The sequence below is a fragment of the Acrocarpospora macrocephala genome, assembly GCF_009687865.1.
Taxonomy (GTDB): domain Bacteria; phylum Actinomycetota; class Actinomycetes; order Streptosporangiales; family Streptosporangiaceae; genus Acrocarpospora; species Acrocarpospora macrocephala.
Genome location: NZ_BLAE01000056.1, coordinates 1 through 57,671 on the forward strand (window position 1 = coordinate 1; position 57,671 = coordinate 57,671).

A 57,671-nucleotide genomic window follows, 5' to 3' on the forward strand; every position below is an offset into this window, starting at 1 on the left:
CACCCACCCTCCCCTTTGTTTCTTTCGGGCTCCGCCCGACCCCGTCATCGACCCATACGAGACAACCCCTGCGCAGGGCGCCGGGGCCTAATCTCGTGGTGGTTGCCAGCCGAAAATGGGGTCCATCTGGCGGAGGGCCGCGGTGGGGCCGAGCTTTCCGAGTAGGGAGATCATGGTGTTCCTGGCGGCTACGGCCACCGGATTACGCCATGAGGTAATTCGGCAAATTGTTCTGGATCGGGCGACGATGGGCGTCGTACGAGGGAGCCGGGCAGCCGAATAGGCGTCAAGGCCTTCCAGGCGGTTCAGGTCGGCCAGGTGGGCGAGGACGATCGCGTCCTCGATGGCCTGGCAGGCGCCTTGGCCGAGGTTGGGTGTCATCGCGTGGGCCGCGTCGCCAAGCAGGGCGATCCGGCCTCGGTGGAAAGCCGGGAGCGGCTGCTCCAATGAGTAAATATCGTGCCTTAACACCTTGCCGGGATCGGCTTCAGACAAGAGCTTCGGGATCGGATCGTGCCAGCCCTGGAACAGCCGGGTCAGCTCGCCCAGCTCGCCGCCTTCGGCCTTCCGACCTGCGGGGACGGCCGCGGTGGCGTAGCAGTAGACCTGATCGTCGACCAGCGGCATGACGCCGAAGACGAGCCCGGGACCACCCCAGGATTCGGACGCGCTCAGACCGCTGCCGGCGGCGAGCAGCCGCCAACTGGTGACTCCGGCATAGACCGGCCCGGGATGCTCGGGAAACAGCTGCGCGCGAGTCGCCGAGTGAATCCCGTCAGCCGCCACCACCAGATCGGCCGGCAGCTCTTCTCCACTGGAGGTCACCACAACCGGCCGGTCGGGAGTTCCGGAAATCGTGGAGACCGCGGTGTTCAGGCGAATCGTCCCCTCGGTGAGGCGTCCCGCCAGGAGCTCGACCAGTGCGGAGCGAAGCAGGAGAACGGTCGGATCGCCGTACCTCGCGTTGGCGGCTTCCGCGCTGGTTCGGGAGAGCCAGTGGCCGTCTGCCCGCCTGATCCCGGCTTGCCCCTGCATCGCGGCGAGTTTCCGTACCTGATCGCCGACTTCGATCGTGTCCAGCGCGCGCAATGCGTTAGGAGCCATCGCGAGCCCGGACCCCACCGGCTCGATCGACGGCGCGCGTTCCAGCACCGTCACCTCCCAACCCCTCCGCTGAAAGGCAGCCGCCGCCGTCAGCCCGCCGATTCCCGCCCCGACCACTACCACGTGCCCCATCGCATCCTCCACTACATCTGTAGTTCGACTGTACTACAGATGTAGTATCAGCGGAATGACGACAGCACGCGCGGCACTCATCGGGGACACGGCCATCACGATCCTGGCCGAACGCGGCATGCGCGGCCTCACCCATCGAGCGGTCGACGAATCAGCCGATCTCCCCTCCGGCTCGACGTCCAACCTCGCCCGCACGCGCGCGGCACTCCTGGAGCTGGCCCTGGCTCGCCTCGCCGAACTGGAAGAAGCCCAGCTCGCCGCCCAGATCCACCGCGCCGCCCCACCCGGCCCCGACCTGCTCGCCGGCCTGGCCGACGCGATGGCCGAATCCGTGCACCAGGCCATCACCGTCGACAGAAACCACGCCATCGCCCGCTACGAACTGGCCCTGGAAGCCACCCGCCGCCCCGAACTCCGCAAGGTCTACGACGAAATCGGCCGCCGCTTCCGCGACCCCGCGATCGCCCTCCTGACCGCCGCGGGCTCCTCCGATCCCGTACGCCACGGGTGCCAGGTCGTCGCCTTCGGAGAAGGCATGCTCTTCGACGCGGTAGTAGGAGCGGGTACGACTCCGTCGCTGAGCGATTTGAAGGCCGCTTTCGCAGAATTCCTCAACGGAATCCTCGCCCATTGACAGCACGGGCCGGGCGGAACTTGATCGAAGTGAATCGAACTACCGTCACCCGACAGGCGCGGGCTCCGGAGCGGGCGTCGGATGGGAATGATCAGGTGTCAGGCGGCTGAGAGTGATCGTCCCCCCGACCAGCAACACGCTCGCGATAATCGCCGGAATCACTTGCCCAACACCAGTAGGAACCGGCTCTCCCAGCAGAAGCGCCCCCGCCATGATCGACGTGATCGGGTCAACGATCTGCACTCCGGCATACGCGATCCCGAAATATCCCACCGCGTAAGACTTCTGCAGCAAAACCACCGCACAAATCAGCAGTACCGGAATGACCACCGTGAACCAGTGCAGCAGGCGGGCCATATCCCCACTCAACCCACCCCCCACAACCCGCACGAACGTCGACACGGTAGCCGTAACCGACCCCGCCCCAACCGCCATGGCCAGCGCCTTCCCGGCCCCGCTCAAGAACCGCGCGACCGTGAAACAGATCCCGGTGAACACCCCGACCACCACGATCAGCCCAATAGCCGCCCCATTGGACAGCGACGGCTTCACATCATGTGAAGGAATCAGCAGCATCAACCCCAGCAACCCCACCGCCACCGCCACCGAACCGGTGATCTCTGCCCGATGCGGCCGACGACCATGCAGCCAAGCGGCCAACGGCACCGCGAACACCAAGGTGGCCACACTGATCGGCTGAATTACGATGAGCGGCGCGAAACTCAACGCCACCGCGTGCAGACACGCCCCCGTGAAGCCGATAACTCCACCGATCCACCACCGCGTCCGGCTCATCAGCCGCAACGTGGCCCCCAGGGCAACCGCCTCATACTGCTGCAAAGCAGCACCAAGCGCGTATCCAAGCGCCCCGGCCAACGCGATCGTTATCCCCACCCAGGTCACGGGCACCGGCCAAAGCTTAAAGAGTCGAGGGTCACCCGTTTAGCTTAGGGACAAAGTACGGTGCCCCAGACATCCTTCCCCTGACCCGATCTAACCCTATCCTTGCCCAAAAACCCCCAAACCACCACAAGCACCCCAGCCCAACCAATCAAGTCAGGCTGCTCACCTCGATCACGACACGGCCCACCATCACAGTCGACCAGAGCGCCCGCCCGCGTGACCGCTCCTGGCGGATGGTTCCGGTCAGCGCCTTCCTGCTCGCGCTAGGGCGTCCTCGGCCTGCGCGGCCAGGGTGGCGACCAGATCGGTTGCGGATGGCAGGTCGGTGATGAGATCAACGGCTTCGCCTGCCCAGACCGGCAGCGGCGGCAGATCGCCTCGTGCCACGGCATCCTGATAGGCCCGTTTGGCCTGAGGGTCAGCGGCCAGTTCCGCTTCCCGGCCGCGCCATTGGTCAAGGTAGGGGTGGCCGAGGGTGCGGGCGGTGTATTTCGACGGCCACCGCGAGCCCCGGGCGATATCCAGCACGCTATTGCGCTCGGTGTCCACCCCACGTCCCTCGATGATCGCCTTGATGGTCGAGGGGTCGACGAGAGACTCAGCCGTGGCCTGGAAGCGGGTGCCGACGAGGGCCCCGGCGGCGCCAAGTGCCAGGGCCGCGGCGACGCCACGCCCGTCGGCGATCCCGCCGGCCGCCAGCACCGGAACCGGTGCCACCAAATCCACCACGACCGGCACGAACGGCAGTGTGGATCGCCCGCGCCGGGCACCATGCCCACCACTTTCTGTCCCCTGCGCCACGATGACATCGGCACCCACGTCCACCGCCTGCCGAGCCTCCTCCAAATCGGTGACCTGGATGACCAGCGCCACCCCCGCGTCGCGGATACGTCCAGCAAACGGCCGCGGGTCACCGAAGGACAACATCACCGCCCGCGGATTGTGCTCCAGCACCCGCTCCACCGCACCAACATCGATCGCCCAGCTCAGGAACCCGACGCCCCACGGCTTCGCGGTGCCCTCCGCGACGATGGGCAACTCGCGGGCCAGCCACTCTCGATCCCCATTACCGCCACCCAGCAGCCCGAGCCCCCCGCCACGAGAGACCGCCGCCGTCAGCGCACCCCCCGCCGACCCACCCATGGGCGCCAGCGCAATCGGATGCTCCACCCCGACCAACTTCGTAAACGCCGTGGGCAACGCCATAACCCCAATCATCACCCCTGCCGACGTACTGGGGAATCAAAACCGCCAACACCCTGACATCCGCCGACGCGTCCGCCGTCACTAACACAGCGCACCCACGACCACATCACCAGCCAGCGCCCCACCGCACAGAACAAAGGGTGTCTCACCCCCAGCCTCCGAGAGGACTGCCCGCCCTCCCAGGCGATTACCCACTCCAGGGCTCCACCCGCCCACTCCGGCTTCGCCCCACCCTCCCGGGAAATCACCCACCCGGGGATCAGCCGAGATCGAGCAGAACCCCGGGATCGAACTCGATCGGCAACGGGTCGTCGACCTTCAGCACGGTCCCGGCGAACACCCGATCCACCCGCCGGTAAACGCCGTGGGCAGGCAAAAGGCTGTAGAGCGTGATGCTGACCTTCGGTTCCAGATCCACGATCCAGTAGTGCGAGATCCCGCTGGCGGCATACTCGCTGGGCTTCTCGTACCGACCGGTACGCTCACTCCCGCTGTCGCGAGAGATGACCTCCACGACCAGCCGGACATCCAGCCCTTGATGGGCTCGCTCCTCGCGCTGAATGGACAGGCGCGCGGCAGCTCCGTCCACGATGCCAACGTCGGGAACTCGGATACCCGCGACCGTGAACACATCAAGAGGCCCGCTGACGTAGAAGTCGGCATCGACATTGGCGATTGCCCGCTCAAAGAAGGAGCGAAGCGCACGGACCACATGGTCATGCCGGATGCTGGGCCAGGGTGACCACAGAATCCATCCGTTGACGAGCTCATATCGCTCGTCCTGAGGCATCCGATCAAGGTCGGCGATCGTGTAGGGCCCATGGTTATACGAGTGGTCCCGATCGTCATACGCGACACTCATATACCCTCACCCCCCGCTCATCCAGCCAAGACGTCCCGCTCACCAAAGAACTTCCCCGATGGCAAGTCCCTCTCCTGCCTAAAGGGACAGTCGCAGCCTTTCGAGAACACTCACCATCACGTTACGGGTCGATACGCATGGTAGCCAGGCGATCGTTCCAACAGGAGCCTAACGGGACCTTCGCCCTCCTCCAGAGAGTGCCTCGGGCCCTCAACTCCGCCCTTCAGCCAGCACAAGCGTTCTGCCCCTAAGAACCGCTGCGAAGTACGGCGGGCCACCCTGCGGGTGGGCAGGGCGGACACGTAGGCCGACATAAGACCGTGCCAGAGACCACCGCGCCCGCGATGGCCGCTGACCAGCGGCTAACGAGAGGCCCACTATCACGGTCGGCCGGAGTGTCCGCCCTGCCCACCCGCTACGGCCCTAAGCCACCAGAAACCCCCATCACTCCCTCGGCGGGCACACATCAAACAAATGCCCCTCCGGATCCGCGAGCGTCACCCACCCCGCCCCCGCCTGGAACTCCGGCTTGGTAGCCCCCAACGCCAGATACTCCTCCACAGCCTTATCCACATCGGGAACCCGAAAGTCCAGATGGAACTGCTTGTCCGGCCCCGGCCAGCTAGGAGCCTTCCGCTCAGGTACGCGCTGGAAGAAGATGTTCATCGTCCCATCCCCTATCCCCGCATACTCCTCCTCGGCATACTGCACCTCGAACCCCGTGACCTTCGAGTAAAACTCCGCCAGCCTCTTCGGCTCAGCACAGTCGATGGTCACCGCTATCAGCGACGCGATCGTTGTCATGACCCGAGCATCCCGCAGATACCTGTCAGCTCATGTCAGCTATCACAGCCATCGCCGCGTTCTTCCCATTCAACGCGATCACACTCCCCCCAGGATGCGTAGCCGCCCCACACAGATAAACCCCCGGAATCGGCGTACGCGGCGTAAGCCGGTTCTCCCACATCTGATCCGGCCGCACCTCCCCCTGAAAGATGTGCCCCCCGGTCAACCCCACCCGCTCCTCGATGTCAGGCGCCCCCAACACCTCATAACTGATCAGACAATCCTCAAAATCAGGCGCATACCGCCCGATCAACTCGATGAACTGCCGCGCCACCTCCCCCCGACGCGCCCCCCAGTCCATCCCATACGGCGCGTACTGCCCGAAAACACTCACCAGATGCTTCCCCTCAGGCGCCGGCGAAGGATCATGCGACGTCTGGAAGTAAATCTCCCCGAACCCAACCGCCGGCTCCCCCGCCGCACACCGCTCAAAAGCGACCTGCGCCTCATCCAGCGTGGAGATCACATCAACCACCCCCCGCGCCATGAACGTCTCCCCCGGCGCCGCGTTCCACGACGGCAGCCGATCCAGAGCGGCATTGAATTTCACGACAGGACTACGGATATCCCACTCATCGATCCGACGCCGGTAATCCGCAGGAACATCCCCCACCATGGTCATCAGCCGCTTCGGATCAGCATTGCTGACCACCGCCCGCGCCGCGATGAAGGTCCCATCGTCGAGCCGTACCCCTTCGCCCGGCAGCACCTCCCCCACCGGCACCCCAGCCGCGAGCACAGCCCCCGCCTCCCGAGCGGCATCGGCGATGGCGAAACTGACCATCCCCATCCCACCCTTGACATATCCCCAGGCCGCACCATGCCCCTCAACCTCACCGATGAAGTGCATGAGCTTGACAGCAGCCGTGCCAGGATCCTTCGGCCCCGCCCACGTCCCGATGATGCCCTGCCCGTAAAGCGCATCCCTGAGCCGAGTGTCGGACACGTACTCACTGAGCACCTCCTCTATGGAGGCCCGGAACAGCACATCAATCATGTACGCGTCCCCGCCCAGCATCTCCTCCAGCTCATCCCGGGACGGCGACTCCCCCGCCCAGGAGTCCCGCCGCCCCTTCCTGAGCTTGATCCGCATCTGATCAAACATCTCTTCATAAGCGAAATACCCAGCGATGTCCTTAGGCGACACGCCCAAGGACCGCAACCCCGCCTCGGTCCGCTCATGATCCATCCACTGCGCGAACGCGGTGCCGTCATCGAACGGAATCCACAACTGCGGATCCGCGAGATAGACCTCCAGCCCACGCCGATGCAGATCCAGCTCCCGGATGACCGTCTCATCCAGCAGCCCGATCACATAGGCGCACGGACTGATCACAAACCGCTGATCCGGAAACGGACGCTCCAGCGTGGCGGCCCCGCCCAGACGTTCCCTCGCCTCCAGAACCAGCACCGACTGCCCCGCCCGAGCCAGGTACGCCGCGCAGGTCAGCCCGTTATGTCCGCCCCCGACCACGATCGTGTCCCAGCGCCGCGCCGCCAGCGCGGACACCGGCTCCGGCAGGCCCACCTGGCCCAGCTGTGCGGCAATCTCGTTCATGCTCAATAGACTGACTGGATAACCAGTCAAAGCGCAAGAGCCACCTTGCGGCTAGCATCGGATCTTCCAGGGCTTTACGACTGGAACCGACTACTCGTGCGGCTCGTTGGAGCGGGCGTGGCCTCTCTACCTCAGTTGATCAGGCGTTTCCTGGAGAAACCGGGAAGCGTTGATCTCGCGCGCTTCCAGCGCGTCGCCGTCGGGGCCGCGGAGCACGAGCCCCGGATGCGCGAATTGTCCTTCGAAGAGCTCCGCGAAGCCGCGCTCGACGAGGCCACGTTCTGTGCGGCCGTCCGCGAGGTCGCCCACCGCACGATCGGCGAGCGCCCCTATGACGTGCAGCTCATCGGCACGCTCGGCCTGCTCGCCGGGCATGTCGTGGAGATGGGCACCGGTGAGGGCAAGACCCTGGCGGGCGCGCTGGCCGCCGCCGGTTACGCGCTGCGCGGGCAGGGCGTGCACACGATCTCCGTCAACGACTACCTGGCCCGCCGCGACGCCGAGTGGATGGAGCCGTTCTACACCGCGCTCGGCCTGACCGTCGGCTGGATCTCCGAGACGTCCACGCCGGAGGAACGCCGCGCCGCCTACGCGAAGGACATCACGTACGCGGCGGTCAGCGAGATCGGCTTCGACCTGCTGCGCGACCGGATGCGTACAGACCCCGCCGAACTCGTGCAACCAGTGCCGCAAGTCGCCCTGGTCGACGAAGCCGACTCGGTCCTCGTCGACGAGGCCCGGGTCCCGCTGGTGCTGGCCGGCGCCGCCGACCCCGGCGCCGCCGTCCCCGAGATGGCCGCGCTGGTACGGCGGCTGTCCCGCGGCTACCACTACGAGATCGACGACGAGGGCCGCGCCGTCCACCTCACCGCCAAAGGCACCGACACGGTAGAAAAAGCCCTGGGCATCTCGCTGTACGACCACGCGACCACGGTCACCGAAGTCAATCTGGCCCTGCACGCCCACGCCCTGCTCACCCGCGACGTCGATTACATCGTCAGGGACGGCCGGGTCCACCTGATCAACGCCTCCCGCGGCCGCGTCGCGCAACTCCAGCGCTGGCCCGACGGACTGCAGGCCGCCGTCGAGGCGAAGGAGAAGCTCTCCCCTTCAGAAACCGGGGAAATCCTCGACTCGATCACCATCCAGGGCCTGCTCACCCGCTATCCCACTATTTGCGGAATGACCGGCACCGCCGTCGCGGTCGGCGACAACCTCCGCGAGTTCTATGACCTCAAAGTGGCCGTCGTCCCCCCCAACAAGCCGTGTATCCGCGTCGACGAACCCGACCGCGTCTACGCGACCGCGATCGACAAGGACATCGCGCTCGTCGAGGAGATCGTCGCCCAGCACGCCACCGGCCGCCCGATCCTGATCGGCACCCTGGACGTGGCCGAATCCGAGGAACTCGACGCGCATCTCCGCGAGCGCGGCCTGTCCCCCGTCGTCCTGAACGCGAAGAACGACGCCGAGGAAGCCGCCATCATCGCCCGCGCCGGCGAACGCGGCGCGATCACCGTCTCCACCCAGATGGCCGGCCGCGGCACCGACATCCGCCTCGGCTCCGACGGCGTCGCCGACCTCGGCGGCCTGCTCGTGATCGGCACCGGCCGCCACACCAGCAGCCGCCTCGACGACCAGCTCCGCGGCCGCTCCGGCCGCCAGGGCGACCCCGGCGCCTCGGTCTTCTTCGTCAGCGGCGAGGACCACCTCCTCACCGCGTACGCCCCTGACGAGGCGTTGCCCGCCCCCGGCAAGGATCGCCGGATCCTCGACACCCACGCCACCTACCTGATCGGCCACGCGCAGCGCGTCGCCGAAGGCGTCAACGTCGAGATCCACCGCAACACCTGGCGCTACACCCGCGTCCTGGAACAGCAGCGCCGCCAGATCCTGGAACACCGCGACAAGATCCTCTACGGCGAGGCGGGCGCGGAAGCCCTGGCCGAAGCCCGCCCCGAACGGTACGCCGAACTGGTCGCCCTCAGCTCGGAAGCCGAGATCGCCGAGGCCGCCCGCCAGATCGTCCTGTTCCACCTCGACCAGTGCTGGACCGAACACCTCGGTTTCCTCGCCGACCTCCGCGAGGGCATCCACCTGCGCGCCCTCGGCCGCCTCAACCCGATCGACGAGTTCAACCGCGAAGCCATCCCCGCCTACCGCAAACTCCTCCAGGAAATCGAACGCCGCTCAACCAGCAGCTTCGACACGTACGCCCCTGACCAGCCCCTCTCCGAACAAGGCCTGAAACGCCCGACAGCCACGTGGACGTACCTGGTCTCCGACAATCCCTTCGGCTCCGACTGGGACAGAATCCTCAAACGCGTCTCCGGCGCCCTGAAGAGCAACCGCCGCCGCAAGAGCTGAATCAGCGACGCGAGCAGCATTCGCGGCCCGGGCGCGTCTCTGAGATATGGAAGTCGAACTGCTCTCCATCGGGGAGCCTGGCGTCCGGGCGTCGGTGGATGTGGCCGCGATCTTCGCCGCGCACCAGCTCGGGCTGGTACGGCTGGCGCTGATGATGGTCGGCGATCGAGCCACGGCCGAGGACGTGGTGCAGGAGGCGTTCGCGCGGACGCATGCCGGGCGGAAACGATTACGGGATCCGGACAGGGCGCTGGCCTATGTCAGATCTGCCGTACTCAATGGGTGCAGATCTGTGCTGCGCAGGCGGGTTACGGCCGTCCGGCGGGCGGTGCCGTACGAGCCGCCGGTCTGGTCGGCGGAGAGTGCCGCGCTGGTGGGTGAGGATCGGCGGGAGGTGCTCGTGGCGTTGCGGGGGCTGCCGCGGCGGCAGCGGGAGGCGCTGATCTTGCGCTACTACCTGGAACTTTCCGATCTGGAGATCGCGGAGACCATGGGGATCGGCGCCAGTACGGCGCGGTCCACGATCGCACGGGGGCTGGCCGCGCTCGGCCGGGTGCTGGGAGAGGGAGGAAAGGCATGAACGATCAGGTGGAAGTCCGGTTGCGTGCGGCGCTGACCGAAGCGGGCGATACGGTCCAGCCCGTGACGCTGCGGGCGCTGGCGCCGCCGCAGGGGTCCCGCGTGCAAGTCCATACGCGGCTGCTCGTGGTGGCGATGATCGTCCTGCCCCTGGCCGTGGGGGCGGCCACCCTCCTGCGGCCCACCGATCGGGACAGTCAGCTGGTCGCGATGGGGGTGATGGGCATGTCTCCCAGTCGCGTGCTGGGCCCGGAAGATCCGGAGATCGCTGTCTATATCTGCGAGGCGCAATCCCCGTTCCGCTCGTGCTCGGGTAGCCATGGGGCCACGCCGCAGCAGATCGCCGCCATCGAGCAGGCGCTTCGCGCGATGCCGCAGGTCGAGTCGATCACCTTCCGGGACCAGCAGACCACTTATGAGCTATTCGTCGAGCATCAAGCCAACAGCACGCTGGCCCAGATCGTGGAACCCACTGACATGCCCGAGTCGTTCCGTTTGAAGATGAAAGAGGACACCGACTGGACCCCTACCTTGGAAGCCGCCGTGGCCCTTCCCGGCGTGTCCAACGTCATCAACGAGAAGTGCATCTCGGAATACCTCGCCGGAGACTCGGACAACAGCAAGTGCAGCGTTGGCGTCATCTTCCGGTGACGCCACACAGGCGTGCAATCGGGGCGGATGCGCCGGAGCTTCCGTTTATCGTTCGTGAGCTTCAGCGTTTGCGAGCGACGCCGCCGAGGACGATGCGTTCCCAGGGTTCCAGGTCGTGTGGGTTGTCGGGGCGCCAGCCGGGGAGGTGCACGACGCCGGGTTCGACCAGGTCCAAGCCGTCGAAGAATTGTTCGATCGCTTCTCGGGTGCGGAACCAACCTGTGCCGACGGCGAGTTGGAAGGCCTGCTGGAGGGCGATCGAGGTCGCCTCGCCGGAGGCGTGCATGTTGGTGGCGACCAGGTGGCTGCCGGGGGCGAGTTTGTCCATGTAGCCGCGGACGATGCCATGGGGGTCGTCGCTGTCTGGATATAGGTGCAGAATTCCGACGGCTAGGAGGCCCACGGGGCGGGTGAGGTCGAGCAGGGTGCGTACCTCCGGGTGGCCCAGCACGAGTTCGGGATGGCGCATGTCCGCATGAATCAGGGCGGTGGTCTCGCGTTGCGGGGTGCCAGCCTCGTCCACCAGAAGCCGGGCGTGGGCGAGAACCATGGGGTCGGTGTCCACATATGCCACTCGGATCCCGGGGTCGATCGCGCGAAGCGTGTCGTGGGTGGCACGCACCGCCGCCAGCCCTGCCCCCGACGAGACGTCGAGGAACTGCCGGATCCCCGCGCGATGGAGGTGGCGAAGGGCTCGTCCGACGAACTCCTGGTTGCTTTGTGCCACTCTGCCGATATCCGGCAGGATCTGCGCGAGCCGCTCGGCGACCGCACGATCGACCTCGAAGTTCTCCTTACCCCCGAGCAGGGCGTCATGTACACGGGTGGCGCTCGGCGTGCGGGGACCTGTCCCAGCCGGAATCATCACTCGACCTCCGATACCTGCGGATGGTATCCCAACGAACCCACAGTGTGACCACAGCACCGAAACCCACCGGCCCGCCGAAGGCCGTCTCAGAATTGTCGGTGGCTCCTGGCAAGCTGACGCTCGTTCCTCGTACGGGTGTGCGATCAAGGGCGGGCCTCAGGTGCGGGGGCTTTCTTGGCCTTTGATCCGGCCTTCGCTGGGAAGAGGCTCCGTTACGGCGGTGATGGGAGGCAGGATGAGGAAGATCATCCTTATGATGTCGGTGTCGCTCGATGGGTTCTTCGAGGGGCCGAATCATGAGATCGACTGGCATCTGGTCGATGATGAGCTGCACCGTTTCTTCAACGAGCAGCTGGGGGCGATGGGCGCCTTTCTCGACGGCCGGGTCACGTATGAGTTGATGGCCGAGTTCTGGCCGACCGCCGATCAGGACCCTGCCGCCAGCGCGCCCATGGTGGAGTTCTCGCGAATCTGGCGGGAGATGCCCAAGATCGTGTATTCGCGGACGCTGGAGCGGGCCGACTGGAACTCGACCATAGTGCGCGAGGTGGTTCCCCAGGAGGTCCTGGAACTGAAGGCGCAGCCAGGCGGCGATCTGGCGATCGGCGGAGCCAAACTCGCCGCGGAGTTCATGCGGCATGACCTGATCGATGAGTACTGGCTCTACGTCCACCCGGTCGTGCTCGGCCAGGGCACCCCCTTGTTCCAGGCGCCTGACGTGCGGCTGAACCTCCGCCTGACAGACACCCGGGCCTTCCGCAACGGCGTGGTCCTGCTCCGCTATCAGCGCCCTGCCATCGACTGATGTCACTGACGGGCACGCCACAGGCGTGAAAGCGGCGCGAGTGCCGCCGACGCCGGAGCTCCCGGCTGGTCAGCCGCGGTGTCGGCCCCGGGGGCGGGTGTAGTGGCGGAATCCCGCGGTCGCGGCAGCGAAGACGATGAGTGCGGCGGCGATTCCGGGGATGGGGAGTTCGTGGGTCGGAATTTCGTTCGCCGCGTTCTGGATCGCGGGGGTCGCGGTTCCCACCGTAGTCATGGTGTTGGCGCTTGTCCCGATGTCGGCGCTTGTCTCGGTGTTAGCGATCTTCTTGGTGGTGACCGGGCTCTTATCGGGCGTGGATGCGCAGATTTTGGTGACTTCGGAGACTTTGGGGGTTGGGAACTTGGGGGTGGGTGGTTTAGGGGGTGAGCTGTCTCGCATGTTGTAGGCGCCGGTGGAGAACGGGGCGGGGGCGCCCTTCTTGCCCAGGCCTGAACCCCATTTGGTGATCACGTATTCGATTTTGATGTGGCCCTCGCCGCCACTTACGGTCAGGTTGGAGCTGTTCCAACTGCTTCCGGTGAGCTCGGCGAAGGTCTTGCCGTCCAGGTCGAGCATGACGCCGCTGCCCGATGGAACGCCGGGCCCTCGATCGCCGACGAAGAAGTCGGCTTTCCGGCCGTTGTGGATGACGTAGCCTTCGGTCCCCATCGGCCAGCTGGGGCTGGCGGCCAGGCCTTTCTGCATGGGTTTGCCCGAGGCGGGCGAACCCGTGTCGCCATTGATACCGGACCCGTCGTCCCAGAAGTACGACGCGGTGGTGCTGCCCTTGAAGAGCGGGGTCTGGACCTGCTTGGGCACGCCGTACCCGGAGAATTCGGATTCGGGGCGGGTGACGCGCTGGACCTTGCCGTGCAGGGCTTCGATGGTGGTGACCTTGCCGCTGGCGGCCTCTTCCACGATGCCGACCTGGGCGTGCTTCTTGAGGAAGGCGACGGCGCCGGGTTGCGGCCGGGTGGCCCAGGCGTTCTGGGTCTTGAACCAGGCCTGGTGGTCGGGGGTGTGGGCGAACTTGCCGACGGACTTGCTCACGCCCGCCGTGCCGGCCGCCCACGAGACGAAGGAGTCGCACCAGGGGGCGTTGGCGAACCCGGCCGAGGTGCCTTCCGCGTACCAGGCGCCGTACTTGCTCTTCTGACCGTGCTCAACGCGGTAACCCAACTCCTGCCGGGCCGCATCAAGCAGCTTGTCCGCGATGCTGGAAATGGGGGATCTCCTGGGGGTTTGGTCACGGATGAGTAACCGGACATTAATCCCATCGATGCTCAAACCACAGGAAAACCTGACAAACTTTACCTTTGGTTTGGAATGGATCGGAGGGAGCAGTGGGGAGGGACAGCCTCGGCCCGAGGAGGAGCCCATGGTCAGCACGAGCCCCACGCGGATCGCCAGAAGGGTGGCGGAACACCCGATTCTTGAGCGGGCGGCGAAGATCGGTTTCGCCGCCAGAGGCGTGCTCTACGGGCTTATCGGCCTGGTCGCGCTACAGATCGGCCTCGGCAACGGGGTCAGCACGGAAGCCGACAAAAGCGGCGCCATCCACCTCGTCGCGAGCCGTCCGCTGGGCGGGTTGCTTCTGTGGATCATGGCGTTCGGGCTGGCAGGCCTGGCCCTCTGGCAGACCGGGGAAATGATCTTCGGGTCGCACGAGCCCCTGGACCGCGTCGAGGCCGCCGGCCAGGTGGTCGTCTATGTCGTCCTCGTGGTCTCGCTGCTGGGTCTGCTCCTGTCCGGGAAGAATGCGAGCTCGACCGACGAGCAGTCCCAGGACGTGACACGACTGCTGTTCGAGCTGCCTGCGGGTCAGCTGCTCGTCGTGCTGCTCGGCCTGGGGGTGGTGGCGCTCGGTGTGTACTCGATCCGCGAGGGCTTGACCGAACGATTCATGCGGCACATGACCGTCACCGTGTCCCGAGCCCGGGCAACCGTGGTGAAGCTCGGCAAGGCCGGATATGTCGCTCGTGGGGCGATCGCTGTGGCGGCCGGAGGCCTCATCTGCCAGGCCGCTCTCACGTACGATCCCGAAAAAGCGGTGGGTATCGACGGCGCGCTCAAGGCGCTGGCCGACACCCCGGTGGGTCCGTGGCTGCTGGTCGTCGTCGCGAGCGGCGTCGTGCTGTTCGCCGTGTACTGCTTCGCGGAGGCGCGCTGGCATCGGACGTGATCAGACCAGGAGCATGATCTCCCAAGAGTCGGGGTCATCCGTGTACGCGGCGAGCGGCTTGCCCGTGAGCGTCTCCAGGAAATCGATGTCGATCGGGCACACACCCGGCGAAAGCTCGCGGAAGCTCTGCACGCAGTCGGCGCCGAGCAGGTCCTTCAGGCGGGCACGATAGGCGAGGACCACGTCGAACGGGATCACGTCGTCGTCCGGCACGCGCCCGGTGAACTCGGCCGCGAGCGTGGCCACTCCTTCGGCCACGGCGGGCAAAGGCTCCAGAACCGTGACGAAACGCTCGCGATCATGGTCGAGGGCGTGCCAGGTGTATTCGGGGCTGACCGAATCGTCGAGATCGCCGTACGTCGCGAGGACCAGCGCGGGGAGGGTCAGCCCGAGCTCGGCCGCCGGCCGGAACTCCGGCTCTTCCCGTTCGGCCGCCTGCCGCTGGTATTCGGCGACGGTGACGAACGGCCCGAATTCGAAGCTCACGGGGGCGACTTCGCCGGGCTCGTCCGGTTCGTGGATCTCGGAGTTGGCGGCGATGACGACTAGTTGCACGTGGTCGGCCTCGGGGAGGGTGACCTGCTCGTCGGTGAGCGCGGCGAGGCTGTCGAGGTCGACCGAGAAGCGCGCCTCGCTCCACCAGCGATAACTGAGCGCGCAGTCGGCCCCGAGAAATTCGCGAAGCCGATCCCGGTAACCGACCGTCTGATCCAGATCCGCGTACGCGATGTTGGACCCGTAATACGCCGCCGCCAAGCGGGCCAGCCCTTCCGGCGACCGAGGTCGCAGGATGGTGAGAATGTCGGTGTTGTGGAAGCAGGAGATCCCGTCGGAGAAGGTCTGCGCGGCCAGCCATTCCCGGTCCGGCGGCAGTTCCTGCGGGTCGGAGGCGACCAGCGCGAGCACGGGTAGCTCGATACCATAGGCCTCAAGGGGCTGGTAGGGGCCGCGGTCCCAGTCGGCGGCCGGGCTGTGACGGACTCCGAGGGCGTCCAGCCGGGCGGTGTCATCGGCGGCGATGGCGGCGTCGTCTTCGCCCCAATCCGGATAATGTTCATGAGCGATCGCGCGCCAGTCGGTCACGATCACACGGTATCTACCGCAGAACAGTCGGAACAGGGCCCGCGCTGAGCAAAGTATGGCTTGCCGACCGTTCCAGTTCGCTGACGCGAACATCCGCACATCCGGCCTTCACCAACCAGCCGGACAATTCTTCCGCCGAGTAGAGCCGTCCACCCTCGCTGCGGCGAGCTTTGACCGAAATCGTCGTTCACTGACGACCAGGAGTTCGTCGGGCGAGCCCTTCGCCACCTCCACCGCGCGGGGATCCGGCAGTTCCTAGGCGGGTGGCGCTCGGCGTGTGGGGTGCGTGAGCCACAGATTGAGCGCGAACCCGGCCGTACGGTCAAGGGACCCGTGGATTCGCAAGGCGACCGACATTGTTGTACGAAGCGTCGGCTGGGTCGAGGCGGTGGAGGAACCGCAGGCGTTCCTGGCCCGGGGTCACGGGATGCCTCCTCGCTCGCTGACCATGGCGGCGATTCCGGCGATCGTGGGTGTGTCGAAGAAGGCGTAGAACGGGACATCGACGTTGAATCGGTCGCGGATTCTGGCCGCGATCTGGGCGATGGTGAGGGAGTGGCCGCCCAGGTCGAAAAGGCTCTCTTCCGGATCGATGCCAGCCAAGCCAAACACGTCCGCCCAGATCTCCGCGACGGCTTCCAGCGGCGATCCGCCCGCCTGGACGTCGGCGACGGGCTCGTCATAACGGGGTAGAGCGGCGCGGTCGAGCTTGCCGTTGGGGGTCAACGGCAGTGTGTCGAGCTCGACGAACGCAGCCGGCACCATGTAGGCGGGCAACTGGCGCGCGAGGTGGCGGCGCAGGTCAGGAGCGCCGCCCACGGTGTACGCGATGAGTTGCTCGTCCTGGACCGCGACCGCGGCCTCCTTCGCGTGCGCCAGCAGGCAGGCTTCGATCTCGCCAAGCTCGATGCGGTGCCCACGAAGTTTGATCTGATTGTCGGTACGCCCCAGGAACTCCAGTTCGTCCCCCCGGAGGCGGACCCGATCGCCGGTGCGATACATCCGAACCGGCTGGGTGAGAAACCGTTCGGCCGTCAGCTCAGGCCGGTTGAGATAGCCACGAGCGAGCCCAGCTCCGGCGATGTAAAGCTCACCAGGCACGCCACGTGGGACCGGGTCAAGGTTGTCGTCGAGAATCAGCAGCTGGGTGTTGGCAAGCGGACGCCCAATCCTCACCCGATCGGGATTGAGCGGAATGTCGGCCAGCGTGGACCAAATCGTGGTCTCGGTCGGTCCATACATGTTGAGCAGCCGCCCCACTCGCGCCCGAAGCTGCCCGGCCAACGGCAACGGAAGAGCTTCGCCTCCAGTGAGAGCGGTTCCTTCGAAGGCGAACCCAGCATCCAGCAACAGACGCCAGGTCGACGGAGTGGCCTGCAGGTGGCTGATCCGGTGACGCTCGGCAAGCTTCGTCAGAGCCGCGCCATCGGCCGTCTCGGGCTCCGCAGCGACAACAACCGAGCCCCCCGTGATCAGCGGAAGCCACAACTCCAGCACCGAGATATCGAAAGACAACGACGTCACAGCCAGCCAGACATTCCCCGCTTCGGCGCGAAGCTCATCGCGCATCGCCAACAGCAGGTTGGCCAACGCCCGATGCTCAATCTCGACGCCCTTGGGCCGCCCAGTGGACCCCGAGGTGTAAATCACATACGCGAGCTCGCCACCAACTGAATCCGACTGAGACCGCGAAACCACACTCGCAGCCACGGGGTAGCTACTCGAACCGGCGAATGCACCCACATCCCCGGTTCCGCTATCACTCCCAGGACCGGCAAACGAAACCCCATCCGCGAGATCAGCGCCCGAATCGGAGACCGAAGCCACCTGATTGGTACCAGGGCCGGGGAACGAAACCGCAGCCGCGTGGTCGGTGCCCGGAGCGGCGAACGAGGCCGCGTCGGCAGCTGAGTGATTGGCGCCCTGATTGGCGAACGAAGCCGCGACCGCGTGGTCAGCGCCCGAATCCAGGCGATCGACGCCAGCATCGGCAAACGACACCGCAGCCGCGAGATCCGCACTCGAACCCACGTGATCGACGCCAGGAACGGCAACCGAAACCGCAGCCGCGCGATCGGCGAACGAAGCCGCTGTCGTGGGTGCGTGATCAGTATGAGGATCGGCGAATGGGACCACTGTCACGCCCGGCAAGTGAGTGCCTGGGTCGGCGAGGAGGACCTTGGCGCCAGAGTCAGTGAGGATGTAGTTGAGGCGTTCTGCCGGGTATGCGGGGTCGAGTGGCAGGTAGGCGGTGCCGGCCTTCCAGCAGGCTAGGACTCCCGTCACCGATCGCTCCGAGCGCCCGGCAGAGAGGGCGACCAGATCGCCCGTTTTGACTCCGGCCAGCCTGAGCTGTTCTGAGAGCCGCTCGGCTAGGCGATCTAGCTCGGCGTAGGTCAGGCGGGTCTCGCCGCTGATCACGGCGACCGCGTCCGGTGTCGACGCGACCTGCTCCTGGACCAGGTCCAGAACGCTCACCTGCGGGTACGCGGTGTCCGCCCCTGCCACGACCGGTCCATCGGCGACCTCCAATCCCCGCAACGCGATATCCGGATTTTTCGTGACCTGGGCGAGGATTGCCTGCCAGTGCGCGGCGATCCGTTCCACGTCGGCGCGAGCGATCGATCGAGGCGCGAATTGGAACATGACGCCCAGTCCGTCCGGCCCGTCCACCAGGTGAATGCGCAGGGCATTGCGGGCGGTGCGGTTGAAGACCACCCAGTCCACGCTGGTCCCTGATGGTGGCGCGATCCGGCGGCGATAGGTCAGCGAGACGGGCGCGAGCGAGACCCCAGGCCGGAGCCCGGAAACCGCCCGCCCCAGCGGAACCTCGCGAACGCGATAGAGCTCCCGCAATCCGGCTCGAACCGACCGGGCGAACTCCGCGAAGCTCACATCCGGCGATGGTTCCGAGGCGAAGGGTAACTCGTTCACGTACACGCCGATGCGGCCAAGCGCCTCCGCGGGCCGTAGCCCAAGATCTAGAGCGGTCACCGGGCGTTCGTTGCCGTAACGGCGTAGAAGCGCGTGCACGCTGGCGACGACCAGCTCGAACCGCGTCACGCCGAGCCGCTCGGCGGCATTCGCGAGCACGGATTCGGGCAGCCGGAACTCGACCGCGTCTCCCGCCTGAACCTCCTGGTCAGACCGGTCGAACCCGGGCAGCACGACCTCGTCAGGCTCGGCCCACCGCCCCGACCAGTACGCCCGGGCCGCCGGCGCCCCCGCCGCGATCCGCGCCGCCTCCTGATCGGGACCCTCACCCGGACCGAGCCCCGGCAGCTCCGGCGCGAAACCCTCGACCTCGGCCCGATAACACGCCGCCAGATCGGCCACGAAGACGTCGGTCGACTGCCCGTCGAAGGCCAGATGGTGCACGACGACGAGCAGCCGCCCGTCGTCGAGCAGGCTCATCCGCGCCAGCGGCCCTTTCTCCAGATCGAACGGCCGGAGAATCTCCTCCTCCGGGTCCGAACCGAGCTCGACCCGGACCGGCAATCCCTCGACCAGGTACGGAACCCCGTCCGTTTGCCGGATCGCCGCCCTGAGCAGCGGATGCCGTTCGACCACTCGCGCGCACGCCCGGCCCAGCGCCGGAATGTCCACGGGACCGGCGAACCGGACCGCGAACGGCATGTGATGAACCGCTCCCAGGTCACTGAGCTGCTCGTTGAACCAGATGCCGCTCTGCGGGACCGAGATTCGAACGTGTTCCATTGAACCGCCCCAACGATCGCTTATTTCGTGAGTATGACTAGAAATTGCATCCGTTTGCTAGATACTTGTGATGATTCGTTCGGAGTGGTTTACTCCGAGAGATCATCCACGGCTGCGGAAGAAGCGGACGATGACCGTCACACTCCCCGGACTGCTCCGGGCAAGAGCCAGGGAGCAACCGTCGAGAACGGCTTTGATCTGCGACGACACCGTGAAGTTGAGCTTCGGCGAATGGGACGAACAAGCCGACGCCACCGCGTTCGAACTACTCGAACGGGGCCTCACGCCCGGCGATCGCGTCGGCCTGCGCTACGACAACGCCCACTGGGCGGACTACGCGATCGCGTTCCTGGGTGTCCTCCGCGCGGGCGGCGTGGCGGTCCCCCTCCCGTCCCGCCAAACCGACGCCACCCTCCGCCTGATGCTCGAAGACTGCCAAGCCCGCTGGATCCTCAACCAACCCCTCCACACCGGCCCTGCCCGGACTTCCACCGCCACGACGGATGAGTCCGCCGTCTCTTCAACAGGAATCGCCCGAAATCCCGAAATCGACTCCCACGCCACTCGCAGGGAGACCCGTCAGGATCCTGCGCTCCAACCGGGCACCGCAGGGACAGAGATCGCCAGAGTCACCCAGAGGGAGATCCACGCTGCGACCCAACTGGGGCTTGCTTGGACAGGGATCGGCGAGCCCGACGCTGGGACCGCCCGCAGGGAGCTCAGCGGGAATCTCTCGTCCCACCCGAGTCTCATTTGGACAGGGATCGGCACGCCCAACCCTGGGACCGCCCGGAAGGAGCTCAGCGGGAATCTCTCGTCCCACCCGAGTCTCATTTGGACAGGGATCGGCACGCCCAACCCTGAGATCGCCCGGAAGGAGCTCGGCGGGAATCTCTCGTCCCACCCGAGTCTCATTTGGACAGGGATCGGCACGCCCAACCCTGAGATCGCCCGGAAGGAGCTCGATGGGAATCTCTCGTCCCACCCGAGTCTCATCTGGACAGGGATCGGCCGGCATCCCGATTCTGGGAGCGAGGAGCCGAGCGGGAGTCGTTGGGAGCCTGTGGTCGGGTCTGGTGATTTGGCGCAGATCCTGTACACAACTGGGACTACGGGGCGGCCGAAGGGGGTTGCGGCCAGTCATGCCAACCTGGCTTTTGGGCATCGGCCGCATCCGGGGTATCGGATGTTGTCCCACTCGGAGCATTTTCTGCATGCGTTCCCGATTGGGACGAATGCGGGGCAGATGATGCTCGTCAACACACTTGTCGCGCATCCGGCCGCGCTTGTGGCCTCGGTGTTCGAGGCGGAGCGGTTCTGTGCCTTGATCGCGGAGCATCGGGTGGGGACCGTGTTCCTGGTGCCCTCGATGGCCGTTGACCTGCTGAACTCGGGAGCGTGGCGGCGACATGATCTGTCTTCTGTGCTTCTGCTCAGTTCGTCGGCGGACGCGCTGCCCCCGCATGTGGCCGTCGCGCTTCCGGAGGCTTTTCCGAAGGCCACGATCGTGAACTTCTACACCTCGACGGAGGCGGTGCCGGCGCAGACGACCATGATCGTTGATCCGGCTCGGCCGCATTCGGTGGGGCGGGCCACCGAGTCGGGGGATCTCCGGATCACCGGGGAGGACGGGGAAGCCGCCGGGATCGGGGAGGTCGGGGAGGTGTGGTTGCGGGCGCCCGCCGCGCAACGCTCGTACTACGGGGATCCGCAGGCGAGCGAGCGGGTGTTCCAGCGTGGGTGGACGCGGATGGGAGATCTCGGGTACCTGGATCAGGACGGGTATCTCTACCTGGTCGGACGTGAATCCGACGTGATCAAGTCCGGGGGTTTGAAGATCTCCACGCTGCAGGTTGAGGCGGCGTTGCAGGAACATCCCGCGGTGGCGGAGGTCGCCGTGCTCGGGGTGCCGCATCCGGTGATGGGGGCGATGGTGGCGGCTGCCGTGGTGCCACGAAGCCCGGCCACCGCCGACGAGCTCCGGACATTCCTGCATCAACGACTGGCCCGCAACGAAATCCCCACACGGTACGCCTTCGTGGACGCGTTGCCTCGAAACGAGCTGGGCAAGGTCCTCAAGAGTGAACTCCGCGAGCTTTTCACGGCGCCCCGGAATGCCAAGGGGCGGCCGTTGGAGACGCCGGAGCAGCGGGCGCTGGCCCGGTTGTGGAGCGGGGTGCTCGGCCTGCCGGTCACGAGCCCCGACGACGACTTCTTCGCCCTGGGCGGCGACTCCCTCAAAGCCACCCAACTCGCCACGCGGGCGACTGAGGAGTTCGGCGTCGACGTTCCGGGCACGCTCGCCTTCGATCATCCGACGCTGTCGGCTCAAGCCGAGCACGTGACCCTACACACCCCCACCCAGAACCTGATTTATCCCGAAATATCGGCAGAATTGGGTGCGCTCTCCGGGGTTCAGGAGCATTGGTGGCGCTGGATGCACGCCGCTGCCGAGACCCGGCATATGCCGCCTGTTCACGTCGCCGTCCAGATCGATGGGCAGGTCGATGCGGGTCTCGTCGACCGCTGCCTGGCCGAGCTCGTCAGAAGGCACGAAGCTCTGCGAACCGTCTTCAGAGACGGCCGAGCCTTCATCGAACCGGAATCCAATGTCCACGTCACCGTCCACGAAGCCTCCGACGAAGCCGAAGCCGGGCAACTCGCGGCCGACCTCGTCCGCGCACCTTTCGACATCGGCCGGGGGCCATTGCTCCGCGCCGCCCTGATTCGCCTTCGCCGTAGGCGTACGGGCTGCGCGGGAGAACCCGCCGCCGGTGGTGGCCTTTACCGGGATTGCGGCCCCACCGGCGGCGCGGGTTCCACCAACTCCACCAGCACCGCGAATTCCACCACGCACGCACAATCCACCGGCAGCCCCAAATCCACCACGGGCCCACAATCCGACGGCAGCCCCGAGGCGGGCACACAATCCGGCGGTAGCCCGAAATCCACCACGGGCACACAATCCGACGGCAGCCCCGAGGCGGGCACACAATCCGGCGGTAGCCCGAAATCCACCACGGGCACACAATCCGGCGGTAGCCCCGAGGCCACGATGGGCACACAATCGAGCGGCGGCCCGGAGGCCGCCACGGGCCATTTCGGCGGCAGCGTGGAGTCCACCGTCCTCGTCCTAGCCGCCCACCACATGATCTTCGACGGCTGGTCGGCCGGAGTCCTCCTCCGGGAGCTGGGCGTGCTCTACTCCGCCTTCAGCCACAACGCCCCTTCGCCCCTCCCTCCACCCGTCCAGTACGCCGACTTCGTCGCCTTCGAACACCGCGAATGGCGCCGAACCCGCCCCCACTGGACGGCAACGCTCACCGGAGCCCCAAGCACCCTCCCGGCCCTCCCCGGCCGCTCCCCCACCGTGACCCTGTGCGCGGCCATCTCGCACGATTTCCCCATCGCTCCCGTACGCGACCTGGCCAGCCGCCACAACGCGACCTCAGCCATGGTCCTCGCCGCCGCCTGGGCCACCACCTTGAGCACCTGGGCCGACTCCCCCGAAATCGTCCTCGCCACCCCTGTCACCGGCCGCTCCCGCCCCGAATTCGAAGCCACCATCGGCTGCCTGTTCCGCTGGAACCTCCTCCGCATCCTCATCGACAACACGAGGGACGAGGACACCAACCACGGAGATATCAGGGCACCAGACAGCGACAGCGGAGACGCCCAGGGGGGAGGCATTATCGCCCGAGTTCGCCGAGCCATCCTCACCGCCAACGATCACCAGTTCCACAACTTCGCTCGCCTGCACGAACTGGTCCCCTACCCGGCGTACTTCCGATTCGAAAGCTGGGGCCGCCCCGCCCACCTCCCCGGCCTGCCGTCCCAGGAGTTCCCCATCCCGGCCGGCCCGATCATGGAATGGTGCCTGGCCGACGACGACCCGGACACCCACCCGCCTGAACTCCTCATCACCGAACACCCGGACGGCTCGCTAACCGGCTCAATGATCTACAACAAACACGCCTATCGGACCGCCGACATGGCCGCCCTCGCCGAGGCGTTCACGGCCACGATTCCCCGGCTGGCATAAGCGCCAACAGGATGACCAGGTTGCTCGCTGTTATCCGGCCCCGTTCACGCAAGTGAAGGTTCTCGCCGCACCGGCGCCGAGAGCGGCGGCAGCATTCTGTTCGATGGTTAGTGCTGTGACCGGGAACGTTCACCGGGTTCAGGGGCGATCCGGTCATGGTCGAGGTATCGGCGAAATCCCTGGGCAAGTGGCCGGAAACCGCAGGCTCGGTAGAACGTGTGGGCTTCATGCCCGTCGGCTGCCAACAGCTGGATCTTGTAGCAGCCAGCTGATTCGGCGAGTCGTACAGCGGCGTCCATCAATTGCCTGCCGACGCCGCGTCGGCGATGGGCGCTAGCGACCACGACGTTCTCCACGACCAGGATCGATCGCCCGCCGCGAGTGAGGTTCGGCAGGACCACACAGTCTGCTGTGCCTGCCAGCACGCCGTTCAGGGCCGCAACCAGCACGGTCCGGCCTTGCTGGAGGCGGATAGCCGCCCAGATGTCTCGTGTGGACTTCGTCGGCAACGGCGCATCGTCGGGGTTCAGCTCACCGTAGAGCGCCAGCAGCGCCGACAGGTCCGTCTCAGCGGCCGGCCGGATGATGATCGTCATGTACCCGAGCTTATGAAGGATCCGAGCGTCGCGGCCGATGGCGTCTCGCGAGCGGACGACCCGGTGAACGTTCCCGGTCACAGCACTGGGCGGACAGGAGGCGTCGCCAGCTGCGGCATCAATCCGTTCGATAGGTGGTTCTCGCCGCACTGGCGCCGACATTCTGTTCCGTGGCTAGGAGGCCGCCATCTGCGCATTAATCCGTTCAGCGGCTAAGCCGACAGGAACGCCGCCATCCCGTTCGGTTGCTAAGCGGACAAGAGGCGCTGCCATCTGCGGCGGGCCAGGAGGAGGCAGGTGGTGCCTAGGACGAGTAGGTAGGTGGCGTTGGCTAGGAGGGTTGGTTCTAGTTGGCCGAGGGCGGGTTGGCGGATCAGTTCGATCGCGTGGTAGAGGGGGAGGGCTTTCACGATGAGTTGGATGGGCTCGGGGTAGATCGTTACGGGGTAGAAGGTGGTGGCGAAGAGGAACATGGGGAGCATGACGAGTTGGGTGTACTGGAAGTCGTCCCAGCTTCGGACGTAGCCGGCTACGAGGAAACCGGCGGCGCCGAAGGTGTAGGCGATGAGGAGGCTGCCGGGGAGGGCCAGCAGGATCCAGGGGGAGGTGACCAGGCCGAAGGCGGTGACGGCGGTGAGGAAGCCGAGTCCGGTGATGAGGCCGCGCAGCATGCCCCAGGCGATCTCGCCGGTCACCAGGCCGGTGACTGTCATGGGGGTGACGACCAGGGCGTGGTAGAAGCGGTCGAAGGTGAGTTTGGCGTAGGCGGTCTGGGTGGTTTCTTCCAGGGCGCTGTTCATTACGGCGGTGGCCAGCAGGGCGGGGGCGATGAAGGTGGCGTACGGGACGTCGATCCCGGGGACGTCGCCGACCAGGGCGCCGATGCCGACGCCGATCGCCAGCAGGTAGAGGATCGGCTCGAAGATGGAGAACAGGGCCATCGTCCATGGGCTGCCGCCTTTGTGTACCCATATGTTGCGCAACACCAGTAGGTGGGCGCCTCCGGCGCGAGGCAGGGCCATGGGACGTTCCTTCAGTTCCGTCAGTTTCGTCATTCGTGGAGACACCGCCGGTAGGTGATGCGCGCGATCATCGCGCCGATGGCGCAGAGGGCGGTCAGATAGCCGATGTGCAGGAGGCTCGTGCCTAGGGTGGCGGTTCCGAGTGCCAGCGTTCTGGACAGATCCACACCGTGCCAGAGCGGCAGCGCGTACGCGATCGCTCGCAACGGCGCCGGCAGCTGCGTGACCGAGAAGAATGTGCCGGAGAACAGGTACATCGGCATGACCACGAACCGGAACACGGTGTTGAGCTGGGGAAAGTCCGCCACGGTCACCGCCCACGCGGCCAGCGGTGTGGCGAAAGCCAACCCGGTCAGCGTGGCCGCGAGGGTCACCGCCAAGGCGATCGCGATGTTCTCGATCAATCCGAACAGCGCCATCGCCATGACGAAGGCGGCGGCGCTCAGGAAGAGCCGCAGCGTGATGAATATCAGATGCCCGGCGAAGATATGTCCGGGTTCGAGCGGAGTCGCTGCGGCGGTCGAGTAGATGCGCTCTCGCCGCAGCGCGCTGTTCACCACGAAGCCAGCTTCCACGAACGCGTTCTGCAACGCCGCTGCGGCCAGCAGGCCGGGCGCGAAGAACGCCAGGTAGGACGCCCCCTCGACCGGCCCTTCGACCAGCGTGCCGAGTCCGGCCCCGATCGCCAGCAGAAACAGGATCGGATTGGCGACACTCACCACGATCGTGCCTCGCCAGGTTCGGCGATACCGCACCAGCCAGTACGCCATGGCCCGAAACGCCATCGCCAACCCACCGGCACGCGGGGCATCACGCCAGTCCGCCAACATCATGATCAGTCCACCCATGGCGTACTAAATCCCGAAAAATCAGTCCGTGAGAGAACGGCCCGTAAGGCGGAGGAACACGTCCTCCAGGCTGGCGCGGCGGACCAAGGCGGTAAGCGGGCGTACCCCCGCCTCGGTCGCCTGAGCCAAGGCCTGTTCGCCGTCGTCCGCATACCAGAGCAGCCGATCCGGCAGCACCTCGACGTGATCGCCCACCTTTCGCGCGACCTCCTCGTTCTCCCCCGGCGGAAAGCGCAACTCCAGCACCTCCCGCGTGACATGCCGCTCGATCAACTCCCGCGGCGACCCTTCATCGGCGATCAACCCCTTGTCCATCACCACCAGCCGATCGCACAACTGCTCCGCCTCATCCATGTAATGCGTGGTCAGAATCAACGTGACCCCGTCCTGCTTGAGCCGGAAGAGCCGATCCCACAGCACATGCCTGGCCTGCGGATCCAACCCGGTGGTCGGCTCGTCCAGCAACAAGATCTCCGGCTCATTGATCAGCGCCCGTGCGATGGTCAACCGCCGCCGCATCCCCCCGGACAGGTGCTCCACCCGCTCCCCCGCCTTATCCTCCAACCGGGCGAACTCCAGCAACTCCCCAGCCCGAGCCTTCACGGCTCGGCGAGACAAGCCGAAGTACAGCCCGTACACCACGAGGTTCTCCTCGACGGTGAGCTGGGTGTCGAGGGAGTCGTCCTGAGGCACGACACCCAGCCGGGCCCGGACCCGGCGGCCGTCGGCGACCGGGTCCAGGCCGAGGATGCGCAGCGACCCGGCCGTGGGCGCGGACACCCCGCCGAGCATGCGCATGGTGGAGGATTTCCCGGCTCCGTTCGGCCCGAGGAAGCCGAACGCCTCGCCCCGGTGGACCTGGAAGTCCACCCCGGCCACGGCGCGGAACGGGGCCCCCTTCCGATCCCGCGCCGGATAGGTCTTCTCCAGGCCGGTGGCGAGAATGAGCGGATTCAGGCGAGCCATACCGCAGTGTCCGTAGGAAGTTCCTCACCTTCGAGGGGACCGCTGGCGAGCAGCACGGTTTCGTGCGGCGGGAGCCGTACGGGCTCGGAACCCAGGTTGACCAGGCAGGTCAGGCCGGATTCCCGAGTGAAGGCCAGGACTTCGGGGGTGGAGTCGAGCCAGGTCAGGGTGCCGTCGCCGAGGCGGTCGCGGCGGATGGCGAGCGCGGTCTTGTAGAGGGTCAGCATCGAGCCGAGGTCCTGGGCCTGGGCTTCGGCGGTGAGCTTGTTCCATGCCTCCGGCTGGGGCAGCCACGGCTCGCCCGTACCGAACCCGAACGGCGGCTCGCCGCCGGACCAGGGCAGCGGGACGCGGCAGCCGTCGCGGCCGGGGATGGTGTAGCCGGAGCGGGGCCACATCGGGTCCTGGCGTAGCTCGCCGGGGATGTCGTCGACCTCGGGCAGGCCGAGCTCCTCGCCCTGGTAGATGTAGACGCCGCCGGGCAGCGCCATGGCCAGCAGCGCGGCGGCGCGCGAGCGGCGGTAGCCGAGTTCCAGGTCGGCGGGCACGCCGTCGCGGCGGGCACCGTGGTCCCAGGAGGTGTCCTCGCGGCCGTAGCGGGTGACCACCCGGGCCACGTCGTGGTTGGAGAGCACCCAGGTGGGCGGCGCGCCGAGCGGGATGTGGGTGGCCATCGTCTCCTGGATGGAGTGGCGTAGCGCGGCGGCGTCCCAGGGGCAGGCCAGGAAGTCGAAGTTGAAGGCGGTGTGCATCTCGTCGGGGCGCAGGTAGCGGGCGAACCGCTCCTGGTCGGGGAACCAGACTTCGCCGATGAAGATGCGGTCGTCGTACTCCTCGGCGAGGCGGCGCCAGCCGCGGTAGACGTCGTGCACCTCGGGCTGGTCGGTGTACCCGTCGGGGTCGCCGCCGTCGAAGTCCTTGACGAGCACGGCGGCCGAGTCGATCCGGATGCCGTCCACGCCCCGGTCGAACCAGAAGCGCAGCACGTCGTGGAACTCCTGATGGACTTCCGGGTTGGTCCAGTTGAAGTCGGGCTGCTCCGGTGCGAACAGGTGCAGGTACCACTGGCCGTCGGGGACCTGCGTCCAGGCGGGGCCGCCGAAGATGGACTTCCAGTCGCCGGGCTCGTCCCGGAACCAGAACCGCTGCCTGGCGGCCGAGCCGGGACCGGCGGCGAGCGCCTCCTGGAACCACGCGCTCCGGTCGGAGCTGTGGTTCGGCACGACGTCGATGATGACCTTGATGCCCAGCTCGTGGGCCTCCGCGATGAACTTCTCCGCCTCCTCCAGGGTGCCGAAGGTCGGCTCGATGTCCCGGTAGTCGGCGACGTCGTAGCCGCCATCCGCCATCGGGGACGGATACCAGGGCGTGAGCCATACGGCGTTGACACCGAGGTCGGCGAGATACGGCAGGCGACTCCGCAGGCCGGCGAGGTCGCCGATTCCGTCGCCGTTGCCGTCGGCGAAGCTGCGCGGGTAGACCTGGTAAATCGCGGCCCCCCGCCACCACGTTTCGGGCATGCTGGAAACAACTCCTTTAGAGGTTGGGGATTGCGGTCGGGTGGTTCAGCCTTTGAGGCTGCCCGCCGTGAGACCGGCCATGATGCTGCGCTGGAAGATGAGAAAGACCACGATCGCCGGAACGCTCGCGATGAAGAGCGCGGCAATCAGGACATTTTGCGGCATCTGTGCAGAAAGGGAGGAGATGCCAACGCTGATTGACATCTTCTCGCTATCCGGCAGCACCAGGAGCGGCCACACGAAGTCCTTCCAGACATTGACCACGGCGAGGATGGAGACCACGCCGATGATCGGCCGGGACACCGGCAGGACGACCGACCACAGGATCCGCAGCGGCGAGGCCCCGTCGATCTGGGCCGCCTCCAGCAGTTCGCGTGGGATCGAGTCGAAGAAACGTTTGAGCAGGAAGATGAAGAATCCGTTGGCCACCGCCGGAAGCCAGATGGCCCACGGGGTGTTCAGCAGGTTCCATCCCAGGATCGGCAGATCCTTGACCGTCAGGTAGGCCGGCAGCAGGATCACCGTCGGCGGGATCATCAGCGTGGACAACATCAGCGCGAGCACGACGTTGCCCAGGATCGGCCGCAGCTTGGACAGCGCGTAGGCCGCCGCCACGTCGAAGGTTAGCGTGAACAACCACGCCCCGGCGGCGTAGAGCAGGGTGTTCTTCAGGAACAGCCCCAGATCGAGCAGATCCCACGCCTCCGCCCAGACCCCCCAGTTGAGCGTCTCGGGGAAGAAGGTGGGCGGCACCTGGGCCAGCTCCTCGGGCGACTTCATCGCGCCGGTGAACATCCAGTAGAGCGGGAACACGAACGCCGCGGTGAAGGTGACGAGCACGACGCTCATCACCACCCAGTAGACGATCTTGCCGCGGGTGGTGGTCAGCGTGTGCGGCGAGACCAGGCCGCGGAACTGCGGCCCCTCCCGCCGGCGGCCCGGCTTGCGGCTCCGCCTGGGGCTCGGCGCGGGCGCGACCGGCCGCGCCGCGGCCCGGTCCTGCACGGTGCTGTACGACATGCGCCCCTCCTCTCTAGGTCCGGTCCCGCGAAACACGCAGGTAGACGGCGGAGAACACGATGAGCACCAGCATCAGCATGAGGCCGAGCGCGCCACCGCCCCCCCAGTTCCCGAAGCTGAACGCGTACTGGTACATGAGGTACGCCACGGTGACGGTCCCGTTCTCCGGACCGCCTCCGGTCAGCAGGAACGGCTCGATGAACACCTGCATGGTGGCCACGATCTGGAGCAGCAGCATCACCAGCAGGATGAGCTTCGTCTGCGGGATCGTCACGTGCCAGACCCGCTTGAACAGGCCGGCGCCGTCCAGTTCGGCCGCCTCGTAGAGCTCGCTCGGGATGCTCTGCAGCGCGGCCAGGTAGATCAGCGTGCCGGTGCCCAGGTTCATCCAGGTGGAGACGATGACCAGCGAGAGCAGCGCGGTGTCGGTGGAGTCCAGCCAGGCCAGCGGGCCCAGGCCGAACACGTCCAGCGCCTGGTTGAACAGGCCGGCGCCCGGGTCGTAGAACCACTTGAACAGCAGGACGGCCACGGCCGGCGGGAGCATCACCGGCAGGTAGACGACCAGGCGCAGGTAGGCGCGGGCGTGCCGCAGCTCGTTCAGCACGAGCGCGAACACGAACGGCACCACATAACCGAAGACGAGCGCGAGCAGGGTGAACGTGGCGGTGTTCAGCCAGGCGGAGGCGAACGCCGAATCATCGAACACCGTCTCGAAGTTCTCGAAGCCCACCCACTCGGGCGGGTCGATGAAGTTCGTCTTCTGGAAACTGAGAATGAACTCCCGGATCATCGGATACCAGGAGAAGAACGCGAAGCAGATCAGTGCCCCGCTGAGAAACCCGTAGGCCGTCAGGTTGCGGCTCACCGAGCGCCGTGTCGCCCCGGGGGATCGTCGCCGTGATCCCTTCACGGTCATTGTGCTCATCGGATGGCTCCCGATCTCGACGTGAGTGTCGGGGGCCGGCCACTCTCGGCCAGCCCCCGGATGTCAGGTCAGCCCGCTGCCAGCAGCTTGTTGACCTTCGACTCGGCATCGGCGAGGAGCTCGTCGACGTTGGCGTCCTGGCGGGTCAGGACCGCCGACATCGCGGTGTCGAGGATGGCGTAGATCTCCTGGGCCTTCGGCGGCTCCAGCTTGAACTGGACCGTCTTGGCGGCCTCGACGTACGGGGCGAAGTGGGCGACCGGCACGTTGGCGAACTGCTCGCGCTGGGCGTTGATCTCCGTGCCGGGGGCGGCGGTGCCGTACAGGTCGGTGGTGGGCAGGCCCACCGGGATGCCGTCCCTGGCCGAGCGCTCGTAGTTGAACTGGCCCTGGCCGGGGGTGAGGAAGCGGAAGTCCAGCCAGAGCAGGCCGGCCTTGATCTGCTCGGGGGTGGCCTTCGCGTTGAACATGTAGCCGTCGCCGCCGCTCAGGGAGGCGGTGGACTCGGGCAGCGCGGTGACGCCGTAGTCCTCGAACTTGCCCTTGAAGTCGTTGTTGACGGCCTGCACCACGTCCGGGGCGCCGATCATCATGCCGAGCTTGCCGCCGCCCATCATCCGCATCAGGTCTTCCCAGCGGTGCAGCTGCTTGGTGCCCATGCTGTTGTCGGTCCAGCGCATGGTCTTGAGGTTCTCCAGCACGGCCTTGCCCTGCGGGCTGTTGAACGCCGCGGTCTTGCCGTCGGGGCTCACCACGTCGCCGCCGCGGCCGTAGATGGAGGAGGTGAAGTGCCAGCCGCCGGTGTTGCCCGCGCTGTACTCGCCGTAGCCGACGTAGCCGGCGCCGAGGGCGGAGATCTTCTTGGCGGCGTCCTGGACTTCGGCCCAGGTCTTGGGCGGGGCGTCCGGGTTGAGGCCGGCCTGGGTGAAGAGCTTGCGGTTGTAGACCAGGCCGGTGCCGTAGTTGGTGCGCGGGATGCCGTACACCTTCTCGCCGTCCTTGAAGATGCTCATCACGTCCTGGCGGAGCTCGCCGACCTTAGGCGCCTCGCTCAGGTACGGGCTGATGTCAGCGGCCTGGCCGGCCTGAATGATCTTCCGTACGTCCGTGTAGTAGACGTAGAACAGGTCCTCCATCTCGCCACCGGCGAGCTTGGCCTGGAAGGTCTCCGGAACGATGCAGGGGAACGCGTCCTTGCTCTCGATCGTGATGTACGGGTACTGCGCCTGGAAGGCCGTGACATCGGCGTCCCACTGCGCGCGTTCCTTGGGGTTCGTCTTCGGCGGCTGGCAGCCCACGCTGATCGTCACCGGAGCGTTGGCGGCGGGGGCTGACGAACCGGCGGCGGCGGTCGGGGTCGCAGCCGGCTCCTCGCTGCCACACGCCGCGGCGGCCAGCACGAGACCGGCCGCGGCGAGTACTGTCGCGATCTTTCGGGATTGCATGAATGTTTCCCTCCTGCCGTGGTCGCCCACGACATCGTGAGAACACCAGTTCTGGTGGTGGTGCCGGTGAACGAGCCCCCGAGGTCCCGCTCGATGTAGGTGGGGTTACGAGATTGATTCGTTTAGCAGTTGCGAGAAACATACAGAGACGGACAATGCCTAGCAAGAGCCCGTCATGCATGATGCAAAAAAGTGACAGGTGTGTGGACGTGGCGGAGAACGCCCAGGTCACGCGAAAGAGCCCGCGTCGCGGAAAGCGACGCGGGCTCAGGGCGGGGAGGGGCTCACGGCCCTCGGCCGGTGTTACACGAGGGCTCTGACCTTTGCCGGGGCGGTCGAGCCGCGGACCACGAGCTCGGGCTCGTAGAGCAGTTCCTCGGCGGTGACCACGGCGCCGTCGATCTGGTTGACCAGCAGGGTGACCGCGGCCCGGCCGATGGCCTCGATCGGCTGGCGCACGGTGGTCAGCGGCGGGTTGGTGCAGTTCATGAAGTTGGAGTCGTCGAAGCCGACCACCGAGATGTCCTCGGGCACCGACATGCCGAGCCGCCGGACCGCTCGGATCGCTCCAAGGGCGAGCGGGTCGCTGGCGCAGATGATGCCGGTGACGCCGTTGCGGATCAGCCGGTTGGTCACCGCCTGGCCGCCTTCGAGGGAGAACATCGCGTGCTCGACCGAGATCTTGTCGATCCCGGCCGCCTCGGCGGCCAGCCGCAGCGCGGCCAGCTTGCGGCGGGACGGGATGTGGTCCTCGGGGCCGAGCACCAGGCCGATGTGCTCGTGGCCGAGCGAGACCAGGTGGGCGAAGGCCTGCTCGACGGCGACCGCGTCGTCGGTGGAGACGCGCGGGAAGTCCAGGTTGTCGCTGGCCGCGTTGACCAGCACCACCGGCAGGCCCAGGGCGAGCAGCCGGAAGTAGTGCTCGTGCGGGGCGTCGGCCTCGGCGAAGTGCCCGCCGGCGAAGACGACGCCGGAGACCTGCTGCTCCAGCAGCATCTCCACGTAGTCGGCCTCGGACAGGCCGCCGGCGGTCCGGGTGCACAGCACCGGCGTGAAGCCGCGCTGGGCGAGCGCGCCGCCGACGATCTCGGCGAGCGCGGGAAAGATCGGGTTGCCCAGCTCGGGCAGCACCAGGCCGACCAGGCGGGCGCGCTCGCCCCGCAGCTGGGTCGGGCGCTCGTAGCCGAGAACGTCCAGGGCGGTCAGCACCGCGGCCCGGGTCGCGTCGGAGACCCCGGGTTTGCCGTTGAGAACCCGGCTCACGGTGGCCTCGCTGACCCCGACTTTCTTCGCCACTTCAGCAAGTCGACGTGTCACAACGCAAATCATACGCCAGATTCACGCAATCCGCTTGCGTTCCATCGACGGGTTCTGTCGATGAGAGCGTTTTCCACCGCACCGCTGGGATCGGAGCGGGGTGAAGACCATCCAGGTAGTCCCGAATATTCGCTGATTTGCGCAGAAATTCACGGACTTGCGGAGGCGGGGGGTCCGGCGGGGCGCGGGAGGGGTCCCACGACGCGAGATCGGCCGGTTTCGCGGCGCAAACTTGCCGAAACATCTGGCATGTCGCCATGTTTTCCCAGCTCAGCATGCTGACAGAGGGGCAATCCAGGAGCAAGGAGGGGCGTGAAGGGTGGGTGGGACAGGTCGCGGGCAAAGTCGGACCGGTTACCTAATGCACTCGACATGTTCTTTTGCGAAATCAAGTTGAAATATTGCGGACTTCTGTTGGCCATCCTATGGTGTGCACAACTCGATGCCTCCGATCGCGGCCGGACCGGTGGCGTCAACACCCCCCGCCGGTTCGCGTCATCAGAAGCGTCCCTGGTCACGTGGCAAGCCCGGCTCTGCTGAGGAAGGGTCCACCGATGATGACATCGGGCCATCCCCCCACCGACGGCGCGTTACGCGCCCGGACGACCCGCAAGATGTCCGCCATCGTGGCCTCCGTGGCGCTGACCGTGGCCGGGGGTGCGGTCGCAGTCCCGCTCCTGTCCACCAGCGCGAGCGCGGCCACCTCCACCATCGGCCCGTTCGACGTGCCAGGACGCGGCGCGACCGTCCCGTTCATCGAGTTCGAAGCCGAGGCCGCCGTCACCAACGGCACGGTCATCGGCCCCAACCGCATCTACGGCACGCTGCCCTCCGAGGCGTCCGGACGCCGCGCGGTCACCCTCGACTCCGCCGGCGAGTACGTCGAGTTCACCCTCACCCAGCCCGCCAACGCGATGACCGTGCGCTACAGCATCCCCGACGCCAACGGCGGCACCGGCCAGACCATCAACGCCGACATCCGGGTGAACGGCACCAAGCTGAAGGACCTCTCGCTGACCAGCAAGTACGGCTGGTACTACGGCGGCTACCCGTTCAACAACAACCCGGGCGACACCAACCCGCACCACTTCTACGACGAGACCCACACCCTGCTCGGCAGCACCTACCCGATCGGCACGAAGATCCGGGTGCAGACCGCCTCCGGCACCCCGGTCACCGTCGACGTGGCCGACTTCGAGGTGGCCCCCGACGCGATCGCCCGCCCCGCCAACTCGCTCTCGGTGGTGGACTTCGGCGCCGTACCCAACAGTGGCGGCACCGACAACACGGCCGCGTTCCAGGCCGCCGTCGACGCGGGCCGGGCCCAGGGCCGCGAGGTGTACGTCCCCGCTGGAACCTGGACGCTCTGGGACCACGTGGTCGTGGACGGCGTCACCCTGCGCGGCGCGGGTCCGTGGCACACCACGCTCACCGGACGCCACCCCACCCAGCGCAATCGCGCCGTCGGCATCTACGGCAAGTACGTCGCGGGCGGCGGTTACCAGGGCGGGATACGGCCGCACGAGGCCGGCGGGCCCAGCCGGAACGTGACCGTGCGCGACCTGGCGATCCACGGCGAGATGCAGGAGCGCGAGGACAACGACCAGGTGAACGCCTTCGGCGGGGCGATGAGCAACTCGGTCATCGACAACGTCTTCATGGAGAACACCAAGGTCGGGGCCTGGATGGACGGCCCGATGGACAACTTCGTCATCAGGAACAGCAGGATCGTGGACCAGATCGCCGACGGCGTGAACTTCCACACCGGGGTGACGAACTCCACGGTGACCAACACCTTCGTCCGCAACAGCGGCGACGACGGCCTGGCCATGTGGCCGGACCGGATGGCGAACGTGAACAACTCCTTCACGTTCAACACGGTGGTCTCGCCGATCCTGGCCAACAACATCGTCACGTACGGCGGCCGGGACATAAAGATCACCGACAACGTGGTCACGGACACGGTCACCAACGGCGGCGGCATCCATGTCGCCAACCGCTATCCAGGGGTCAACTCCGGCCAGGGCACCGCGGTCGCGGGCACGCACACGGTGTCCCGCAACACCCTGATCCGAGCGGGGAACAACGACTACAACTGGCGCTTCGGTGTCGGCGCGATCTGGTTCTCCGGCCTGAACGAGCCGGTCAACGCCACCATCAACGTCACCGACTCCGACATCCTGGACAGCTCGTACGCCGCGATCCACTTCATCGAGGGCTCCACGAGCACGGTCAACTTCCGGAACGTCAACATCGTCGGCGTCGGCACGTACGTGATGCAGGCCCAATCCGCCGCCAGCACGACATTCCAGAACGTGGACGCGTCCTACATCGGCGCGGGCACGCCGATCCACAACTGTGTCGGCGCCTCGTTCAGCCCGGTGGACCTGGGTGGCAACTCGGGGTGGAACATCCCGAACAACACCACCTGCGGCGGCGTCTGGCCGGAGCCGAACTACATCTACCCCGGTGGCGGCGGCCCGACCCAATCACCCCCGCCGAACTCCCCGTCCCCGTCTCCGTCGCCCTCGCCTTCGCCGCCGCAGTGCAACGTCGGCACCGGTGACCTGGCGCGCGGCAAGACCACGACCGCGAGCAGCCAGAACCAGGGCTTCACCCCGGCCAACGCGGTGGACGGCAACGCCGACAGCTACTGGGAGAGCGCCAACAACGCCTTCCCGCAGAACATCACCGTCGATCTGTGCGGGAACGCGAACGTGCAGTCGGTGGTCCTGAAGCTGCCCCCGGCGACGGCCTGGAACACCAGAACCCAGACCCTCTCGGTCCAGGGCTCCACCAACGGCTCCACATTCACCACCCTGGCGGCCTCGGCCGGCCAGGTCTTCAACCCCGCCACCGGCAACACCGTGACAATCAACTTCCCCACGGCCAATGTCCGGTACGTCCGCATCAACGTGACCGCCAACACCGGCTGGCCCGCCGCCCAACTCTCCGCCCTCGAGGTGTACGGCACAGCCGCCAGCCCCTCACCAAGCCCTTCACCAAGCCCATCGCCCAGCCCATCGCCCAGCCCGAGCCCGTCACCGTCGCCTCCGGCGGGGAACCTCAACCTGGGCCGCCCGATGACCGCGAGCAGCTTCACCGACGTCTACCCGGGCTCCAACACCAACGACGGCAACGCCAGCACCTACTGGGAAAGCGCCAACAACGCCTTCCCGCAGACCCTGACGGTCGACTACGGCCAGAACCGCACGATCAGCCGCGTCGTGCTGAAACTGCCACCGCCCGCCGCCTGGGCCACCCGCACCCAGACCCTCTCGGTGCAGTGCTCCACCAACAACACCACCTACACCGTGGTCTCCGCTTCATCCGGCCGGGTCTTCAACCCCGCCACCGGCAACACGGCGACGATCACATTCCCCCAGGCCAGCTGCCGCTACCTACGCCTGCACTTCACCGGCAACACCGGCTGGCCGGCCGCTCAACTGTCGGAATTCGAGGCCTACACCTCGTAACAGACCGGTGCTCGGGAGGAGGGAGGACGCCCCTCCTCCCGAGCCCCGCAATCACTTGAGCAAGCCTGTGCAGGCTTCGCGCACGTCGTCGCCGATCGGGGTGGGGCGCAGGGTGGCTGGGTCGATCTTGATCTGGACCCGGCGGCCTTCCGCGTGCAGCACGCTTCGGTCGGCGGAGAGGACGCGGAAGCCGTACACCAGGCTGGTGGTGCCGATGTGGTCCAGCCAGAAGTGCACGTCGATCGGGCCGACCGTGGTGATCGGGAGGTGGTAGGTGATGGTGAACTCGCGGACCACGAAGAAGATGTCGGCGAAATGCGGCACCGCCGGGTCGAACGGCCAGCCGCGCTCGGACCAGTAGGCGGCCAGGGCTCGTTCCAGCAGTAATACGTAGCGGCCGTTGTGGAGGACGCCCATCGCGTCCAGGTCGTCGAAGTGGATCTGCACCTGCTCGATGTGGCCAGGTTCGACTGCCGTGGTCATGGGGTGGCCTCCGGGAGGACGCTGGGGTCGGTGGCGAGGGCGCGTAGCCGGTCGAGCACGGCGCGGCGGGCGAAGCGGAAGCTGGGCTCCTGGTGGTGCACCAGGGTGTGGGTGATCACGGCCGCGCCGAGCGCCTGGATCTCGAAGGCGAGCTGGTCGGCGTCGGTGCCGGGCCGCAGCTCGCCGAGCTCGGCGGACTGGGTGATCAGGGTGGTGAGCAGGGTGACCCAGTCGCGTTTGGCGGCGGCGATGGCGTCCCGCACGGGACCGGGGTGATCGTTCACTTCGGGTTCGACGTTGGCGAAGAAGCAGCCGCCCGGGAGGGCGCGCCGCTCGTAGAACTCCATCCGGTTGGCGTGCAACGCCCAGAGCCGCCGGAGCCCGCGCGGCTCGCGCAGAGCAGGACGGACGATCTCCTCGATCCACTGCAGCCGGGCGTGCTCGATCACGGCGAGTTGCAGAGCCTGTTTATCTGGCCAATGACTGAAAAGTCCGGATTTGCTGACACCGAGACCCTGGGCCAGTCGCGCCAGGGACATGCCCTCCAGACCTTCCACGGAAGCCAGCGCCACCGCATGATCGAGCACTGCCTGCCGGGTCCGCTCCCCGCGCACCAGCCGTCCGTCTATCACGGCTACACCCTAGCAAACAATAAGACCGACCGGTCGCTTATATTTCAGAGCTGGGAGATCGGCACCGGAATCGCCGGGAACGGGTTGTCCGGGAGCAGGATGACGCGGCGGCAGGAGCCGCCCTCGCGGGCCGCGCTCAGATGGAGCAGCGCCGCTCCGATCCCGGCCGCGCCGACCAGGTAGCCCGTGTCAGCGGTGATCTCTCCGGGCCGGAGCCGCCGGTATGCCTGATACCAGCGGTATCCACCGTTCCGCGTAGCCCGCCCGATCAGGTCGTCGGCGATCGTGCCCGCCACCTCCAGGTGCTCGACCTCGCCGGTCGCCGCCCACAATCCGATGAACAGCTCAAGCAGCCCGGCCGCGCCGCAACACTGGCATGCCACGTTCCAGTAACCTTCGGTCCGCCGCCTCGGCGCCCCGCTGTTGACGATCCCGCGCGCCAGCCGCTCAACCCAATCGAGATCGCCGGGATCGCCGGTCACCCGGTAGAGCTCGTAGAACATCCTGGCCACCCCGGCCGAACCTGAACAGAAGCCGAGATAGTGCAACGCTCTGGCCTGCGGCACATGATGCGGCACGAGCGCGCACTTCTCGCTCACCGCGCTGATGGTACGGACGAAGTCCGCCCCCCGCCTCGCCGCGGCCAGGAACCGCTCGTCGCGGGTCACCCCGTACAGACGGGCCAGCAGGAAGCCGGTGCCGGAGGTGCCGGACAGGAACCCGGGCGTGACCGCGTCCATCGGCAGGTCGGGCGTCTCGATCCCGAACCGGTGCCCGGGCACGACGAGGTGCGCGATCCGCTCCCCCGCCTCGACGGCCACCTGCTCGTACTCCGACACCCCGAGAATCCCCGCCGCGTACAGCAGCCCGAGGATGACCCCGCCATCTCCCCGCTGGGCCGGATCCCCGGTCCACCCGATGCCCTCGTCGAACTTGCGCACGCTCCGCACGACCTGATCGGCCACCTCCCTGGCGGTGGCCGAGAACCGTTCCTCCCCGGTCGCCCACCCGGCTTCGGCGAGCGCGAACGCGATGCCCATCAAACCGTGATAGAGCGTAGGGTCACGGACATCCTGCCAGGTGGCGGCCAGGTAGTCGGCGCCCGATCGAGCGTCCTGCAAGTACGTTTCGTCCCCGGTCGCGGCAGCCAGTTCCAGGAAGAACAGCACGATCCCGGCCGCGCCGGAGTAGAGCGAGGCCTCCTGGCCGGGGGCCGCGGAGGCGCCGTCCGGGTCCGGGTTGGCCCGCCAGCGCCGCCCGCGCGCGTCGTCCACGGAGGCAGCGCGAATCCAGCGACCGGCCCCCATCGCGACCGCGACGGGTGACTCGGCACGCTGCCCCTGGTCTCCCGCGTGCATCCAGCCTCCCGGTATTTCCTACAAGGATAGTCCTAATTAGACTCTCCGAGTAGCCCGCGCAGCATCGCCGGCAGTTCCCCCTCGTGAACCACCGTCAGCCGCCGGGTCGCCCTGGTGATCGCGACATACAGCTCACGACCCGCCATCTCCTCTGGCGCCACGACGACGACCTCGTCGAACTCCAGCCCCTTGGACCGCGTCACCGTCAGCAGAGCCACCGGAGAATCCAGCGGATCGAGCGTAACCGCTTCCGGCAACAACGCGGCGACTTCGGCATAGCGTGCGTCAGTCGTGATCACGGCGATCCGGCCGTCGCCGGGGGTGGCCACCAGGTCCGCGAGCACGCCGGGGAGGGTGCCCGGGGTGGCCTGGATGGCGTGGGGCGGTTCGCCGTGCCGTACCGACCGGGGAGGTTCCTGGTCGGGGGCCACCGCGCGGAGCACGTCGGCGGCCACGTCCATGATCTCCTTGGGGGTGCGGTAGTTGACCGTCAGGCGTTCCTCGCGCCACTCGACGTAGCCGTCGAGCATCTCGCTCCAGCTGCGGGCACCCGCCGGGGAGCCGGTCTGGCCGAGATCGCCGACGACGGTCATCGAGCGGGTCGGCACCCGGCGCATCACCATCCGCCAGGCCATCGCGGACAGCTCCTGGGCCTCGTCCACGATGACGTGGCCGTAGATCCAGCCGCGGTCGGCGGCGGCCCGGCTCGCGGTGGTGCCGTCCGGGCCCCGGTCGTTGTGCCAGTCGGCGAACGCCGCGGCGTCGATGTCCTCCTGGCCGGTGATGGTCAGCACCTCGCGGGCGTACAGCTCCTCTTCCTGGCGGGCCCGCTGGGCCGCCAGCCGCTGCGCCCGGCTCTGCGGCTCCTGGCCGAGCAGCTCCGCGGCCTCGTCCAGCAGCGGCACGTCGTCCACCGTCCAGGGCGCGCCGGCGGGCCGCAGCAGGGCCTCGCTCAACCCGGCCGCCGTCAGCCGCTCCCGGTCCGCGAACAGGTCCGCCACCAGCTGGTACGGCGTGAGGGCCGGCCACAACGCGTCGATGGCCGCGCGGACCGCCGGCTCCTGCCAGAGCACCTTGCGGGCGTACTCCAGGTCTTCCTCGTCGTCCGGGGCGTCGAGCTGGCGGGCCTCGTCGCGGGCGAGCGCCCGCAGCAGGTCGAGGGCGAAGAGTTTGCGGCCGACGTTGTGGAGGTGGCGCGCGGCTCGCTTCCTGGCCTGGACGCAGACGGCGTGCGGGACCACGAGCGTGAGAGCGTCGAGTTCGATCTCCAGGTCCCCGTCGGGCACGCGCTGCCGGTCGGCGACCGCGCCGGCCATCGCCTCGACCATGCGGAGGTCGCCTTTGATCAGGGCCACGGCCGGGGTGTCCACGTGCGTCGCGGCGACGCCGGGGAACAGTTCGCCGACACTGGAGAGCACGACGTCGGTTTCGCCCAGTGAGGGCAGGACTTGTTCGATATAGCGGGAAAAGATGGCGTTCGGGCCGACGACGAGGACGCCTCTGCGTGCCAATGTGTCCCGGTAGGTGTAGAGCAGGTAGGCCGCGCGATGCAGCGCGGCGACTGTCTTGCCGGTGCCGGGGCCGCCCTGGACGACGAGCGTGCCGTGCAGGCCCGACCGGATCACCCGGTCCTGCTCGGTCTGGATGGTCGCCACCACATCGCCCATCCGGCCGGTGCGGCCGCGCTGGAGGGCGGCCAGCAGGGCGGCCTCGCCGACCAGGGCGTTCCGGTCGCCGTCGCTCATCCCGGTCAGGTCGAAGACCTCGTCGTCCACGCCGATCACGGTCCGGCCCCGGGTGCGCAGGTGCCTGCGCCGTACGAGCCCCGCCGGAGCCGACGGCGTCGCGGCGTAGAACGGCCGAGCGGCCGGCGCACGCCAGTCGACCAGAACGGTCTCGTGCTCGTCGTTCCGCAGGCCAATCCTGCCGATGTAGAGCGTCTCGCCGGATTCGTCCATCCGGCCGAGGTCAATACGACCGAAGCAGAGCCCCCGCTCCACCGCGTTCAGCTGGGCCAGCCGCCGGACATGCTCCCCCGCCGCGACCTCACGCTCCACCCTCGCCTGCCGCGTACCGCCCGCCTCACCGCGCCCCTGCTCGGCGGCCAATGCCTTCTCGGTTCGTTCACGTACGGTGTCGAGACGGTAATAAAGCAGCGATACACGATCTTGCTCGAGCTGAATATCTTGACGTGGATTCACGCGTATGATATCCTTCCAGCGGAACGAGTTGTGAATGTTTATTGCAAGCAGCAATTATTCAGATTAGCGTTCGCTGCCGCGCCGATCAAGCGCGGCTTTTGGTTGCTCTTTCTCTGCGGCAATGCGTAACAGACGGACACGGCCGACGCTGCCCTCGATCTCGTCATCGCACTCATGGTCGCAGCCGTGGTCGAACGGCCCCTGATCGCGTTCGGACCCAGCGGCTCCGCTGGCTGCAACCCGCCGAACCGACCTCGTCCGCGGACGCTCCAACGGGTCATCGGCCAGGGCAATGAAACCGCCTGAGGCGCTGGATGGACTGATATACCCCGGGCCTCCGCGTCCTGGTGATCGATTCTGGTGATCGGTCCTTCCCGGATCCCCTGTTTCCGCCCAGCACGTAGGGGTGTTGATTCAAGGTGAACGAGTTTGACCGTCGGCGCCGCGATTCCGCGGCGTCCGGCCACCTGCTTCGAGCGGTCCGGAAGACCGATCCCGCGCAGACATCGATGCACCGCCATAGGAGTTCGATCATGGGCATCATCGCCTGGATCATCCTTGGACTGCTTGCCGGGGTGGTGGCCAGAACGCTGGTCCCCGGCAGAGATCCGCAAGGGTTGATTATCACTTTCGTGCTCGGCGTCGCCGGGGCACTGCTGGGTGGCTTCGTGGCCACTGAGGTGTTTCACGTCAAGGGCATCGAGGGGTTCTTCAACCTGTCCACCTGGATCTGCGCCATCGCTGGCGCGACAGTCCTGCTTCTCGGTTACAACCTCCTCACCAGTCGCCGTCCGAGCCGCCGTCCGGGCCGCTGGGCCGGCCGCCGATGACCCCGCCCAGCTCACCCTCCTGCCGCGCCGCGAGTGATACCTGATGCCCATCGCCGGTGCCATCGCGGTCATCATCGTGGGCGCCATCCTCACCTTCGCGCTGAGCACCGGCACGGTGGGCAGCATCGACCTGCGCATCGTGGGTGTCATCCTGATGCTCGGCGGCGGGCTCCTGCTGCCCCTGCTGCTGCGCACCAGATCACGCTGGAGCGGATCGACCGTCCGCAGCCTCCAGGACGTCATCGACGACGGACCGCCGCCCACCCTGGTAGACCCACCCGGCCACGACGCTGGGCAGAGCGGTAACCGCAGGACCCCCGACACCCGTCAGCCTTGACCAGAGGGCCAGCTGCCTGACGCGTGTCCGGTCCGACGAGGGCTGCGGCGACACGAGCGAGTCGACGGACGCCCGGTGATGGCGAGACGGACTCTCGCCGCGCCGAGCACGCGCGGCCCCTTTGTTACTCGCTCTCGCGAGGGTGCGGCACGAACGAGCCGAAGGACGCCCGGTGGTAGAGGAGCGGCTTCCCGCCAGTGGTTCCGGTCTCCACGACATGGCCGACCACCAGGATGTGGTCCCCGATGTCGGCGACCGAATGGCGATGACAGGTCAGACGCGCCGAAATTCCAGCCAGCAGTGGAACACCATACGCGCCGATACGCCAGCCGGGGCAATTCGCGAATCGGTCGATTCCCCTGCGCGCGAAAATCTCCGCTAATTCCGTTTGCTCGTCGGCCAGGACATTTACCGCGAAGTAATCCGCGAGTTTCAGCGACGGCCACGTCGTGGACGCCCGGTCGACATAGAAAGAGACCAGCGGCGGCGTGAGACTCACCGAGGTGAACGAGGTCACCGTGAGGCCGACCGGGGCGCCGTCCACCTGCGCGGTGATCACCACAACGCCGGACGCGTGCGCCGCCAGGGCCTGCCGAAACCGCGCTCCGTCCACACTCTGATCATGCAACGACGGACCCGTGCCCTCAATGATGGCGGCCGTCTGTACCATTTAATCTCCCCGAGAAAGGGCTGCGCTCTTTCGGATTGTGTACACCCGAATAGCGACGGATCAAGGGCGATATTGCGCCCTGCGCAAGCGCACCACGAGGCCCTTGTCGCCGGATTTAAACATCCGATGTCACCGAGGTCACCACATACGCCGTGCATCGGTGAGATCATCCGCCGATTCGGATCCTATGATCTTTCGAGGGCGATCCCAGCCTCACGCAACACACCCGCCCGCCGGCACACCATCGACATCGGAATCAACGACCACGACGACGAATCCGCACGCGACCACGACGAATATGCGCACGTGGCGGGCAGGGTTTGCGGGAGACAGCGGCCACCTGCCCAGCGCCTCAGCGACATACACGCCACGAACAGCGCTACGTGGCGGGCTGATCAAGCTCGGTCAGGCCCAAGCCGAGTTGGCTGTACAGCTCCAGCTGATCGTAGTAATCCCGGTGCGTAATGATCAGGTCGTCAGCCACGTAGGCCACGCATGAAGCGCGCACGGTGATGCGACGGCCGGTTCCTGGCAACTCGCGCCCGTCAGGCAGAAGAAGGGGCCCCAGGTGGGTGCCGGTAAACGTCCATTCCGTGACCAGGGGATCGTCGCCCGGGGCCTCCAGCCACGCCATCTGGTGATAGTCCGGGAAGCCCATGAAGAGCTGATCGTAGAACCAGCCGATCTGCTCATGTCCTTCTGCTATGCCTGCTGGTGTGACCAGGACAGCGTCCGGGCTGTAGAACCCGAGCACCTGGTGCAGATCGTGCGTGTTGATCGCTTCGGTCAACCGGCGTTTGATCTCCCAAGCATCAGACATGACGATGACCCTTCGCTGGTGGGGAGGAGGCGTTGGGCTCGCCAAGCCCCCGCTGCGATCGGATGACAAAATGTCGCGACACAGGCGACATGAGTCGGGTCGGAGCCTCGACCGCGCTTACTCAACGCTACCCATCAAAGTGTCAGCCGCCGATCCCGATAGCGTTGTATGCGCGCCACGGGAGGGGTCTCCGTTTCCCGGCCAGCCCATAGCAGTGCCAACAAAACCCCATAGCAGTGCCGACAAGACAAACCTGAGCAGGTGACCCGACCAAGAATGGTGGGGCCAGCACTACCCCACATCGGGATACCTCCGTCATGTCGCGAGGTCCGCGCGGTCCCTACCGTAGGGGCATGGCAACCTCGATCGAGACGACCACTCCTTGGGAGCGGGTGCGAGGGCACTGGGCGGGGCCGGCGTGGCTGCGGAGCGCGCATGTGGTGACCGGGTTTCCGGTCGCGCTGGCGGCGGTGGCCGTCATCGGCGGGCTGACCGCGGCCTCGATCGTGCTGATCTGGACGGTCGTGGTGCCGGTGATCTCGCTCATGCTGCTGTTCCGAGCGGTGCCGGTCTTCACGAGGGTGCAGCGTAACCGGTTCAACGCGTTTCTCGGTCTGGACATCCCGCAGGTGCCCCGGCGGGTCCCGGCCAGCTGGAATCCGTTCAAGGTGCTGTATCTGGAAGCCAAGGTGGCGAGCACCTGGCGGCAGCTCGGATACCATCTGCTGGCTCCGCTGATCGCCGGGATCGGCTCGCTGCTGGTGATACTGGCCTGGTCGGGGGCGCTGGTGGCGATCGCGATCGCCGTACAGATCTGGATCGAGGATGGCACCACCTGGAGGGGCACGCTGGCCATGCTGGTCGCGATGGGGCTGCTGGTGACGGGGCCGTGGGTGGCGAGAGGGGTGAGCGCGCTGGATGAGTACGCGGCGGCGGCCCTGCTCGGCCCGAGCCTCAAGGAGCAGCTCGCCCAGCGGGTGGAGACGCTCCGGGAGAGCCGCGCCGAGGTGATCGACGCCGCCGACACCGAGCGCCGCCGGATCGAGCGGGACCTGCACGACGGCACCCAGCAGCGGCTGGTGTGGCTGGCGATGAACCTCGGCATGGCCCGCGCCACCCTGACCGACCTGCCGGACCCGGCCGTCAAGCTGATCTCCCAGGCGCACGAGGAGGCCAAACTGGCCCTCAAGGAGCTACGCGACCTGGTCCAGGGCCTGCACCCGGCCGTACTCAACGACCAGGGCCTGGACGCCGCGCTGTCCGGCGTCGCCGCCCGCGCGCCGGTCCCGGTCCGGCTGAACGTGGACGTCAAGGAGCGGGTCACCCCGACCATCGAGGCGGTGGCGTTCTTCGTGGTCTCCGAGACGCTGACCAACATCGCCAAGCACGCCGCCGCGTCCAGCGCGCAGGTGCTCGTCTGGCGGGAGGGCGACCGGCTGCACCTGGTCGTCCACGACGACGGCGGAGGCGGGGCGGACCCGGCCCGGGGCAGCGGGCTGCGCGGCCTGGCCCAGCGAGTCGGCTCCGTCGACGGCGACCTGCGCATCGACAGCCCGCCCGGCGGGCCGACCACGATCCGGGTGGAGCTGCCATGCGCGTGAACCGCGACTCCCAGGCCGGCCCGTCGGGCGTGCCGTCATGCGGGTAGTCCTCGCGGAGGACTCGGTCCTGCTCAGAGAGGGTCTTGTCTGGGTGTTGCGGTCGGCGGGGATCGAGGTGGTGGCCGCTGTCGCGGATGCGGACGGGCTGCTCCGCGCGGTGGATGAGCACGTGCCCGACCTGGTCGTGACCGATGTGCGGATGCCGCCCTCGCATACCGACGAGGGTCTGCGGGCGGCCCTCGTGCTGCGCCGCCAGCGGCCCGATATGTCGATCTTGGTGCTTTCCCAGTATGTCGAGGAGCGGTACGCGACGCAGTTGCTCTCCTCGACCACCAGCGGCATCGGCTACCTGCTCAAGGACCGGGTGGCCGACGTGCCGGAGTTCCTGGACGCGTTGCGCCGGGTCGCGGCGGGGGGCACCGCGCTGGATCCCGAGGTGGTGGCGCAGTTGCTGCTGCGGCGGCACAGCGATCCGCTGGACCGGCTGACCCGCCGGGAACGCGAGGTGCTCGCGCTCATCGCCGAGGGCAGGTCCAATACCGGCATCGCGGAGACGCTGGTCATCTCGGAGAGCGCGGTCGGCAAGCACATCAACAATATTTTCGCCAAGCTCGACCTGCCGGGGGCCGACAAGGACCATCGGCGGGTGCTGGCCGTGCTCCGCTTCCTGAAGGTGGGCTGAGCATGCGGGTCAACGCCTGGCGGGTCGTGGGCGGCGCCTTCACCGCCTTCGTCGTGATCTCCGCGGCGATGATCGCCCACTCCGAGCTCCTCTGGAACGGCGGCCTGGACGGCTCCGCCCCCACCACGCTGATCTCCGCGCACCATTCCGAAACCCTGACCGAGGTGTACGCCTTCGACGAGCCGATCCTGATCGTACGGGCGGGCGACGGCGTACAGGTGAACATCGTCCCCGGCACGGACAAGCAGCTGACCATCCGCCGCGAACTCAGCTGGACCGGCGACGATTCGCCTAACCTGCGCCAGTTCTGGAACGGGCGGACCCTGCGCGCCGATGTGTCCTGCCGGGACAGTTGCACCGCCGCGTACACGCTGAGCGTGCCCTCCAACGTCAAGGTCGAGCGGCCTGACGGCTCCCCGGTTGCGCCGGGAATACCATAGGGGGGTATGGTGTTCCGTGAGCAGGAGGCAATGACATGCACGGATACACCCACAACAAACCAGATCATCTTAAAAGGCTGCGCCGGATCGAAGGGCAGATCCGAGGCCTGCAACGGATGGTCGACGAGGACGACTACTGCATCGACATCCTGACCCAGGTGTCGGCCGCCAACCGGGCTTTGCAGTCGTTCGCCCTCGCGCTCCTCGAGGAACACCTCGCCCATTGCGTCGCCGAAGCCACCGCCAAGGGCGGCCCGGAGGCCGACGCCAAGGTCAAGGAAGCCTCAGCGGCCATCGCCCGCCTCGTCCGCTCGTGAACTGATCAATCACGATGCGGGTCACTCGTAGTTCGTCATTCGTGGCGGCTTTGCCATTGCCTCTGATTCGTACGTTCGCCTGACTTAAGGGATAGCTCATGACCACTAGCACCTTCACCGTTTCCGGTATGACCTGTGGGCACTGTGTCTCCTCCGTGCGCGAGGAAGTCTCGGGGATTCCCGGTGTTACCACCGTCGAGGTCGATCTGCCGACCGGGCTGCTCACCGTCACCGCCGATGTTCCCGTCGACTCCGAGGCCGTCTCGCGGGCCGTCAAGGAGGCGGGGTACGCGATGACCGGATCGTCATGAACACCGCGGTAAAGCTCGGGGTCTACGTTTCCGGGCTGGTTGTGGTCTTCGGCGGAGCGCTGGGCGTCGGCGCTCTCGCCGGACCACTGCCCGTCGAAACACCCCGGACGAGTCATGAAATTTCGGATCAAACGGCGGGGCATGGGCACGGCGCCGATGCCCAGCCGGCCAGTGGTCAGGAAGGGTCCGGTCACGAAATGTCCGGTCACGAAGAGTCTGGTGAGGCGGCCGAGGTTCCGGGTGGGCTGCAGGTGTCGGAGCGAGGGTTCACCCTCGTGCCCGAGACCACGACCCTCACTCCCGGCCAGGAAACCGACTTCCGGTTCACCGTGGTCGGAACGGACGGGCGGCCCGTCACCGCGTACAAGATAGAACACGAGAAGTATCTGCACTTCATCGTGGTTTCGCGGGATCTCGGCCACTTCCAGCACCTCCACCCGGAACTGTCCGGCGACGGCGTCTGGTCGGTCCCCCTGAAGCTCCCGTCCGCCGGAACCTATCGGGCGTTCGCCGACTTCACCCCCAACCCAGGCAAGAACCTCACGCTCGGCATGGACTTGTTCGCCCCCGGGGCGTACACGCCTGAGCCCGCTCCCCCGACGAGCCGCACGGCCACTGTGGACGGCTACACCGTCACCCTCACCGGCGACCTCGTCCCCGGCGCCGCGAGCATGCTCACCGTCAATGTCACCAAAGACGGCAAACCGGTCACCGACCTCCAGCCCTACCTCGGCGCGTACGGACACCTGGTCGCCCTTCGCGCCGGTGACCTCGCCTACCTCCACGTCCACCCGGAAACCACGAAAACCGCGGGTCCGGAGATCACTTTCCACACCGAGGTGCCGAGCCCCGGCGGCTACCGCCTCTTCCTCGATTTCCAGCACGGCGGAACCGTCCGCACCGCGGACTTCACCGTCCAAGCGCACTAAGGGAGGAGCAGACGATGACGATCATCACTGACGAGCGGGCCAGACAGGCGATCGAACTCTCGATCACCGGCATGACCTGCGCGTCCTGCGCCAACCGGATCGAACGTAAGCTCAACAAGCTGGACGGCGTCTCGGCCACGGTCAACTACGCCACCGAGAAGGCCACCGTCCACGCCGCCCCCGGCGTCCCCACCGAAACCCTGATCAACGAGGTCCGCAAAGCCGGATACGACGCCAGCCTGCCCGCCCAGAAAACCCCGGAAGCGCCCGACGAATTGGCGCCGCTCCGGCAGCGCCTGATCATCTCGATCGTCCTGTCGGTCCCGGTGATCGCGATGGCGATGATCCCGGCTCTCCAGTTCGACTACTGGCAGTGGCTCTCGCTGACCCTCGCGGCCCCGGTCGTCGCCTACGGCGGATGGCCGTTCCACCGCGCCGCCTGGACCAACCTCCGGCACGGCGCGGCCACCATGGACACGCTGGTCTCGCTCGGCACCCTAGCCGCCTTCGGCTGGTCGATCTGGGCGCTGTTCCTCGGCACGGCGGGCATGCCCGGCATGACCCACCCGTTCGCGTTCGTCATCGAACGCGGCGACGCGTCGGCCAACATCTACCTGGAGGCCGCCGCCGGGGTGACCGCGTTCATCCTGACCGGCCGCTACTTCGAGGCCCGCGCCAAACGCCGCGCCGGTTCGGCCCTGCGCGCCCTGCTCGACCTGGGCGCCAAGGACGTCGCCGTGCTCCGTGACGGCCGGGAGACCCGCGTCCCCACCGACCAGCTCGCCGTCGGCGACCTCTTCGTGGTACGGCCAGGCGAGAAGATCGCCACGGACGGCGTGGTCGAGGAGGGCGGTTCCGCCGTCGACATCTCGATGCTCACCGGCGAACCCGTCCCCGCCGAGGTCGGCCCCGGCGACCCGGTCACCGGAGCCACCCTCAACACCTCAGGACGCCTGGTCGTACGCGCCACCCGTGTCGGCGCCGACACCAAGCTGGCCCAGATGGCCGCCCTCGTCGAAGCCGCCCAAGCCGGAAAGGCCCAGGTCCAGCGCCTGGCCGACCGCATCTCCGGCGTCTTCGTGCCGATCGTGATCGCCCTCGCGGTCGCTACGCTGGGCTTCTGGCTCGGCACCGGCGGCGGCGCGGCGGCGGCCTTCACCGCGGCCGTGGCCGTGCTTATCATCGCCTGCCCGTGCGCGCTCGGCCTGGCCACCCCGACCGCACTCCTGGTCGGAACCGGCCGGGGCGCCCAGCTCGGCATCCTCATCAAGGGCCCCGAAGTCCTGGAGTCCACCCGCGCCGTCGACACCATCGTCCTCGACAAGACCGGCACGGTCACCGAGGGCAAGATGACCCTGATCGACGTCATCCCCGCCCTCGGCGAGAACCGCGACGAGGCCCTCTCCTTCGCGGCCGCCCTCGAACACGCCTCAGAGCACCCCATCGCCAAGGCCATCACGGCGTCCTTCCGCGCCCTGCCGGCCGGCCTTGAAACCGGCAAGACCAACACGGCCGCCCTACCCGCCCGCCCTGAAGCCGGCAAGGCCAACACGACCTCCCTGCCTGTCCGCCCCGAAACCGGCGAAACCAACGCGACCTCTCCACCCGCTGAAATCAGCAAGGCCAACACGACCTCCGTGCCCGCCCGCCCTCAAACCGGCGAAGCCAACGCGACTTCTCTGCCCGCTGAAGTCGGCAAGGCCATCGCCACCTCCTTGCCTGCCCCGCGCAAGCCCATCGACGCTGAACCCAGCAGGGCGACGACCCCTCGCGCCCTGCCCAGTCCCGAGGGTTTCGCCAACCTCGAAGGGCTTGGCGTCCGGGGTGTGGTCGACGGGCGTGCCGTCCTCGTGGGACGGCCCGAGTTGGTGGGTTCGCTGCCGCCCGAGCTCGAAGTCGCGGTGGCCGATGCCCAGGCCGCAGGCCGTACCGCAGTGGCTGTCGGATGGGACGGGAAGGCGCGGGCGGTGATCACCGTCGCGGACACCGTGAAACCGACGTCGGCGGAGGCGGTGTCGAACCTGCGGGCGCTCGGACTGACCCCGATCCTGCTCACCGGCGACAACCAGGCCGCCGCCCGAGAAGTTGCCGCCGAAGTCGGGATAAATCAGGAAGACGTCATCGCCGACGTGCTGCCCGCCGACAAGGTGGACGCGGTCAAGCGGCTCCAGGCCGAGGGCCGGGTCGTGGCGATGGTCGGCGACGGCGTCAACGACGCGGCGGCGCTGGCCCAAGCCGACCTGGGTCTGGCCATGGGCACGGGCACCGACGCGGCCATCCAGGCCGCCGACCTCACCCTGGTCCGGGGCGACCTGCGGGTGGCCGCCGACGCCATCCGCCTGGCCCGGCGCACCCTCCGCGTGATCAAGGGCAACCTGTTCTGGGCGTTCGCCTACAACGTGGCCGCCCTGCCCCTGGCCGCCCTCGGCCTGCTCAACCCGATGATCGCCGGAGCCGCGATGGCGCTCTCGTCCGCATTCGTGGTGGCCAACAGCCTGCGCCTGCGCGGGTTCAGGACATCAGTTCGCGAGCCGCGAGCGCACCAGCACGGTTTGCCAGATCGGCATGCTACGACGTCCCCGACCTTCTGACGGGAACCCGCTCATCAGACTGCCCCCACTGTCGTGCCTGGTCAGGACCGTAGTGGCAGTCCACTTAGCAACCTATTAGCAAACGGTCCTGCCGGTCACATCAGCGCCGACGCGACCTGCGGGCGTGCTTCGGGCGCGGCTGATCGGCGGGCGTCCGCCGCCTCGTCGTCGGGCTGGGTCTGGGAATCCCGCTCAGCCTCGACCCGGGCTGTATACACGGCGATCTCCCGGTTCCGGGTGGCGGCGTCCCAGCCGAGTTCGGCGGCCATCAGGTCAGCGACCTCCTCGGCGCAGGCCACCCCCCGGTGGGGATATTCGATGCTGATCCGGGTGCGCCTGGTGAGCACGTCCTCCAGGTGTAACGCGCCCTCATGGCTGGCCGCGTACACGACCTCGGCGCGCAGGTAGTCGGGCGTGGATGTGATCGGCGCGAGCAGGTCCGGCCGGTCCACCGCCGCCGCCAGCACGTCGTGCAGCTGCGAGCCGTACCGATCGAGCAGGTGGCAGATCCGGTACGGGTGGATGTCGTACCGGTGGCCAAGCTCTTCGACCTGGTTGACCAGCGCATGGTAGCCGTCGGCGCCGAGCAGGGGAACCCGGTCGGTGATCGACCGCCGGATGAGCCGGGGGATGTCAGGGGCGGCGGCGCGCACGGCGGAGGCGGCCATCACGCGGTATGTCGTAAGCTTGCCGCCGGCGATCGCCACCAGGCCGGGCGAGACCCGGGCCACCGCGTGCGTGCGGGAGAGTTTGTGTGAGGAGAGGTTGTGTGAGGAGAGGTTGGAGGTCTGCTCATTCTCCCCGGCTAGCAGCGGCCGCAGCCCGGCGTAGACACCCTCGATGTCCTCATGGGTCAGCGGGGTGACCAGCACCCGGTTGACGTGGTCGAGCACGTAGTCGATGTCGGCCTTGGTGGCGGCCGGATGGGCCAGGTCGAGGTTCCACTCCGTGTCGGTGGTGCCGATGATCCAGTGGTTCCGCCACGGTATGACGAACAGTACCGACTTCTCGGTGCGAAGAATCAGACCGGATTCGGAGACGATCCGGTCCCGGGGCACGACCAGGTGCACTCCCTTGGAGGCTCGCACCCGGAACCGGCCGCGACTGCCGGACAACCGCTGGATCTCGCCGGTCCACACCCCGGTGCAGTTGATCACGGCGTGCGCTTTGACCTCGGTCCGCTCGCCCGTCTCGCAGTCCAGCACGCGAACCCCACAGACCCGGTCGGCCTCCCGCAGGAAACCGATGACCTGGGTCGAGGTGCGGACCACGGCACCGTACTGCGCGGCGGTCCTGGCGATCGTGAGCGTGTGCCGGGCGTCGTCAACCTGGGCGTCGAAGTACCGCATGCCACCGATCAGCGCGTTCCGGCGCAGCGCAGGCATCAGCCGCAGCGCCCCGGCTTTGGTGAACTGCCGGTGCCGAGGCACGGAGCGTGCGCCCCCCATCGTGTCGTACAGGATCAGGCCGGCGGTGACGTACGGCCGCTCCCAGAACCGCTTGGTGAGGGGGTAGAGGAAGGCGACCGGCTTCACCAGGTGCGGGGCGAGCCGGCTGAGCATCAGGTCGCGTTCCCGCAGCGCCTCGCGGACCAAGCCGAATTCGAGCTGCTCCAGGTAGCGCAACCCGCCGTGGAACAGCTTCGACGAACGCGACGAGGTTCCCGACGCCAGGTCGCGAGCCTCGACCAAGGCGACCCGCAGTCCGCGGGTGACCGCGTCCAGGGCGGTGCCCACACCCACCACCCCTCCGCCGATCACTACCACGTCGAACTGTTCAGATCCGAGTCTCCGCCACGCGGTCTCCCGCTCGGACGGCCCCAACCGGCCCGGTGGCTCCAACGCCGGACGGCGGGCGGGTCGGTGTCCGTTGTCACGATCGGTCGCCATGCGCATAAGCCCATCTGTTAAACATAAGACGTCTTATGACTTATTCTAGCGAGCGCATGCCGATTCGGACACCGGATACTCAGCGTCGGTGTCTGGCGTTCAGCTGACGCTCGGACCGGGGCCGCGCCGGTACACGCGCAGCTCGACCACCGACGGGACGTGCCATTCCATCGACCGCATCACCGGCCGGCCCTGCGCGTCCACGTCCACCTGCTCAAGGTGCTGCAGGGGAGTGCCCACCGCGACGTCGAGCACCCGGGCCAGCTTGCGATCGGCCACTACGGGAACCAGGATCGCCTCTCCGTGATCGACCGCATGGGCACGTTCGGCCAGCAACCGGTACAGCGAACCGCGGAAAGCGTTTCGGTCCGCCTTGGGATCCACGATGTCGGCCGGGATGTAGTCCTCAGAGTAGATAGCCGGACGGCTGGCGGCCGTACGGACTCGGCGGATCTCCACCACGCCGGACTCGACTTCGACCCGCAGCGCCCTCGCCGTCTCGTCGTCGGCGGGAACCACGCGGGCGCTGAGGATGTGCTTGCTGGCTCGGACGCCGCTGCTCTCCAAATACTCTGTGTAGCTGAAGTTCGTGTCCAGGAAGTTGCGGAGCGCCGGCCGGTGGGTGACGTAGGTACCGGAGCCGTGCTGGCGGACCACCATGCCGTCCTCGATCAATCCGCGCACGGCCTCGCGCAGAGTGACCCTGCTGACCGAGAAACGCTCGCGGAGTTGTTCCTCGTTCGGCAGCTTCGAGCCGAGCGGGAACTCCCCCGACATGATCGCGTTTCGCAGCTCGGCCCGCACCACGTCGGCGAGCAACGGTCTAGTCCGCAAGCCTGGCGCCATACCATGATCCCCCGGTAGTCAGGTCAAGTTTGCTTTACGACTATTCATATCATGTCACACGTCAGACACACTGCACTCGCATGTCAGCCCAGCCAGCCATCGAGCCGCTCGGCGATGAAGTCGTCATCGGTCAACTCTGGATAGGCGAGGCAGACCCGGTCGATCTCCTCAAGCTGCCCGGGGGAAAGATCCTCGCCGGGGTCGAGACACCAGCGGCCGGCCAGCAATCCCTGGCGGCGCAGGATCTCGTGGATGCCGGGGATGCAGCCGTGGAAGCCCCCGGCCACGTCGAAGATCACGGCGTTGGCGTCGGTGAGCGAGCCATCCAGGACGAGCAGGCGTCGCAACGCGAAGTCGTCACCGGCGCGAGCGGCGGCGGCTTCGGCGTGCAGCCGTACGGCGGGCTCGGTCCAGACCGCCCACTGGCCGAGCAGCCCGCCGACGAACTCGACCTCCATGGTCCGCCCGTCCAGAGTGACCCGGTTTCGGATCGCGAGGTCGGGCAAAATGTGGTTGTCATTGCCCGTGTAGAGGGCGATCTCCGGCAACCGTCCCGATCGGCAGACGCCGTGCAAGACATCCAGCGTGCGGTACCGGTCGAACGGCGCGACCTTGATTCCGGCCACCGACGGGATAGCGGCGAACTCCGTCCAGTAGCCCGCCGAGAGCACGCGTCCGCCGACGGCCGGCTGCAAGTAGAAGCCGATCACCGGGAGCACTTCGCCGACGGCGCGGGCGCGATCGAGTAACTCGGCCTCGCTCACCTCCGTCGCGGGGGCGAGCAGGGCCAGGTGGTAGCCCAGCGCGGCGGCGAGCTCCGCCTCCCGGACCGCCTGCTCCGTCGGCCCCTGGACCCCGGCGATCAGCACGACCGGCCGACCGGCCTCCGCCGCGACCGTTTCCGCGGCGAGTTCCAGCACGGGAGAGAGAAGGCCGTTGTCATGGATCGCGAACTGGGTGGTGTGCACCCCGACGGCGAGCCCACCGGCACCGGTGGCCAGGTAGTAGCGGGTGAGCGCCCGCTGGCGGCGTTCGTCCAGGCGGCGCCGGGCGGTTAGCGCCAGCGGGTGAGCGGGGATCGCGCAGCCGCGGGCGAACAAGGCGAGGGCTTCGGTCGCGGTCATGTCAGAACCGGCCGTCACGGCGCTGGAACCCGGTCGGCTTGTTCAGCGACGGAAGGCCTGACCCGACCCACGCGGCGGTGTAGTCGAGAAGCTCGTCAAGGGTGACGTCGGGATAGCCGAAGAGCCGATGGCACCGTCCCGCGTTGGACAGCAGGGCGGTGTCCGCCTCCTGCCCGGTGAAACGGACCGGCACGTCGAGGCGAGCCGCCAGGGCGGCCGCCACCTGCCGGATCGAGACCAGCTCGGGACCGGTCACGTTGAGGACGGCGGGAGGGACATCCGCCAGCAGGAGAGCCCGGAGCACGACCTCGTTGGCGTACCCCTGCCACACCATGTTGGCGTGGCCCATGGTCAAGTCGATCGGCTCTCCCGCCAGGATCGCGCCGGCCAGGTCGACGAGCAGGCCGTAGCGCATCTCCACCGCGTAGTTCAGCCGGATCAGCGCGGTGGGGGTGCCGCTCACGACGGCTGAGTGTTCCAGAATCCGCTCCCGGCCCAGGCAGCTCATCGCGTACTCGCCGACCGGTCCCAGCGGGGTGTCCTCGGTCGGTCCCGCAGCGGCGACCGGTGTGAGCGGATAAACGTTGCCGGTGGACAGGGCGACGATCCGGCTGCCGCGGAAGCGCTGGACGACCCGTCCCGGCAGGAAGGCATTGGTATACCAGGTGGCCGCCTCCCGGCCGCTGGTGCCGAACTTGGCACCGACCAGGAACACCACGTTCGGGGCGTCTGGCAGATCTCCAAGCGCCGTGTCATCAGCGATGTCCGCAGCGATCGTGGTGGCGCCGATCGCCCGCAACTCGTCGGCGAGACCGCTCTCGCCGAACCGGGAGACCGCGATCACCCGGCGACCGCCGCCAGCGGCCTCGGCGGCGCGCACCGCAAGCCGTACCAGGCTGGGCCCGAGCTTGCCGCCGGCGCCCAGCACCAGCAAATCGCCGTCGATCTTCCGCAGGTCGTCGACAAGGGCGGTGCGGGGCGTGCTGAGCCGGTCCTCCAGCTCGGCCACGGACTCCATGCTGATCTCCTATGTAGATCTAAGACGACTGATGATTCTTGGGTTATCGACCTCGGCCGACCGGTCACGCGTGGCCATCACGCTCAGCATGAATGACATCGGCGGACTGCCCGGTCTCGGCGGACTGGTAGATCGCCAGCACCGTGGCCAGGGCGGCGGCGGCGTCCCGCGGACCGATGGGGGGCGCCAAACCGGCCTGAACGGCCTGCAGGAAACCGCGTAGCACCTCGACGTAACCGCCGAGGACGGGCGAGTCCACCGTGTTCCACCGTCCCGCCGACAGGTCGCCCCATGGCTGGCGCAGGTACACCCGCGCCTGACCGCCCTGATACGGATCGGGCAGGTCGATCCGGCCCTGCGAACCGTCGATCTCGATGCGTTCCTCCGCCCGCGCGCCGGGGCTGTGCGCGGACGCGGCGAGGGTGGCCAGGGCGCCGCCGGAGAGCTTGAGCACGGCGCCGGCGTTGTCCTCCACCTCGACCTTAGCGGTCAGAGTGGCGATCTCCGCGCTGGCCCTGATCACCTCCAGGCCGGTCAGGTAGCGGAGGGCGTCGAGCTGGTGCAGGACGTTCATCAACACGACCCCGCCCCCGGCCTTCGCCCGCCGGGACCGCCAGCCGTCCGCCACCCGGCCCGACGGGCCGGACTCCCAGTAGGAGTCCGGCTTGTCGATCACCGTACGAATCCGCACCGCCCGGACCTGCCCGATCGCCCCCGCCGCGATCAGGTCGCGGGCGGCGCGCACCGGACCGGTCATGCGCATCGGAAACACGACCCCCAACCGGCGATCCCGCTCGGCCGCGGCCCGCTCAAGGGCGCGCAGCTCCGCGAGGTCGAGCGCCATGGGCTTCTCCACGAGGACGTGACGGTTCGCCTGCAGCGCCTGGCGAGTGATGGGCGCGAGCAGGTGGTGCGGCACGGCCACGTAGACGATGTCGACCGCGGGGTCCGCCAGCAGCGAGGCGAGCGATCCATGCACGGCGGCCCCGCGCGGCAGGGCCAGGCTGGCGGCCAGGTGCTCGACCAGGTCGAAGGCGCCGGCGAGACGGCCGCCGGGCAGCTCGTCGATGGCGTGGCACAGGTCGACCGCGGCGCCACCGCAGCCGGCCACGCCCACCCCGAGCCGGGTCATCCGGCTGGCTCGGCATCGGCTGGGTACCCGCCACCGGCGACCAGATGCGACCGCGTGTCGAAGTACTTGTCGCCATAGTGCTCGACGGCCAGAGCCACCACGTCGAGCCCGCCGGCCGGATCGATGATCGCCCACGGGCGGGCGATCCGGACCGGGCCGGGCGGCAAGAGCTCGCGCGCGTCCCAGACGCCGGACGCGTTCCGGTCGCGGCGCTCGAAAAACCAGATGCCGGCGCTCTCGCGGGTCAGGTAGATCCGCCCGCCCGGACTGCGGTGCGGAAACGCGACGCCGCCCGCGTAGAAGCCGGCGTGGGTGTAGCCGAAAATGGTCCCGGCCGGAGCCACGTCCTCGGTGTGCCAGCCGCCGTCACGATAGATGCTGACGTGGTAGCGCGCGTCCACGGTCGCGTCGTCGCCCTTGACCTTCGACACAAAGCCGATCTCGAAGTCCGGCCCGTCCGACACGTCGAACAGGTTGACCGTACGGTCCGACGGCGTAGCGTGCACCAGTTCAAGCTGGTCCTGGTTGAGGGGCAGGGTGGCCTCGACGTACAGATTGGCGATGACGGCGCCGTCGCCGGGCAGGCTCACCTCGCCGGTCTCGAGGTCGACCTGGCAGGCCCAGACATCGTGCAGCGGCCGCGGCGTCTCCTGCGGATGTCCGGACACGGCCATCCGCACCGTGCGGCCGTCCTCGAGCATCGTCGTGGCCAGATAGATCATCTGATCAGTGTCGAAGACGAGGAACGGAACGGGCTCCCCCCAGGAGGCCGCCCAGTCGTCC

General features: G+C 67.5%; 47 protein-coding genes and 1 pseudogene (1 of these 48 running past the window's edge). 17 read left to right on the top strand and 31 right to left on the bottom strand.

Annotated features, from left to right (window positions below; translation table 11 throughout):
• Positions 1–87 precede the first annotated feature (87 nt).
• A complete protein-coding gene (locus Amac_RS38750) occupies positions 88–1,236 on the bottom strand; it encodes an FAD-dependent oxidoreductase (RefSeq protein ID WP_155359406.1) in 1,149 nt (382 codons plus the stop codon).
• Between the two features lie 55 nt (positions 1,237–1,291).
• On the opposite strand from Amac_RS38750, the gene Amac_RS38755 reads away from it, so the two are divergent.
• Positions 1,292–1,870 carry a TetR/AcrR family transcriptional regulator gene (locus tag Amac_RS38755; RefSeq protein ID WP_155359407.1) on the top strand — a complete coding sequence of 193 codons (579 nt, stop codon included), beginning with the start codon at positions 1,292–1,294 and terminating at the stop codon, positions 1,868–1,870.
• Between the two features lie 45 nt (positions 1,871–1,915).
• On the opposite strand, the gene Amac_RS38760 is transcribed toward Amac_RS38755, so the two are convergent.
• The 5 genes from Amac_RS38760 to Amac_RS38780 all read right to left on the bottom strand — a co-directional run bounded on the left by Amac_RS38760 (position 1,916) and on the right by Amac_RS38780 (position 7,275).
• Positions 1,916–2,779: a DMT family transporter gene (locus Amac_RS38760; RefSeq protein WP_246268997.1), complete on the bottom strand. Its 864-nt coding sequence runs from the start codon at positions 2,777–2,779 to the stop codon at positions 1,916–1,918.
• Between the two features lie 237 nt (positions 2,780–3,016).
• A complete protein-coding gene (locus Amac_RS38765; protein ID WP_307729816.1) occupies positions 3,017–3,991 on the bottom strand; it encodes an NAD(P)H-dependent flavin oxidoreductase in 975 nt (324 codons plus the stop codon).
• Positions 3,992–4,238: 247 nt separating this feature from the next.
• Positions 4,239–4,841, bottom strand: a complete 603-nt coding sequence (locus Amac_RS38770; protein WP_155359409.1) for a Uma2 family endonuclease — start codon at positions 4,839–4,841, stop codon at positions 4,239–4,241.
• Between the two features lie 444 nt (positions 4,842–5,285).
• A complete protein-coding gene (locus Amac_RS38775; RefSeq protein WP_155359410.1) occupies positions 5,286–5,645 on the bottom strand; it encodes a VOC family protein in 360 nt (119 codons plus the stop codon).
• 25 nt (positions 5,646–5,670) lie between these two features.
• Positions 5,671–7,275 (bottom strand): phytoene desaturase family protein, encoded by a 1,605-nt coding sequence (locus tag Amac_RS38780; RefSeq protein ID WP_218041554.1) that lies wholly within the window; start codon positions 7,273–7,275, stop codon positions 5,671–5,673.
• 87 nt (positions 7,276–7,362) lie between these two features.
• Between Amac_RS38780 and secA2 the strand changes: the two genes are divergently transcribed.
• Genes secA2 through Amac_RS38795 form a run of 3 tightly spaced genes read left to right on the top strand, consistent with a single transcriptional unit; the run spans position 7,363 to position 10,842 of the window.
• Entirely contained in the window at positions 7,363–9,612 is a 2,250-nt protein-coding gene (gene secA2 / locus Amac_RS38785) for an accessory Sec system translocase SecA2 (protein ID WP_155359411.1), read from the top strand.
• A gap of 46 nt (positions 9,613–9,658) precedes the next feature.
• Complete coding sequence (locus Amac_RS38790) at positions 9,659–10,192, top strand: SigE family RNA polymerase sigma factor (RefSeq protein WP_155359412.1); 534 nt, start codon at positions 9,659–9,661, stop codon at positions 10,190–10,192.
• On the top strand, positions 10,189–10,842 hold the full coding sequence (locus Amac_RS38795; RefSeq protein WP_155359413.1) for a permease-like cell division protein FtsX: 654 nt from the start codon (positions 10,189–10,191) through the stop codon (positions 10,840–10,842). Before Amac_RS38790 ends, Amac_RS38795 begins: the two co-directional genes overlap by 4 nt.
• A gap of 61 nt (positions 10,843–10,903) precedes the next feature.
• Here the strand turns inward: Amac_RS38795 and Amac_RS38800 are convergent, their stop codons facing one another.
• Positions 10,904–11,707: an SAM-dependent methyltransferase gene (locus tag Amac_RS38800; RefSeq protein ID WP_155359467.1), complete on the bottom strand. Its 804-nt coding sequence runs from the start codon at positions 11,705–11,707 to the stop codon at positions 10,904–10,906.
• A 238-nt stretch (positions 11,708–11,945) separates the two neighbouring features.
• Here Amac_RS38800 and Amac_RS38805 point away from each other — a divergent pair, with 238 nt between their 5' ends.
• Positions 11,946–12,515, top strand: a complete 570-nt coding sequence (locus Amac_RS38805; protein WP_155359414.1) for a dihydrofolate reductase family protein — start codon at positions 11,946–11,948, stop codon at positions 12,513–12,515.
• Positions 12,516–12,931: 416 nt separating this feature from the next.
• Here Amac_RS38805 and Amac_RS58435 read toward each other — a convergent pair.
• Positions 12,932–13,220, bottom strand: a pseudogene (locus Amac_RS58435) (hypothetical protein); the annotation flags it as partial.
• 673 nt (positions 13,221–13,893) lie between these two features.
• Between Amac_RS58435 and Amac_RS38815 the strand changes: the two are divergent.
• The gene (locus Amac_RS38815) at positions 13,894–14,697 is read left to right on the top strand and encodes a DUF1206 domain-containing protein (RefSeq protein WP_155359415.1); all 804 of its coding nucleotides are present in this window, start codon (positions 13,894–13,896) and stop codon (positions 14,695–14,697) included.
• Here Amac_RS38815 and Amac_RS38820 read toward each other — a convergent pair whose 3' ends face one another.
• Complete coding sequence (locus Amac_RS38820; protein ID WP_155359416.1) at positions 14,698–15,780, bottom strand: hypothetical protein; 1,083 nt, start codon at positions 15,778–15,780, stop codon at positions 14,698–14,700.
• Positions 15,781–16,200: 420 nt separating this feature from the next.
• Positions 16,201–19,497, bottom strand: a complete 3,297-nt coding sequence (locus tag Amac_RS38825; RefSeq protein WP_155359417.1) for a non-ribosomal peptide synthetase — start codon at positions 19,495–19,497, stop codon at positions 16,201–16,203.
• Between the two features lie 130 nt (positions 19,498–19,627).
• Here Amac_RS38825 and Amac_RS55550 point away from each other — a divergent pair, with 130 nt between their 5' ends.
• Entirely contained in the window at positions 19,628–23,539 is a 3,912-nt protein-coding gene (locus Amac_RS55550) for an AMP-binding protein (RefSeq protein ID WP_218041555.1), read from the top strand.
• A 107-nt stretch (positions 23,540–23,646) separates the two neighbouring features.
• Here the strand turns inward: Amac_RS55550 and Amac_RS38850 are convergent, their stop codons facing one another.
• From Amac_RS38850 to Amac_RS38890, 9 genes are all read right to left on the bottom strand, one after another.
• Positions 23,647–24,135 carry a GNAT family N-acetyltransferase gene (locus Amac_RS38850; protein WP_155359418.1) on the bottom strand — a complete coding sequence of 163 codons (489 nt, stop codon included), beginning with the start codon at positions 24,133–24,135 and terminating at the stop codon, positions 23,647–23,649.
• A gap of 248 nt (positions 24,136–24,383) precedes the next feature.
• Complete coding sequence (locus tag Amac_RS38855; RefSeq protein WP_155359419.1) at positions 24,384–25,157, bottom strand: ABC transporter permease; 774 nt, start codon at positions 25,155–25,157, stop codon at positions 24,384–24,386.
• A 29-nt stretch (positions 25,158–25,186) separates the two neighbouring features.
• A complete protein-coding gene (locus tag Amac_RS38860) occupies positions 25,187–25,990 on the bottom strand; it encodes an ABC transporter permease (protein ID WP_170322880.1) in 804 nt (267 codons plus the stop codon).
• 36 nt (positions 25,991–26,026) lie between these two features.
• On the bottom strand, positions 26,027–26,971 hold the full coding sequence (locus Amac_RS38865; protein WP_155359421.1) for an ABC transporter ATP-binding protein: 945 nt from the start codon (positions 26,969–26,971) through the stop codon (positions 26,027–26,029).
• Positions 26,959–28,491, bottom strand: a complete 1,533-nt coding sequence (locus Amac_RS38870; RefSeq protein WP_155359422.1) for a glycoside hydrolase family 13 protein — start codon at positions 28,489–28,491, stop codon at positions 26,959–26,961. Before Amac_RS38870 ends, Amac_RS38865 begins: the two co-directional genes overlap by 13 nt.
• A gap of 45 nt (positions 28,492–28,536) precedes the next feature.
• Positions 28,537–29,511 (bottom strand): carbohydrate ABC transporter permease, encoded by a 975-nt coding sequence (locus Amac_RS38875; protein ID WP_155359423.1) that lies wholly within the window; start codon positions 29,509–29,511, stop codon positions 28,537–28,539.
• A gap of 13 nt (positions 29,512–29,524) precedes the next feature.
• On the bottom strand, positions 29,525–30,439 hold the full coding sequence (locus Amac_RS38880) for a carbohydrate ABC transporter permease (protein ID WP_155359424.1): 915 nt from the start codon (positions 30,437–30,439) through the stop codon (positions 29,525–29,527).
• A gap of 68 nt (positions 30,440–30,507) precedes the next feature.
• Positions 30,508–31,884, bottom strand: coding sequence for an ABC transporter substrate-binding protein (locus Amac_RS38885; RefSeq protein ID WP_155359425.1), 1,377 nt, complete (start codon positions 31,882–31,884; stop codon positions 30,508–30,510).
• Positions 31,885–32,187: 303 nt separating this feature from the next.
• Positions 32,188–33,201, bottom strand: coding sequence for a LacI family DNA-binding transcriptional regulator (locus tag Amac_RS38890; protein WP_155359426.1), 1,014 nt, complete (start codon positions 33,199–33,201; stop codon positions 32,188–32,190).
• Between the two features lie 554 nt (positions 33,202–33,755).
• Here Amac_RS38890 and Amac_RS38895 point away from each other — a divergent pair.
• Complete coding sequence (locus Amac_RS38895; protein ID WP_218041556.1) at positions 33,756–36,677, top strand: discoidin domain-containing protein; 2,922 nt, start codon at positions 33,756–33,758, stop codon at positions 36,675–36,677.
• A 51-nt stretch (positions 36,678–36,728) separates the two neighbouring features.
• Here the strand turns inward: Amac_RS38895 and Amac_RS38900 are convergent, their stop codons facing one another.
• From Amac_RS38900 to Amac_RS38915, 4 genes are read right to left on the bottom strand one after another with little or no spacing between them, the layout of a single operon-like run.
• The gene (locus Amac_RS38900; RefSeq protein WP_155359427.1) at positions 36,729–37,160 is read right to left on the bottom strand and encodes an acyl-CoA thioesterase; all 432 of its coding nucleotides are present in this window, start codon (positions 37,158–37,160) and stop codon (positions 36,729–36,731) included.
• Positions 37,157–37,792, bottom strand: a complete 636-nt coding sequence (locus Amac_RS38905) for a TetR/AcrR family transcriptional regulator (RefSeq protein ID WP_155359428.1) — start codon at positions 37,790–37,792, stop codon at positions 37,157–37,159. Before Amac_RS38905 ends, Amac_RS38900 begins: the two co-directional genes overlap by 4 nt.
• Before the next feature lie 44 nt (positions 37,793–37,836).
• Positions 37,837–39,150, bottom strand: coding sequence for a lanthionine synthetase LanC family protein (locus Amac_RS38910; protein WP_155359429.1), 1,314 nt, complete (start codon positions 39,148–39,150; stop codon positions 37,837–37,839).
• A 32-nt stretch (positions 39,151–39,182) separates the two neighbouring features.
• Positions 39,183–41,351: a HelD family protein gene (locus tag Amac_RS38915; RefSeq protein ID WP_246268998.1), complete on the bottom strand. Its 2,169-nt coding sequence runs from the start codon at positions 41,349–41,351 to the stop codon at positions 39,183–39,185.
• A gap of 533 nt (positions 41,352–41,884) precedes the next feature.
• Here Amac_RS38915 and Amac_RS38920 point away from each other — a divergent pair.
• Together Amac_RS38920 and Amac_RS38925 are read left to right on the top strand one after the other, a co-directional pair.
• Positions 41,885–42,181: a GlsB/YeaQ/YmgE family stress response membrane protein gene (locus tag Amac_RS38920; RefSeq protein WP_155359430.1), complete on the top strand. Its 297-nt coding sequence runs from the start codon at positions 41,885–41,887 to the stop codon at positions 42,179–42,181.
• Between the two features lie 43 nt (positions 42,182–42,224).
• Positions 42,225–42,518: a hypothetical protein gene (locus Amac_RS38925; protein ID WP_155359431.1), complete on the top strand. Its 294-nt coding sequence runs from the start codon at positions 42,225–42,227 to the stop codon at positions 42,516–42,518.
• A 124-nt stretch (positions 42,519–42,642) separates the two neighbouring features.
• On the opposite strand, the gene Amac_RS38930 is transcribed toward Amac_RS38925, so the two are convergent.
• Positions 42,643–43,188 carry a flavin reductase family protein gene (locus Amac_RS38930; protein ID WP_155359432.1) on the bottom strand — a complete coding sequence of 182 codons (546 nt, stop codon included), beginning with the start codon at positions 43,186–43,188 and terminating at the stop codon, positions 42,643–42,645.
• A 379-nt stretch (positions 43,189–43,567) separates the two neighbouring features.
• Positions 43,568–44,008, bottom strand: coding sequence for an ester cyclase (locus Amac_RS38935; RefSeq protein ID WP_170322881.1), 441 nt, complete (start codon positions 44,006–44,008; stop codon positions 43,568–43,570).
• Between the two features lie 353 nt (positions 44,009–44,361).
• On the opposite strand from Amac_RS38935, the gene Amac_RS38940 reads away from it, so the two are divergent.
• The 7 genes from Amac_RS38940 to Amac_RS38970 all read left to right on the top strand — a co-directional run bounded on the left by Amac_RS38940 (position 44,362) and on the right by Amac_RS38970 (position 50,879).
• On the top strand, positions 44,362–45,609 hold the full coding sequence (locus Amac_RS38940) for a sensor histidine kinase (RefSeq protein WP_155359433.1): 1,248 nt from the start codon (positions 44,362–44,364) through the stop codon (positions 45,607–45,609).
• Positions 45,610–45,646: 37 nt separating this feature from the next.
• Positions 45,647–46,291: a response regulator gene (locus tag Amac_RS38945; RefSeq protein WP_155359434.1), complete on the top strand. Its 645-nt coding sequence runs from the start codon at positions 45,647–45,649 to the stop codon at positions 46,289–46,291.
• Positions 46,292–46,293: 2 nt separating this feature from the next.
• Positions 46,294–46,731 carry a hypothetical protein gene (locus Amac_RS38950; protein WP_155359435.1) on the top strand — a complete coding sequence of 146 codons (438 nt, stop codon included), beginning with the start codon at positions 46,294–46,296 and terminating at the stop codon, positions 46,729–46,731.
• A 35-nt stretch (positions 46,732–46,766) separates the two neighbouring features.
• Positions 46,767–47,048 (top strand): metal-sensitive transcriptional regulator, encoded by a 282-nt coding sequence (locus Amac_RS38955; RefSeq protein WP_155359436.1) that lies wholly within the window; start codon positions 46,767–46,769, stop codon positions 47,046–47,048.
• A gap of 98 nt (positions 47,049–47,146) precedes the next feature.
• On the top strand, positions 47,147–47,359 hold the full coding sequence (locus tag Amac_RS38960; RefSeq protein WP_155359437.1) for a heavy-metal-associated domain-containing protein: 213 nt from the start codon (positions 47,147–47,149) through the stop codon (positions 47,357–47,359).
• 197 nt (positions 47,360–47,556) lie between these two features.
• Positions 47,557–48,288 (top strand): DUF8832 domain-containing protein, encoded by a 732-nt coding sequence (locus Amac_RS38965; RefSeq protein ID WP_307729814.1) that lies wholly within the window; start codon positions 47,557–47,559, stop codon positions 48,286–48,288.
• Positions 48,289–48,302: 14 nt separating this feature from the next.
• Positions 48,303–50,879 carry a heavy metal translocating P-type ATPase gene (locus Amac_RS38970; protein WP_155359439.1) on the top strand — a complete coding sequence of 859 codons (2,577 nt, stop codon included), beginning with the start codon at positions 48,303–48,305 and terminating at the stop codon, positions 50,877–50,879.
• 95 nt (positions 50,880–50,974) lie between these two features.
• Here the strand turns inward: Amac_RS38970 and Amac_RS38975 are convergent, their stop codons facing one another.
• The 6 genes from Amac_RS38975 to Amac_RS39000 all read right to left on the bottom strand — a co-directional run.
• Positions 50,975–52,768, bottom strand: coding sequence for a glycerol-3-phosphate dehydrogenase/oxidase (locus Amac_RS38975; RefSeq protein WP_155359440.1), 1,794 nt, complete (start codon positions 52,766–52,768; stop codon positions 50,975–50,977).
• Positions 52,769–52,867: 99 nt separating this feature from the next.
• Positions 52,868–53,602 carry a GntR family transcriptional regulator gene (locus Amac_RS38980; RefSeq protein WP_170322882.1) on the bottom strand — a complete coding sequence of 245 codons (735 nt, stop codon included), beginning with the start codon at positions 53,600–53,602 and terminating at the stop codon, positions 52,868–52,870.
• Positions 53,603–53,697: 95 nt separating this feature from the next.
• Positions 53,698–54,738: a dihydrodipicolinate synthase family protein gene (locus Amac_RS38985; RefSeq protein ID WP_155359442.1), complete on the bottom strand. Its 1,041-nt coding sequence runs from the start codon at positions 54,736–54,738 to the stop codon at positions 53,698–53,700.
• Position 54,739: 1 nt separating this feature from the next.
• Positions 54,740–55,756 (bottom strand): NAD-dependent epimerase/dehydratase family protein, encoded by a 1,017-nt coding sequence (locus tag Amac_RS38990; RefSeq protein WP_155359443.1) that lies wholly within the window; start codon positions 55,754–55,756, stop codon positions 54,740–54,742.
• 64 nt (positions 55,757–55,820) lie between these two features.
• The gene (locus Amac_RS38995; protein WP_155359444.1) at positions 55,821–56,888 is read right to left on the bottom strand and encodes a Gfo/Idh/MocA family protein; all 1,068 of its coding nucleotides are present in this window, start codon (positions 56,886–56,888) and stop codon (positions 55,821–55,823) included.
• On the bottom strand, positions 56,885–57,671 hold the 3' portion of the coding sequence (locus tag Amac_RS39000; protein ID WP_155359445.1) for a hypothetical protein. 455 nt of this gene lie beyond the right edge of the window; only the last 787 of its 1,242 coding nucleotides appear in the window; its start codon lies beyond the right edge, outside the window; it ends in the stop codon at positions 56,885–56,887. Before Amac_RS39000 ends, Amac_RS38995 begins: the two co-directional genes overlap by 4 nt.

Excerpts from the sequence above, each read along its gene's own strand:
- Amac_RS38805 (WP_155359414.1), top strand. The coding sequence starts at position 11,946 with ATGAGGAAGATCATCCTTATGATGTCGGTGTCGCTCGATGGGTTCTTC.
- Amac_RS38755 (WP_155359407.1), top strand. The coding sequence starts at position 1,292 with ATGACGACAGCACGCGCGGCACTCATCGGGGACACGGCCATCACGATC.
- Amac_RS38775 (WP_155359410.1), bottom strand. The coding sequence starts at position 5,645 with ATGACAACGATCGCGTCGCTGATAGCGGTGACCATCGACTGTGCTGAG.
- Amac_RS38920 (WP_155359430.1), top strand. The coding sequence starts at position 41,885 with ATGGGCATCATCGCCTGGATCATCCTTGGACTGCTTGCCGGGGTGGTG.
- Amac_RS38930 (WP_155359432.1), bottom strand. The coding sequence starts at position 43,188 with ATGGTACAGACGGCCGCCATCATTGAGGGCACGGGTCCGTCGTTGCAT.
- Amac_RS55550 (WP_218041555.1), top strand. The coding sequence starts at position 19,628 with ATGACCGTCACACTCCCCGGACTGCTCCGGGCAAGAGCCAGGGAGCAA.
- Amac_RS38990 (WP_155359443.1), bottom strand. The coding sequence starts at position 55,756 with ATGGAGTCCGTGGCCGAGCTGGAGGACCGGCTCAGCACGCCCCGCACC.
- Amac_RS38940 (WP_155359433.1), top strand. The coding sequence starts at position 44,362 with ATGGCAACCTCGATCGAGACGACCACTCCTTGGGAGCGGGTGCGAGGG.
- Amac_RS38765 (WP_307729816.1), bottom strand. The coding sequence starts at position 3,991 with ATGATTGGGGTTATGGCGTTGCCCACGGCGTTTACGAAGTTGGTCGGG.
- Amac_RS38860 (WP_170322880.1), bottom strand. The coding sequence starts at position 25,990 with ATGATGTTGGCGGACTGGCGTGATGCCCCGCGTGCCGGTGGGTTGGCG.
- Amac_RS38985 (WP_155359442.1), bottom strand. The coding sequence starts at position 54,738 with ATGACCGCGACCGAAGCCCTCGCCTTGTTCGCCCGCGGCTGCGCGATC.
- Amac_RS38900 (WP_155359427.1), bottom strand. The coding sequence starts at position 37,160 with ATGACCACGGCAGTCGAACCTGGCCACATCGAGCAGGTGCAGATCCAC.
- Amac_RS38935 (WP_170322881.1), bottom strand. The coding sequence starts at position 44,008 with ATGTCTGATGCTTGGGAGATCAAACGCCGGTTGACCGAAGCGATCAAC.
- Amac_RS38950 (WP_155359435.1), top strand. The coding sequence starts at position 46,294 with ATGCGGGTCAACGCCTGGCGGGTCGTGGGCGGCGCCTTCACCGCCTTC.
- Amac_RS38790 (WP_155359412.1), top strand. The coding sequence starts at position 9,659 with ATGGAAGTCGAACTGCTCTCCATCGGGGAGCCTGGCGTCCGGGCGTCG.
- Amac_RS38880 (WP_155359424.1), bottom strand. The coding sequence starts at position 30,439 with ATGAGCACAATGACCGTGAAGGGATCACGGCGACGATCCCCCGGGGCG.
- Amac_RS38960 (WP_155359437.1), top strand. The coding sequence starts at position 47,147 with ATGACCACTAGCACCTTCACCGTTTCCGGTATGACCTGTGGGCACTGT.
- Amac_RS38970 (WP_155359439.1), top strand. The coding sequence starts at position 48,303 with ATGACGATCATCACTGACGAGCGGGCCAGACAGGCGATCGAACTCTCG.
- Amac_RS38875 (WP_155359423.1), bottom strand. The coding sequence starts at position 29,511 with ATGTCGTACAGCACCGTGCAGGACCGGGCCGCGGCGCGGCCGGTCGCG.
- Amac_RS38795 (WP_155359413.1), top strand. The coding sequence starts at position 10,189 with ATGAACGATCAGGTGGAAGTCCGGTTGCGTGCGGCGCTGACCGAAGCG.
- Amac_RS38925 (WP_155359431.1), top strand. The coding sequence starts at position 42,225 with ATGCCCATCGCCGGTGCCATCGCGGTCATCATCGTGGGCGCCATCCTC.
- Amac_RS38750 (WP_155359406.1), bottom strand. The coding sequence starts at position 1,236 with ATGGGGCACGTGGTAGTGGTCGGGGCGGGAATCGGCGGGCTGACGGCG.
- Amac_RS38770 (WP_155359409.1), bottom strand. The coding sequence starts at position 4,841 with ATGAGTGTCGCGTATGACGATCGGGACCACTCGTATAACCATGGGCCC.
- Amac_RS38815 (WP_155359415.1), top strand. The coding sequence starts at position 13,894 with ATGGTCAGCACGAGCCCCACGCGGATCGCCAGAAGGGTGGCGGAACAC.
- Amac_RS38800 (WP_155359467.1), bottom strand. The coding sequence starts at position 11,707 with ATGATTCCGGCTGGGACAGGTCCCCGCACGCCGAGCGCCACCCGTGTA.
- Amac_RS38850 (WP_155359418.1), bottom strand. The coding sequence starts at position 24,135 with ATGACGATCATCATCCGGCCGGCCGCTGAGACGGACCTGTCGGCGCTG.
- Amac_RS38855 (WP_155359419.1), bottom strand. The coding sequence starts at position 25,157 with ATGGCCCTGCCTCGCGCCGGAGGCGCCCACCTACTGGTGTTGCGCAAC.
- Amac_RS38945 (WP_155359434.1), top strand. The coding sequence starts at position 45,647 with ATGCGGGTAGTCCTCGCGGAGGACTCGGTCCTGCTCAGAGAGGGTCTT.
- Amac_RS38975 (WP_155359440.1), bottom strand. The coding sequence starts at position 52,768 with ATGGCGACCGATCGTGACAACGGACACCGACCCGCCCGCCGTCCGGCG.
- Amac_RS38870 (WP_155359422.1), bottom strand. The coding sequence starts at position 28,491 with ATGCCCGAAACGTGGTGGCGGGGGGCCGCGATTTACCAGGTCTACCCG.
- Amac_RS38865 (WP_155359421.1), bottom strand. The coding sequence starts at position 26,971 with ATGGCTCGCCTGAATCCGCTCATTCTCGCCACCGGCCTGGAGAAGACC.
- Amac_RS38995 (WP_155359444.1), bottom strand. The coding sequence starts at position 56,888 with ATGACCCGGCTCGGGGTGGGCGTGGCCGGCTGCGGTGGCGCCGCGGTC.
- Amac_RS38910 (WP_155359429.1), bottom strand. The coding sequence starts at position 39,150 with ATGCACGCGGGAGACCAGGGGCAGCGTGCCGAGTCACCCGTCGCGGTC.
- Amac_RS38895 (WP_218041556.1), top strand. The coding sequence starts at position 33,756 with ATGATGACATCGGGCCATCCCCCCACCGACGGCGCGTTACGCGCCCGG.
- Amac_RS38825 (WP_155359417.1), bottom strand. The coding sequence starts at position 19,497 with ATGGAACACGTTCGAATCTCGGTCCCGCAGAGCGGCATCTGGTTCAAC.
- Amac_RS38965 (WP_307729814.1), top strand. The coding sequence starts at position 47,557 with ATGTCCGGTCACGAAGAGTCTGGTGAGGCGGCCGAGGTTCCGGGTGGG.
- Amac_RS38955 (WP_155359436.1), top strand. The coding sequence starts at position 46,767 with ATGCACGGATACACCCACAACAAACCAGATCATCTTAAAAGGCTGCGC.
- Amac_RS38885 (WP_155359425.1), bottom strand. The coding sequence starts at position 31,884 with ATGCAATCCCGAAAGATCGCGACAGTACTCGCCGCGGCCGGTCTCGTG.